The 56,381-nt window shown below is 63.1% G+C and carries 54 protein-coding genes and 1 tRNA gene (1 of these 55 only partly in view); 20 read left to right on the plus strand and 35 right to left on the minus strand.

The window, feature by feature from the left end; translation table 11 throughout:
• A protein-coding gene (locus DXT74_RS18320; protein ID WP_194426700.1) for an EAL domain-containing protein crosses the window boundary here: on the plus strand, positions 1-838 show its 3' portion. The gene continues 3,011 nt to the left of window position 1, outside the view; 838 of the gene's 3,849 nt are visible here — the last part of the coding sequence; the start codon falls outside the window, past its left edge; the stop codon is at positions 836-838.
• Between the two features lie 218 nt (positions 839-1,056).
• Here the strand turns inward: DXT74_RS18320 and DXT74_RS18325 are convergent, their stop codons facing one another.
• The 8 genes from DXT74_RS18325 to DXT74_RS18360 all read right to left on the minus strand — a co-directional run bounded on the left by DXT74_RS18325 (position 1,057) and on the right by DXT74_RS18360 (position 13,094).
• Positions 1,057-1,470, minus strand: a complete 414-nt coding sequence (locus tag DXT74_RS18325) for a hypothetical protein (RefSeq protein ID WP_043633721.1) — start codon at positions 1,468-1,470, stop codon at positions 1,057-1,059.
• Positions 1,471-1,624: 154 nt separating this feature from the next.
• Positions 1,625-2,689 (minus strand): beta-N-acetylglucosaminidase domain-containing protein, encoded by a 1,065-nt coding sequence (locus DXT74_RS18330; RefSeq protein ID WP_194426701.1) that lies wholly within the window; start codon positions 2,687-2,689, stop codon positions 1,625-1,627.
• Between the two features lie 165 nt (positions 2,690-2,854).
• Positions 2,855-7,405 (minus strand): PAS domain S-box protein, encoded by a 4,551-nt coding sequence (locus DXT74_RS18335; protein WP_194426702.1) that lies wholly within the window; start codon positions 7,403-7,405, stop codon positions 2,855-2,857.
• A gap of 157 nt (positions 7,406-7,562) precedes the next feature.
• Positions 7,563-8,849, minus strand: coding sequence for a serine hydrolase (locus tag DXT74_RS18340; protein WP_194426703.1), 1,287 nt, complete (start codon positions 8,847-8,849; stop codon positions 7,563-7,565).
• A 133-nt stretch (positions 8,850-8,982) separates the two neighbouring features.
• Complete coding sequence (locus tag DXT74_RS18345; protein WP_194426704.1) at positions 8,983-10,218, minus strand: hypothetical protein; 1,236 nt, start codon at positions 10,216-10,218, stop codon at positions 8,983-8,985.
• 2 nt (positions 10,219-10,220) lie between these two features.
• The gene (locus DXT74_RS18350) at positions 10,221-10,991 is read right to left on the minus strand and encodes an outer membrane lipoprotein-sorting protein (protein WP_231138218.1); all 771 of its coding nucleotides are present in this window, start codon (positions 10,989-10,991) and stop codon (positions 10,221-10,223) included.
• Positions 10,992-11,013: 22 nt separating this feature from the next.
• Complete coding sequence (locus DXT74_RS18355; protein ID WP_194426705.1) at positions 11,014-12,390, minus strand: ABC transporter permease; 1,377 nt, start codon at positions 12,388-12,390, stop codon at positions 11,014-11,016.
• On the minus strand, positions 12,387-13,094 hold the full coding sequence (locus tag DXT74_RS18360) for an ABC transporter ATP-binding protein (RefSeq protein ID WP_231138219.1): 708 nt from the start codon (positions 13,092-13,094) through the stop codon (positions 12,387-12,389). The genes DXT74_RS18355 and DXT74_RS18360 overlap by 4 nt, the downstream gene beginning before the upstream one ends.
• A gap of 349 nt (positions 13,095-13,443) precedes the next feature.
• Here DXT74_RS18360 and ppk2 point away from each other — a divergent pair, with 349 nt between their 5' ends.
• The gene (ppk2, locus tag DXT74_RS18365; protein WP_196783918.1) at positions 13,444-14,295 is read left to right on the plus strand and encodes a polyphosphate kinase 2; all 852 of its coding nucleotides are present in this window, start codon (positions 13,444-13,446) and stop codon (positions 14,293-14,295) included.
• A gap of 14 nt (positions 14,296-14,309) precedes the next feature.
• On the opposite strand, the gene DXT74_RS18370 is transcribed toward ppk2, so the two are convergent.
• From DXT74_RS18370 to DXT74_RS18395, 6 genes are all read right to left on the minus strand, one after another.
• Complete coding sequence (locus DXT74_RS18370; RefSeq protein WP_194426707.1) at positions 14,310-15,080, minus strand: outer membrane lipoprotein-sorting protein; 771 nt, start codon at positions 15,078-15,080, stop codon at positions 14,310-14,312.
• A gap of 33 nt (positions 15,081-15,113) precedes the next feature.
• Positions 15,114-16,478 (minus strand): ABC transporter permease, encoded by a 1,365-nt coding sequence (locus DXT74_RS18375; RefSeq protein WP_194426708.1) that lies wholly within the window; start codon positions 16,476-16,478, stop codon positions 15,114-15,116.
• Positions 16,475-17,113 carry an ABC transporter ATP-binding protein gene (locus DXT74_RS18380; RefSeq protein ID WP_231138220.1) on the minus strand — a complete coding sequence of 213 codons (639 nt, stop codon included), beginning with the start codon at positions 17,111-17,113 and terminating at the stop codon, positions 16,475-16,477. The genes DXT74_RS18375 and DXT74_RS18380 overlap by 4 nt, the downstream gene beginning before the upstream one ends.
• A gap of 374 nt (positions 17,114-17,487) precedes the next feature.
• Positions 17,488-17,958 (minus strand): hypothetical protein, encoded by a 471-nt coding sequence (locus DXT74_RS18385; RefSeq protein WP_019104524.1) that lies wholly within the window; start codon positions 17,956-17,958, stop codon positions 17,488-17,490.
• Between the two features lie 121 nt (positions 17,959-18,079).
• Positions 18,080-18,970 carry a LysR family transcriptional regulator gene (locus tag DXT74_RS18390; protein WP_194426709.1) on the minus strand — a complete coding sequence of 297 codons (891 nt, stop codon included), beginning with the start codon at positions 18,968-18,970 and terminating at the stop codon, positions 18,080-18,082.
• Positions 18,916-19,362 carry a hypothetical protein gene (locus DXT74_RS18395; RefSeq protein ID WP_194426710.1) on the minus strand — a complete coding sequence of 149 codons (447 nt, stop codon included), beginning with the start codon at positions 19,360-19,362 and terminating at the stop codon, positions 18,916-18,918. Before DXT74_RS18395 ends, DXT74_RS18390 begins: the two co-directional genes overlap by 55 nt.
• 86 nt (positions 19,363-19,448) lie before the next feature.
• Here DXT74_RS18395 and DXT74_RS18400 point away from each other — a divergent pair, with 86 nt between their 5' ends.
• From DXT74_RS18400 to rraA, 7 genes are all read left to right on the plus strand, one after another.
• A complete protein-coding gene (locus DXT74_RS18400; protein ID WP_019104526.1) occupies positions 19,449-19,760 on the plus strand; it encodes a DUF485 domain-containing protein in 312 nt (103 codons plus the stop codon).
• Positions 19,757-21,436: a cation acetate symporter gene (locus DXT74_RS18405; RefSeq protein WP_019104527.1), complete on the plus strand. Its 1,680-nt coding sequence runs from the start codon at positions 19,757-19,759 to the stop codon at positions 21,434-21,436. Before DXT74_RS18400 ends, DXT74_RS18405 begins: the two co-directional genes overlap by 4 nt.
• Positions 21,437-21,547: 111 nt before the next feature.
• Complete coding sequence (gene acs, locus DXT74_RS18410) at positions 21,548-23,512, plus strand: acetate--CoA ligase (protein WP_194426711.1); 1,965 nt, start codon at positions 21,548-21,550, stop codon at positions 23,510-23,512.
• 131 nt (positions 23,513-23,643) lie between these two features.
• Positions 23,644-24,354 carry an electron transport complex subunit RsxB gene (gene rsxB, locus DXT74_RS18415; protein ID WP_317647203.1) on the plus strand — a complete coding sequence of 237 codons (711 nt, stop codon included), beginning with the start codon at positions 23,644-23,646 and terminating at the stop codon, positions 24,352-24,354.
• Positions 24,351-24,998, plus strand: a complete 648-nt coding sequence (gene nth / locus DXT74_RS18420; RefSeq protein ID WP_194426713.1) for an endonuclease III — start codon at positions 24,351-24,353, stop codon at positions 24,996-24,998. Before rsxB ends, nth begins: the two co-directional genes overlap by 4 nt.
• A gap of 69 nt (positions 24,999-25,067) precedes the next feature.
• Positions 25,068-26,549: a DegQ family serine endoprotease gene (locus DXT74_RS18425; protein ID WP_231138221.1), complete on the plus strand. Its 1,482-nt coding sequence runs from the start codon at positions 25,068-25,070 to the stop codon at positions 26,547-26,549.
• 124 nt (positions 26,550-26,673) lie between these two features.
• Positions 26,674-27,162 carry a ribonuclease E activity regulator RraA gene (gene rraA, locus DXT74_RS18430; RefSeq protein WP_043633757.1) on the plus strand — a complete coding sequence of 163 codons (489 nt, stop codon included), beginning with the start codon at positions 26,674-26,676 and terminating at the stop codon, positions 27,160-27,162.
• Positions 27,163-27,218: 56 nt separating this feature from the next.
• Here the strand turns inward: rraA and DXT74_RS18435 are convergent, their stop codons facing one another.
• The 7 genes from DXT74_RS18435 to pcnB all read right to left on the minus strand — a co-directional run bounded on the left by DXT74_RS18435 (position 27,219) and on the right by pcnB (position 32,602).
• Complete coding sequence (locus tag DXT74_RS18435) at positions 27,219-27,632, minus strand: GFA family protein (RefSeq protein ID WP_019104533.1); 414 nt, start codon at positions 27,630-27,632, stop codon at positions 27,219-27,221.
• Positions 27,633-27,859: 227 nt separating this feature from the next.
• Complete coding sequence (panD, locus tag DXT74_RS18440) at positions 27,860-28,240, minus strand: aspartate 1-decarboxylase (RefSeq protein WP_019104534.1); 381 nt, start codon at positions 28,238-28,240, stop codon at positions 27,860-27,862.
• 22 nt (positions 28,241-28,262) lie between these two features.
• Complete coding sequence (gene panC, locus DXT74_RS18445) at positions 28,263-29,096, minus strand: pantoate--beta-alanine ligase (protein ID WP_019104535.1); 834 nt, start codon at positions 29,094-29,096, stop codon at positions 28,263-28,265.
• 25 nt (positions 29,097-29,121) lie between these two features.
• Positions 29,122-29,913, minus strand: coding sequence for a 3-methyl-2-oxobutanoate hydroxymethyltransferase (panB, locus tag DXT74_RS18450; RefSeq protein ID WP_019104536.1), 792 nt, complete (start codon positions 29,911-29,913; stop codon positions 29,122-29,124).
• A 192-nt stretch (positions 29,914-30,105) separates the two neighbouring features.
• A complete protein-coding gene (locus DXT74_RS18455; RefSeq protein WP_019104537.1) occupies positions 30,106-30,741 on the minus strand; it encodes a deoxynucleoside kinase in 636 nt (211 codons plus the stop codon).
• 13 nt (positions 30,742-30,754) lie between these two features.
• The gene (folK, locus tag DXT74_RS18460; RefSeq protein ID WP_043633763.1) at positions 30,755-31,243 is read right to left on the minus strand and encodes a 2-amino-4-hydroxy-6-hydroxymethyldihydropteridine diphosphokinase; all 489 of its coding nucleotides are present in this window, start codon (positions 31,241-31,243) and stop codon (positions 30,755-30,757) included.
• Complete coding sequence (pcnB, locus tag DXT74_RS18465; protein WP_043591604.1) at positions 31,244-32,602, minus strand: polynucleotide adenylyltransferase PcnB; 1,359 nt, start codon at positions 32,600-32,602, stop codon at positions 31,244-31,246.
• Between the two features lie 204 nt (positions 32,603-32,806).
• On the opposite strand from pcnB, the gene DXT74_RS18470 reads away from it, so the two are divergent.
• The 5 genes from DXT74_RS18470 to DXT74_RS18490 all read left to right on the plus strand — a co-directional run bounded on the left by DXT74_RS18470 (position 32,807) and on the right by DXT74_RS18490 (position 37,431).
• Positions 32,807-33,565, plus strand: a complete 759-nt coding sequence (locus DXT74_RS18470; protein ID WP_194426714.1) for a hypothetical protein — start codon at positions 32,807-32,809, stop codon at positions 33,563-33,565.
• Positions 33,566-33,893: 328 nt separating this feature from the next.
• Complete coding sequence (locus tag DXT74_RS18475; protein ID WP_081556130.1) at positions 33,894-34,193, plus strand: hypothetical protein; 300 nt, start codon at positions 33,894-33,896, stop codon at positions 34,191-34,193.
• A gap of 147 nt (positions 34,194-34,340) precedes the next feature.
• Complete coding sequence (locus tag DXT74_RS18480) at positions 34,341-35,747, plus strand: MATE family efflux transporter (RefSeq protein WP_194426715.1); 1,407 nt, start codon at positions 34,341-34,343, stop codon at positions 35,745-35,747.
• Positions 35,744-36,769, plus strand: a complete 1,026-nt coding sequence (gene murB, locus DXT74_RS18485; RefSeq protein ID WP_194426716.1) for a UDP-N-acetylmuramate dehydrogenase — start codon at positions 35,744-35,746, stop codon at positions 36,767-36,769. The genes DXT74_RS18480 and murB overlap by 4 nt, the downstream gene beginning before the upstream one ends.
• 44 nt (positions 36,770-36,813) lie before the next feature.
• Positions 36,814-37,431: an HAD family hydrolase gene (locus tag DXT74_RS18490; protein ID WP_114152526.1), complete on the plus strand. Its 618-nt coding sequence runs from the start codon at positions 36,814-36,816 to the stop codon at positions 37,429-37,431.
• Positions 37,432-37,433: 2 nt separating this feature from the next.
• Here DXT74_RS18490 and DXT74_RS18495 read toward each other — a convergent pair whose 3' ends face one another.
• Both DXT74_RS18495 and DXT74_RS18500 read right to left on the minus strand, forming a co-directional pair.
• On the minus strand, positions 37,434-37,814 hold the full coding sequence (locus tag DXT74_RS18495) for an MAPEG family protein (protein WP_194426717.1): 381 nt from the start codon (positions 37,812-37,814) through the stop codon (positions 37,434-37,436).
• 163 nt (positions 37,815-37,977) lie between these two features.
• Entirely contained in the window at positions 37,978-38,652 is a 675-nt protein-coding gene (locus DXT74_RS18500; RefSeq protein WP_194426718.1) for an energy-coupling factor ABC transporter permease, read from the minus strand.
• A gap of 100 nt (positions 38,653-38,752) precedes the next feature.
• Between DXT74_RS18500 and nadC the strand changes: the two genes are divergently transcribed.
• Positions 38,753-39,598, plus strand: coding sequence for a carboxylating nicotinate-nucleotide diphosphorylase (nadC, locus tag DXT74_RS18505; protein ID WP_194426719.1), 846 nt, complete (start codon positions 38,753-38,755; stop codon positions 39,596-39,598).
• A gap of 90 nt (positions 39,599-39,688) precedes the next feature.
• Entirely contained in the window at positions 39,689-41,569 is a 1,881-nt protein-coding gene (locus tag DXT74_RS18510) for a GGDEF domain-containing protein (RefSeq protein WP_019104548.1), read from the plus strand.
• On the opposite strand, the gene DXT74_RS18515 is transcribed toward DXT74_RS18510, so the two are convergent.
• The 3 genes from DXT74_RS18515 to trxA form a co-directional block, all read right to left on the minus strand.
• A complete protein-coding gene (locus DXT74_RS18515) occupies positions 41,547-42,245 on the minus strand; it encodes a CoA pyrophosphatase (RefSeq protein WP_231138222.1) in 699 nt (232 codons plus the stop codon). The two genes, DXT74_RS18510 and DXT74_RS18515, sit on opposite strands and share 23 nt — an antisense overlap.
• A gap of 311 nt (positions 42,246-42,556) precedes the next feature.
• Entirely contained in the window at positions 42,557-43,813 is a 1,257-nt protein-coding gene (rho, locus tag DXT74_RS18520) for a transcription termination factor Rho (protein WP_043591613.1), read from the minus strand.
• 123 nt (positions 43,814-43,936) lie between these two features.
• Positions 43,937-44,263 (minus strand): thioredoxin TrxA, encoded by a 327-nt coding sequence (gene trxA / locus DXT74_RS18525; RefSeq protein WP_039755088.1) that lies wholly within the window; start codon positions 44,261-44,263, stop codon positions 43,937-43,939.
• Between the two features lie 226 nt (positions 44,264-44,489).
• Between trxA and fabI the strand changes: the two genes are divergently transcribed.
• The gene (gene fabI / locus DXT74_RS18530; RefSeq protein WP_043591772.1) at positions 44,490-45,278 is read left to right on the plus strand and encodes an enoyl-ACP reductase FabI; all 789 of its coding nucleotides are present in this window, start codon (positions 44,490-44,492) and stop codon (positions 45,276-45,278) included.
• A gap of 257 nt (positions 45,279-45,535) precedes the next feature.
• Here the strand turns inward: fabI and DXT74_RS18535 are convergent, their stop codons facing one another.
• Positions 45,536-45,931, minus strand: coding sequence for a nuclear transport factor 2 family protein (locus tag DXT74_RS18535; protein WP_194426720.1), 396 nt, complete (start codon positions 45,929-45,931; stop codon positions 45,536-45,538).
• Positions 45,932-46,321: 390 nt separating this feature from the next.
• On the opposite strand from DXT74_RS18535, the gene DXT74_RS18540 reads away from it, so the two are divergent.
• Entirely contained in the window at positions 46,322-47,083 is a 762-nt protein-coding gene (locus tag DXT74_RS18540) for a helix-turn-helix transcriptional regulator (protein ID WP_194426721.1), read from the plus strand.
• 132 nt (positions 47,084-47,215) lie between these two features.
• Here the strand turns inward: DXT74_RS18540 and DXT74_RS18545 are convergent, their stop codons facing one another.
• On the minus strand, positions 47,216-48,619 hold the full coding sequence (locus tag DXT74_RS18545) for an FAD-binding oxidoreductase (protein ID WP_194426722.1): 1,404 nt from the start codon (positions 48,617-48,619) through the stop codon (positions 47,216-47,218).
• 153 nt (positions 48,620-48,772) lie between these two features.
• On the opposite strand from DXT74_RS18545, the gene DXT74_RS18550 reads away from it, so the two are divergent.
• On the plus strand, positions 48,773-49,339 hold the full coding sequence (locus DXT74_RS18550; RefSeq protein WP_194426723.1) for a GNAT family N-acetyltransferase: 567 nt from the start codon (positions 48,773-48,775) through the stop codon (positions 49,337-49,339).
• A 150-nt stretch (positions 49,340-49,489) separates the two neighbouring features.
• A complete protein-coding gene (locus DXT74_RS18555) occupies positions 49,490-51,079 on the plus strand; it encodes a hypothetical protein (RefSeq protein ID WP_194426724.1) in 1,590 nt (529 codons plus the stop codon).
• 33 nt (positions 51,080-51,112) lie between these two features.
• Here the strand turns inward: DXT74_RS18555 and DXT74_RS18560 are convergent, their stop codons facing one another.
• The 7 genes from DXT74_RS18560 to rplT all read right to left on the minus strand — a co-directional run bounded on the left by DXT74_RS18560 (position 51,113) and on the right by rplT (position 56,370).
• Positions 51,113-51,412: a putative quinol monooxygenase gene (locus tag DXT74_RS18560; protein ID WP_194426725.1), complete on the minus strand. Its 300-nt coding sequence runs from the start codon at positions 51,410-51,412 to the stop codon at positions 51,113-51,115.
• Positions 51,413-51,676: 264 nt separating this feature from the next.
• Positions 51,677-51,753: transfer RNA gene (locus DXT74_RS18565), tRNA-Pro, on the minus strand.
• 30 nt (positions 51,754-51,783) lie between these two features.
• Positions 51,784-52,137 carry a MerR family transcriptional regulator gene (locus DXT74_RS18570; protein WP_019103244.1) on the minus strand — a complete coding sequence of 118 codons (354 nt, stop codon included), beginning with the start codon at positions 52,135-52,137 and terminating at the stop codon, positions 51,784-51,786.
• Positions 52,118-52,420: an integration host factor subunit alpha gene (locus DXT74_RS18575; RefSeq protein WP_019103243.1), complete on the minus strand. Its 303-nt coding sequence runs from the start codon at positions 52,418-52,420 to the stop codon at positions 52,118-52,120. Before DXT74_RS18575 ends, DXT74_RS18570 begins: the two co-directional genes overlap by 20 nt.
• A gap of 75 nt (positions 52,421-52,495) precedes the next feature.
• Positions 52,496-54,853, minus strand: a complete 2,358-nt coding sequence (gene pheT, locus DXT74_RS18580; RefSeq protein ID WP_194426726.1) for a phenylalanine--tRNA ligase subunit beta — start codon at positions 54,851-54,853, stop codon at positions 52,496-52,498.
• A 21-nt stretch (positions 54,854-54,874) separates the two neighbouring features.
• A complete protein-coding gene (gene pheS / locus DXT74_RS18585) occupies positions 54,875-55,858 on the minus strand; it encodes a phenylalanine--tRNA ligase subunit alpha (RefSeq protein WP_043633812.1) in 984 nt (327 codons plus the stop codon).
• Positions 55,859-56,010: 152 nt separating this feature from the next.
• Positions 56,011-56,370, minus strand: a complete 360-nt coding sequence (rplT, locus tag DXT74_RS18590; protein ID WP_019103240.1) for a 50S ribosomal protein L20 — start codon at positions 56,368-56,370, stop codon at positions 56,011-56,013.
• Between the last annotated feature and the right edge of the window lie 11 nt (positions 56,371-56,381).

The raw sequence follows: 56,381 nt of genomic DNA on the forward strand, positions 1-56,381 counted from the left end.
CGCCGCCGTGACGCTGGAGCTGGAAAATCGGCTGCGTTTGGCGCTGGAGCGACAGGAGTTCGTGCTTCACTACCAGCCCAAAGTGGACGCGGTGTCGCGGCAGATCATAGGCGTGGAAGCGCTGTTGCGCTGGCAGAGCCCGGAGCGCGGCCTGGTATCGCCGGCGCAGTTCATCCCCTTGCTGGAAGAAACCGGCCTGATTCTGGAGGTGGGCGCCTGGGCGCTGCGGCAAGCCGCGCGCGACCATCTGCGCTGGCAGCAAGCCGGCTATCCGGCGCCGCGCATCGCGGTCAACGTTTCGCCGCTGCAATTACGGCAGGCAGACTTCTCCGAACAGCTGCAAAAAGCCCTGAGCGAAGGCGCCGCCGTGCCGGGCGTCGACATCGAAATCACTGAAACCGTGGTGCTGGACAACCTGGATACTTGCGGCGAAACGCTGCGCCGCATCCGCGACATGCTGGTGGGCATTTCCATCGACGATTTCGGCACCGGCTACTCCTCGCTCTCCTACCTGGCCAAGCTGCCAACCCAGGAGCTGAAGATCGACCAGTCCTTCGTGCGCGCAATGCTGGAAGATCCGGACGCGATGACTTTGACCGGCGCCATCATTGCGCTGGCCCATTCCCTGCAGCTCAAAGTGGTGGCGGAAGGCGTGGAAACCGATGAACAAGCCACCGCCTTGACTTATATGTTCTGCGATACCCTGCAAGGGTACCTATTTTGCAGGCCTCTGCCGGCCGCGGAATTGGAGCGCCGCTTCTGGCTGGAGCGGCCCGACCCGCGCGCGCCGCTGCTCAATATCGTGCAGGAGCCCGCCGTCACCCCGGCCGCCGGCTAAGAACCTGTTTACAATCTGCTGCGCGTCGGCGATACCGGGGTAAAAACCGCTTCGAAATGCTCATGTACCCTGTGCACGCTCTGCTTTTTCAGCCGTTTTCGTCTTGTCTCGCCCTTGCTCGCGAGATCGTAAACAACTTCTAAGCACGCAAAAAAGGGAGGCCTCGGCCTCCCTTCATCCCCGTTTGGGCCGCGCTGCGCGCGCCCTCGTTCTTCAGCTTACTTGGCTGCGGAAGCCGCGGCTTTCTTGTGGGTTTTCTTGGCGGCGTGCTGCTTGTGCTGAGCCGGCTTCTTGGCGGCCTTGGCCGGAGCGGAGGCTTCCGCCTTGGCGGCTTGAGCCTTTTGAGCCGGAGCCGAAGCAGCCTGCTTGTGGGCTTTCTTGGCGGCGTGCTTCTTGTGCTGAGCCGGCTTCTTGGCGGCCTTGGCCGGGGCGGAGGCTTCCGCCTTGGCGGCTTGCGCTTTCTGCGCCGGGGCGGAAGCGTGCTTCTTCACGGCCTTGTGCTGCGCTTTCTTGGCGGCGGGCGCGGCTTTGGCAACCGGGGCGGAAGCCGGCTTGGCGGCTTCGGCGGCGAAGCCGGCGGCGGAGCTCAGGGCGAAAGCGGCGGACAGTACAATCAGGCTCAGTTTTTTCATGGTGACATTCTCCAGTCGGGTCAGGGGGCGTCCGTCTGCTCAAGAGCTGCCGTGACGCCGGGGCTTTGGTGTTTCCTTGCTGCGTATCCTAGGCGTCCCGGCTCGCCCCCGTCTGTGAGTCAGTTGTAAAGGCATGTAACGCAAAGTAGCCTTCCTACTGAGTCTGCACCTCAAGCTCGCTGATCCGATACTCTCCATCCAGCCAGGCCACCACCTCCCGCGCGCAGGGATGATCCACCGCCGCGTAACGCGCGCGCAGCGCTACGGCGCGCTCGCCCAGCTGATCCAGCCCCACGTCTTGCAAGGTAAGCAAATCCCGCCACAACATGTCGGCCAGTTCCTCCCCGGCCACCACCTGGGCGGCGCGGCGCATCGAAGCGCCGTATTGATAGCGCGGCCCCAGCCTGTAGCTGTCCGCCAGCGTCAACGCGGGAATCAGGCTGAGCGCGGCTTGCTGCGCCGGATTAATCCCGTGCGCCGCCAGCAGCTCGGCGTTGGCCGCGGACCGGCCGGTGAAACCTCGCACATGCAGGTATTGCGACATCCGCGCGCCGTCGTTCACCGGGTAGTTGTCCCACAGCACCGGCTTGCGGCCCAGCCATTTGCCCACTTGCAGCAAATGTCCAGGCGAGATTTCACGGGAGCACACCTCCTCGCCGGTCCAGAAAATGTCGATGTCCGGCGCTAGCCACTGGCCCAGTTGCTGCAGATAACCGGCGGGACGCTGGCCGAACACCCGGTCCAGTACCGGGTCGCTGGAGTAGTAGCTGGGGCAAACCAGCAAGCGTTCCACTTCGCAGCGCTGGCGCACCCAGGCGACGATCTCCGCCTGGCGCTCCGCCAGATCAGGCAAGTCGCCGCGCATATCGTCGAACAGGATGGCCAATTGGCGGATGCCGATGCGCTGCATTTGCTCCAGCTTGCGCGCTAGCGCCCGGCGGGCGTCGTCGTTGAAGTTCAGATACGCTTCGTAGGGGCTGAGCCCCATGCCGAAGCTGACTTCCTGCCGCTGGCAATGAACGGCGAACGCCGCTAACCGCGCCTCCTGCTCCGCCGGGTAGTTCTGTTGCCACTCGCGGCGCAGATACGCGTCCGCTTTCGGCGCGTACAGATAGAAACGATAGCCGTGCGCCGCCAGCGTGGTGACCAGCAGTTCGCGCTGCGCCCAATTCCATGGCTTGCCGTAGAAGCCTTCGATAATGCCTAAAGGGATATTCATTTAGTGAAACCTTCCGCGTCCTCGATGCATCGGGGCCAGGCTGGCTCTTCGCGCCCGACCGGCAGCCGGTCTGGCCCGCCAGTCATCGGAAAATGATGACTTCATGCTATTGATTGACTGAATAAGCAGCGTCAAGTTGCATTAAAAGTCGAGAACATGCCTCGCTTATGCCATAGCCGGCAATGCGTCCAATGCCGTGCACAAGGCGGTCAGTTCGCGGCCCAAGGTCTGGATGCGGGCCGGGGTCGCGTCTTCGGCCCGCCCTTGTCTCAAAGCGGCTTCCAGCGCGGCGGCCTGGGCCTGAACGCGGATCAGCCCCAAGGACCCTGCGGCCCCTTTCAGCGAGTGGGCGATGCGGCACGCCTCCTCGCTTTCTTCCGCGCGCGCCGCGTCCTCCAACTTGGCCGCGTCGTTGCGATGAAGGTCCGCGAACTTGCGCAGCAAACGTTCAAAACGCTCCAGATCGTTCCCAACGGTGCGCAGGCCCGCCGCCAGATCCACACCGGGCAGGCCCATCAACTGCTCGCGTCGCCCGGCGACCGGCGGCGGATCGGGCGGCATGATCCCAGGCGGCGCAAGCGACGGCAGCCATTTCAACAGCAATCCGAACAGTTGCTCCGGGTCCACCGGCTTTGCCACGAAGTCATTCATGCCGGCAGCCAGACAGCGTTGGCGGTCCTCTTCGAAAGCGTTGGCGGTCATGCCCAGGATAGGGATGTGCTCCCAGCGCGGCAAAGCCCGGATCCGACGCGTCGCCTCCAATCCGTCCAGTTCCGGCATCTGCACGTCCATCAGCACCAGATCGTATACTCCGGCGGCGGCGCGCTCCACGGCCTCCCGGCCGTTGCGCGCCAGCTCGGCCTTCAGACCAACGCTGTCCAACAGCCAGAGCGCCACTTCCTGATTGATGAGGTCGTCCTCCACTACCAACACCCTCGCGTCCGCGCGCAGCCGTAATTCGGCCTCAACCTTGTCAGGCTCCACGCCGGCCGGCTCGGCGGCAACGCTGTCCCCCTCCGTCAGCCAGGCGGTCAGCCAAAACACGCTGCCGTGCCCCTCTTGGCTTTCCGCGCCCACTTCGCCGCCCATCAACGCGGCCAGGCGCTGGGTAATCGCCAAACCCAGGCCGGTGCCGCCGTATTTGCGGGTGGTGGAATCGTCCGCCTGCTGAAACGCCTGAAACAGGCTGGCCAGTTTGTCGGCGGGAATGCCGATGCCGGTGTCGCGCACCTCGAAACGCAGCAGCAGGCGCTCGCCTTCGCTCCGCAACAGCCGCGCACGCATGGTGATCGTTCCCCGCTCGGTGAATTTGACCGCGTTGCCCGCGTAATTGAGCAAAGCCTGGCGCAAGCGGGTGGAATCGCCACGCAGACACGGCGGCACGCCGGCGTAATCGATCTCCACGCGCAAACCCTTGGCCTGCGCCGGCTCGTCGATCAGGGAACGCACGTGATCGAACAGCGCGCCGATGGAAAAGTCGGTCCGCTCCAGCGACAACTTGCCGGCTTCGATCTTGGACAGGTCCAGAATGTCGTTGATGATGCCAAGCAGATGCCCGCTGGCCACCAGCACTTTTTCCAGCTTGGCCTGCTGCTCCGGCCGCGGCTGGGTGCGCATCAGCAAATGGGTGAAACCGATGATGGCGTTCAAGGGCGTGCGGATTTCATGGCTCATATTGGCGACGAAGGCGCTCTTGGCCAGATTGGCCGCCTCCGCGTCTTCCTTAGCGCGCACCAGGGCCTGCTCGGTCTCCTTACGCCGGGTGATGTCGGTGACGAAGCCGATGATTTTGTCCGAGCCTCCCGGCCTGTCCGGCAGGTAGTACACCGTCATTTCCACTGCCACCAGCCGCCCGTCCCGGGTTCGTTGCTGGGTTTCGAACTGCGCCCGGCTTTGCTGCCGCAGGCGCTCCACGGTGTGCGCGTAGATTTCGGGCGTGGTATTGGGCACGATGTCCGATACGTTCAGCCTCAACATCTCATCGACGCCGTAGCCCAGCAGCTCCGCCGCGTAACGGTTGACGTAGATCAGCCGCCCGCTCGCCGCATCCACCCAGTGGATGCCGATGCCCACGCTGTCCATGGCGAACTGGGTGGTTTGCAGCTTGGCGCTGGTGGCGCGCACCTCCGCGGTGCGCACCGCCACCAGTTCTTCCAGGTGATGACGGTGCTGATCCAGCTCCATGGCCAGCCGCTTTTTCTGGGTGATATCCTCTTGCAAGGACAGGTAATGACTGATCCTGCCGTCCGGTTGACGGATAGGCGAGATGTGGGCGAAGTCGACGTAATCGCTGCCGTCCTTGCGCCGGTTGAACAGTTCGCCTTTCCATGGCTGACCGGCCCGCAGCGCGCTCCACAGCTCCGCATAGGTGTCCGCTGGAGTCAGGCCGGACTTGAGCAGATTGGGCGTCTGCCCCATCACCTCTTCCCGGCTGTAACCGGTATTGCGGACAAACGCTTCGTTGACGTATTCAATCCGCGTTTCCAGATCGGTGATGACGATGCTCTCCGGACTCTGCTCCACCGCCATGGACAGCTGGCGAATCCGCTCCGCCGCCTGCCGCCGCAAGGTAATGTCGCGGAAAGCGCCGTAGACCCCGCCATCCGGCAGGCGGATCGCGTTCACCTCCACCGGCACCTCGGCGCCGTCCTTGCGCCGCAGCAGCATCTCGGCGCTCAACTGCTCGTTGGACAGCAAGCGCTGGAACAAAGACTGCGCATTATCCGCCGCGGAGCCCGCGCTGAAATCGCCCACCCGCATCGCCAGGATTTCCGGCTCGTCATAACCCAGCAACTGACAGGCCTGCAGGTTGGCGTATTGATAGCGCCCCTCCGCATCCGCCACCAACACGGCATCTGCGGCATGATCCAACACGCTGCGATAGCGCGCTTCGGCGCTGGCCAAGGCCTGGGTTTTTTCGCGCAGCGGCCGCAAATCGTTATAGGTGCCGAAAAAGCCGCAGAACGTGCCGGACAGATCGTGCATGGCGGTGACGCAGGCGTAAACCGGAATGATTTCGCCGTTGCTGGCGACCCGCGCCTGCTCGCCGGTCCAGCGTCCCTGCTGTTTCACCTGCTGCTCCAGCGCCGCCCGCTCCTCCCGGCTAACCGGATCGTCCGGAATGAAGCGTGAGATCGAGGTGCCCAGCAGTTCGCCGATCGAATACCCCATCAACTCGCCAAACGCGGCGTTGACGTACAGGATATTCTTGGATGCATCGGTCATCACCACCGGCTGCGCCGACTGATCCAGCGCCTCCGCCAACTGGTGACGCTCTTCTTCAACGGATTTGCGCGCGGAGATGTCCTCGGTGAAGATCACAATCCCCCCGATGGCGCCGTCTCGCGCGTGCCATGGCCGCACTTCCCAACACAGCCACTGCGCCGCGCCGTTCTGACGCAGAAAGCGGTCTTCCTCTTCGCGCACCACCTCCCCGGCCAGCGCCCGGCGATGAATTTCCCGCCAAGCGTCGGGGATCTCCGGGAATACCTCGTAGTGGGATCGGCCGATGATGTCCTGGCCGTCCAGTTGGTAATCGTCCAGCCAGCGACGGCTGGCCGCCAGATAACGCATATTGCGATCGAACATCGCCAGCGCCGCCGGGGCGTGTTCGATGAACAGCGATAGTCTTTCCTCGCTTTCCAACAGAGCGGTTTCCATGGCTTTTCGGTCGGACACGTCCTGCATTGCGCCCCGCACCGACACCACCTTGCCGCCCGCCAACACCGGTCTCCCGGACACTCTCACCCACTTGCGCCGGCCGGTGGCGCTGAGCAATTGCAGCTCCAGATCATAGGGCTCGGCCTCCGTCACGACGCGGCGCACCGCTTCCTCTATCCGCCGGCGATCCTCCCCATGGAAAAAATCCAACCCAATGCAGGTGTTGGCCGGAGCATCGGCCGGCAGGTCATGGATGCGGGCCACTTCCGAGGTCCAGCCGCAGTCCCCGCTTGCGGGATCAAACCACCAGCCGCCCACCCGGGCGATGGCGCTCATTTCCTGCAGCAATTGCTCGCGCTTCCCCTGCTCCGCTTCGGCGCGCTTGCGCGCGCTGATGTCCGACGCGATGCCGCACACCGCGTAGGCGCGCCCCTCGGCGTCGAACAAGGGAAATTTGTACACCAAGTAAGTATGCGGGCCATCGTCGTGCGGCACGGTTTCCTCGTATTCGCGCGCCTGACCGGTGTTCAGCACTTCCAGATCGGCCTCGCGCAACTTGGCCACCACATCGGGCGGGAACAAGTCCTCGTCGCGCAGACCGCGCATGGCCTCTACGCTGATATGGAACAAATCCGGATAGCGTTGATTGACCAGCAGATAGCGGCCATGCATGTCCTTGACGAAGATGACCGCGGTGGAGTTGTTGATGATGGCGTGCAATAAAGCTTGCTGGCGCGCCAGTTCATTCTCCGCCCAACGCGAGCGGCGACTGATGAGACGCTGGCTGAACAGGCTAAACATCAAGCCGCACAAGGCGAACAAGGCAATTGAGGCGGCATCGGACGTCCGGATAATGACGAAGCTCCACTGCGGGGGCATGAACAGATACCAGACCAGCAAAGTCGACAAGACGGTGGCGACCAGACCGCCAGTCAGCCCGCCCAGCATGGCGGATACGAAGACCGCGGGATAGAACAGGAACCAGACGTATGGGTGGATCCAGTCCCAAAACCGCCACTGCGCGGCCAAGGCCAGCAAGGGCACCAGAACCCCCACCCCCCACGCGCGCCATGGCAGGGAGGCGAGGAAAGCCCGGAATCGAGCTTTTCCCGCCTCTTGTTTAAAATCCGTCAATTCTGGGCCTCGACTCGAAAGCTGGCTTGGTTTTGTCCGTTCTCACGATAGACCATGCCCCCTACGCCGGACAAACCGCCTACTGCCGACGCAAGCGTCTGGTCTCCCCCTCGGCGTCGCGCCATTGCAGCGTTCCGCCCTCAATCAACAGAGTCTCCGGCAGCACGGCGCTGCGCGCCAGTTGCGGCGTCTGCGCCTCCACGGTCAGCGGATAGGCGATTGGCACGCCGTAACGGCGCGGGCTGCGCGCATAGCAGCCGTGCTCGTTGTAAAACAACTCCAGCCAAGCGCCATCTCCACTCTCATAACGCCCCGGAACGAACAACTGCTCGTCCGGCTGCTGCCGCCCCGGCGCCGGCAGGGCTTCCCACTCCTCTCCGCTGGCGATGCGGGCCAAATCCCGTCCCAGGCGCTCCACCGGCGAGCCGAAGGCATTGGCCAACACCACCACGCCGCCCCCGCCGGGCAAGACGCTCATGAAGGAGAAAAAGCCGTTGACGTCGCCAAAGTGCTGGGCCAGCCGCAACTGGCGGCCGGCCAGCACCCAGTCCTCCCCGTAAAACCCGTAGGCGTACTCCAGAGCGCTCACGTCCAGCATCAGCGAGGCCAGCCTGGCCGGCAAGGCCTCGCCCCGCTGCAGCGCCTCCAGCCAACGGCACAGATCACCCGCGCTGGAGGCCAGATCGTAGACGCCCCACGCCACCGACATGTCCATCGGCTCCGCGTAGCGCCACGGCGCTCCGGGATGCAGGCCGCGCGCGGCCTGCGGCAGAATGACGCGGCCATCGTCGACGAAAGTGCGCTCCAGACCCAGCGGCCGAAACAGGTACTGCTGCCGATAGCTGGAGAAATCCTGATCCGCCACCCGCTCCACAATGGCCGCCAATAATAAATAGCCGGTATTGCTGTATGCGTGGGCAATGCCGGGCGGGCAAGCCGGCGGCAAAGCGTGCGCCCAATCAAGCAGTTCCTGCGGCCGATGCGCCAACCGCATCCGCGTGGGCCAATACTCCGCCGCGCTGGTGAAGTTGGCGGTGCCGGCGCTGTGATTCAGCAATTGATGCAGGCTGATGCCCGCCGCATTGGGAAAGTCGGGAAAAAACCGCTCCAGGCTGTCGCTCAGTTCCAGCCGCCCCTGGGCCACCTGCTGCAGTACCGCGGCGGCGGTAAAGCTCTTGCTCAACGAGCCGATGCGAAACACCGTGTCCGGCTCGTTGGCCACCGCCAAACCCGGATCGGCCATGCCGCCGGCCACCGCCACCCGCTCGCCGTCGGCCAGGCAGACGGCGGCCACGCCGTGCAGGCAGCCCGCCGCGTTCCAGGAACGCAGATACGTTTGCAACGCGGCCACCGTGCTCATGCCCATGCCCACCCCCTCTGTTCAGGATCGTTTCGACGACAAGCAGCGTCTCTCCGCCTCATCATCACTATGGTTTGTTTCCCCGCCGCTCGCCATGCGATCCGCGCCGCGACAGCCGCCTCCAAGCCGGCTCACGACCTCAGTAAAAGTAGTCGACCAGCAATTGCCAGACCCGCCGCGCCGGGCTCGCGCCGTAACGGCTGTCCGGCGCTCCGTCAAAACGCTGCCACTGCAAGGCCAGGTCCGCCGCGCCCAGGTGATAGCGGACCTCGGCCCAATTCATGCCGCTATGATCCACCAGGTCGAAACTGCGCATCGCGGTCAGATCCAGGTCATCCACCAGCGCGTCCTGCCAATGCGCTCGCAGCAAGGCGGCGCGCCGGGTGGGCAGGCCGCCGCTTGCGCCGACTCCAGCCCGATAAGCGCCATAGAGCGCCGGCTTCTCGCGCAGCGCGCGCCATTCATCGCCATCCGGCGCAGCGCCGTCCTGCTGCCCCTCCAAGGTCAGGCTCAGTTTGTTGGCGCCGGTCCAGGTCAGGCCGCCGGCCAGACGATCGCGCCAAGCAGAATCCGGCAGCCCCAGGCTTTGCCTCCAAGTAGTCTGCTGCCGCCCGCCGGCCCATTCCAGATAGACCACGGTGGTGTTGCCAAGCACGCGCGACACATTGAAGCCCAGTTGCGGAGAACGGCCTTGCTCTTGCAGCAACAGCCATTGCGGATTCAGGTTTTCAGCGAAGCGATAGCTGCCGGCCAGCAGCAGCCGCTGTCGGGGATTGCTGGCGCCCCAGTCCAGGCTGGCGCCGTCCGGATTAGGCCCCGAACCCAGCTTTGGCGACCAGATCGCGGTCAAGGAAGCCCGATCCCACAGCCGCTGCCAGCGCAACATGGCGTTGCCGAGACGGTTCTGACGCAGGCTGTCCGGGTCCGCCGACACCACCGAGCGCACGGTGCCGGCGCCGAGAAAATCAGTGGGGTTGTAGCCCACGGCCACGCCGTAGCGGGTATTGACGCGCCCCAAGTCCAGCATCGCGTCGACGCCGAACTCGCGGCTCAGATAGGCCTCTTTCAGGGTATTGACGCCGTGGTCCCGCTGCGGCGAGCCGGCGAAGCGCCAATCCAGCCGGTTGGCCAGCACGCCGCGCCAGGCCGGGCTCAGGCGGCCGTCCCAGCGCAAATCGAAAGACAGCCGCTGGCTATCGTCTCCCGGCCTCGGCGACAACGCGGACGCCTCCAGTTGAAGCTTCAGATCACGCGGCTTCTCTTCCTCCATCCGGGTTTGATCGGCCAAGCGCAACGCTTCCTCGTCCAGCGGCGCGTCGGCGCCCCGCGCGGCCGCGCACGCCAGCAGCAACCACCCAAGCGCCAGCTTCCGCATCGTCATTCGGCCCGAAAACGCGGCAGATAGTCGCGTTGCAACCAAGCTTCCGGCACCTCGCGCCAAGCGAACTGGCTGTTGCGCAACACCGTTATCCAGCGCGGATTGAGGCCGTCTATGATCACGGTTTCCGTCGGGCGCTCTCGTCCCAACACTGGCTGATACGCGCGGTAGTACGCGGTCTTCAGCAGGCTTCCGCTCTCTGCGTAGAATTGCGCCTTGCGGCTGCGATAGCCATCGCGGTCCACCCACAGATCAATCGCGTGGTAGGTGACGCCGGGATTGCGCGCGCTGAGCCGCAGCTTGTAGCAAAGCCGCGTCTGGCGGTCCCCGTCCTGTATCGTCTCCTCGCCGGCCAGCACCGCTTGATAATCCAGCGCCAGGTTGACAGTGACCACGTCGCCGTTGGCCGCCTGGCCCAGCAGCCGCTGCTGCGGCGAAATCGGCACGCTGGCCTTGCTCGCCGGATCGAAAAACCACAGATCGTTGCCGCTTTTGAGCATCAGCTTGCCGGCGTCCCGCTTGGGATTGATGAAACGCAGCAGGCTGCGGAACTGGCCGCTTTTCGGATCTGCGCGCGAATACACCGCCAGCGCGCTGGCCTCGTTCTGCTTGCCGTCCTTATAACTGACCAAGGACACCACCAGCCCGAAGGAGCGCTCCGGATTGCGCACCGCGTCGCTATTGGCCAGGATGGTCTGCGCGTCGGGCGCCGCCAGCGTCGTCGTCGCCCACAAGGCAACGCTCAACGCGGCCCAGCGTACCGTTCTCACTCTCTTGAAAATTCCAAGCCTGTCACGCATGACGCAAAGCCTCCACGATATTGGCCGCGGCCGCGCGCCGCGCCGGCCACCACGACGATAGCAACGCCATTGCCATCAAACCGCCGGCGGTCACCGCCATCATCCGCCACTCGCCCCATACCCGCACCAGGATAGGGCTGGGGTCCACCTGCCCCGGCGGCAGCCAGGTCAGCCCGGCGTGATTGATCAGCCAGGCGAACAACAACGCCAGCGCGATGCCCAGCACCCCGCCGCCAAGGCCCAGCAGACAGCCCTCGCACAGGAACAGCCGCTGGATGCCGCGGCGGCGCAACCCCATCGCTCGCAGAGTGCCGATCTCCACTGTCCGCTCCAGCACCACCATATTCATGGTGTTGCCTATGGTGAACAGCGCCACGCAGGCGATCAACACCGCCAGAAAGCCGAAAATGGTGCCGAACATGCCGGTGATTTGGCCGTATTGCGGCTGCAGCGTGGCAAAGTCGTGCGCCGCCAGCGGCTGGCCGCGCAAGCGGGTGGCGAACAGCTGGCGCAAACGCGCCTCGGCCGCCGGAATCTGCGCGGTGTGCCTGAGCTGCAGCACGATGGCGGTGGCCATCGGCTCGCCCTGGCCGTACACCAGCTGCTGAGCCTGGCGCAGATGCAGGCCGACATACATATCGTCCAGCTCCTTGATGCCTTGGCTCTCCACCTTGGCCACTTGCAAGCGGGCCACATTGGGCGCGCCGGCGGCGGTGGCGGCCAAAAGCTCGATCTGATCGTCGCGGCCGCCGGCCGGCGGCGCCGCCGCGGACAAGGCCGCCAGATCGGCCGGCAAATCGTCGCCGCCGGCCGGAACCGGCGGCGGCGCGCAATCCTTGAGCTTGAACGCCGCGCACAATTGCAGCACTCGCGCCACGCCGGTGCCGATCACCGCCGCGTTCGGCGTGGTGCCGGTCAGCGCCACCGGCTTGCGCTTATCGTTGAAGCCATAATCGTCCCAGCGTCGCAGCCGGTTCTGCGCGTCCACTTCGCTGCCGCGGGCGATCACCGTTCGAGAGGCGCCGGCCGCGTAATGGCCGGCAATGCCGCCCAAGCTCAACGTGGGAGTTACCACCGTCAACATCGGCCGCAGCACCGGGTCGTTCTCGATCTGCCGCATCACGGTCCGGTAATCGCGGATGCCATAAGCGGCGGGGTTGCCGCTGCCGTACAGGAAATAATCCCGATGCTGCACCTGCAGATGGCCGCCGGCGCGCACCATGCCGGTTTGCAGCCCATATTGCACCGTGCGGTTGTAACCGCCGAACAGCAACACCGCCACCAAGCCGATAATCATCGTGGACAAGGTCGCCAAGGTGCGGCGGCGATTACGCAGCAGATTGCGCCAGGCCAGCTTCAAGGTATTCACGCCAAGGCCTCCTCTGCGTTCAGCGCGCCGACCCGGCCATCGCTGACCAGGTAGCGGTCATCCGCCGCCGCGATCACCTGCGGATCATGCGAGGAGAACACCACCGCCACCCGGCGTTCGCGCTGCAATTGGCGCAACAAGGCCAGAATGGACGCCCCGGTCTGGCTGTCCAGATTGGCGGTGGGTTCGTCTGCCAGCACCAAGGCCGGTTCGTGCACCAGCGCGCGCGCAATCGCCACCCGCTGGCGCTGACCGCCGGACAGCTGGCCGGGCCGGTTCGCAGCCTTGTCCGCCAATCCCACCGCCGCCAGCATCTCCAATACCCGCTCGCGTCGCCGCCGCGCCGGCACCCCCTGCAATTGCAACGGGTACTCGACGTTCTCAAACGCCGACAGCACCGGCATCAGATTGAAATTCTGGAAGATGAAACCGATGTGGCGCGCGCGAAAATCGCTGAGCGCGTCGTCGCTCAAGCCCCCCAAATCCTGATCCGCCACCATGATCTTGCCGGCATCGGCGCGGTCTATACCGCCGATCAGGTTCAGCAAAGTGGTCTTGCCGCTGCCGGACTGGCCGGACAGCACGGTGAAGCGCGCCGAGGAGACTTTGAGGCTGACCTCCGCCAGCGCCGGCACGCGCACCTGCTCCATCCAATAACTCTTCGACACCCCGTTCAACTCCACCGCCCACATAGCTCCCCCCATCGCTCAAATCCAACGGCATCAATATGCATGAAATCGGCATAAAAAGCTTTGCCTTGCGACAAAACGCCCATGACGGGCGCCAAATGCGTGCCATCCACGCCAAGCAATGCGCATCGACACCGGTTTTCCATGGTAGTAGCATGGTTTTATCCCCCGCAAAGGAGCTTGCATGACACAAGACAAAACCCCGCCCCAAGCCCCCCTGCCCTCGGAAGCTGTCGCCGACGCCCCCCCGCCGGCCGTCAAGCCGCCGCCGCGTCGTGCCGCCGCCCACCGCCGCACCAATGTGGAACGCGCCCACCAGGAGTCGGTGCAAGCCATCGAAACCGTCAGCCAACAGCCGGTGGCCTTGCAAGTGGCCGCCGCGCCGCAGGGCAGCGCGGAGGACAGCGTCAGCGCCGAGCTGCCGGCCAGCTATCCTTACCGCACGCGGATGCGCCGCCCGGAGTACGAGCAGCAGAAACAGGCGCTGCAGATCGAGCTGCTGAAAGTGCAGAACTGGGTCAAAGAAAGCGGCCAGAAAATCGTGATCCTGTTCGAAGGCCGCGACGCCGCCGGCAAGGGCGGCACCATCAAACGCTATATGGAACACCTGAACCCGCGCGGCGCGCGCGTGGTGGCGCTGGAAAAGCCTTCGGACCGCGAGCGCGGCCAGTGGTACTTCCAACGCTATATCGAACACCTGCCCACCGCGGGCGAGATCGTGTTCTTCGACCGCTCCTGGTACAACCGCGCTGGCGTGGAGCGGGTCATGGGCTTTTGCCATCCGCACGAGTATCTGGAATTCATGCGCCAGACGCCGCAGCTGGAGCGCATGCTGGTCAACAGCGGCATCCGCCTGTTCAAGTTCTGGTTCTCGGTCAGCCGCGAAGAGCAGCTGCGCCGCTTCATCTCGCGCCGCGACGACCCGCTGAAACACTGGAAACTGTCGCCTATCGACATACAGTCGCTGGACAAATGGGACGACTACACCGCGGCCAAGGAAGCAACCTTCTTCCACACCCATACCGGCGACGCGCCGTGGACGGTGGTGAAGTCCGATGACAAGAAGCGCGCGCGGCTCAACTGCATCCGCCACTTCCTGTCCCGGCTGGACTACCCAGGCAAGGACACGCACGTCGCCAGAGCGGCGGACCCGCTATTGGTGGGCGAACCGCACAACATGGACGCCGAGGACGGCGACGCGCCACTGCGGATTTGAATGGCCGGCGCCACTCACTCCACCCTGAAGCGCGGCAGATAATCCCGCTGCAGCCAGGCCTCGGGCACCTCGCGCCAAGCGAAGCCGCTCTTGCGCATCACCGTCACCCACTGCGGATTAAGACCATCGATGATGACGGTTTCCGTGGGGCGGTCCCGGCCCAGCGCCTGGCGATAACCGCGGTAATAAGCGGTTTTCAGCAGCTCACCGCTGGCGGCGTAGAACTGTGCCTTGCGGCTGCGATAGCCGTCACGATCCACCCATAGCTCAATGGCGTGGTAAGTCACATCCGAGCGCCGCGCACTCAGCCGCAGCTTGTAGCTGGCGCGCGGCTTGCGATCACCATCGATCACGGTCTCCTCCGCCACAAGCGTGGCCAGATAGTCCAAGGCCCAGTTCACTGTCACCACATCGCCGTTCGCCGCCTGGCCCAACAGCCGCTGCTGCGGCGAAATCGGCACGCTGGCCTGGCTCGCGGGGTCAAACACCCATAAATCCTTGCCGCTTTTCAGGGTCAATTTGCCCGCGTCGCGGCTGGGGCTGACAAAGCGCAACAGGCTGCGAAACTCGCCGCGCCGCGGATCGGCCCGTGAATACAACACCAAGGAGCTGGCGTCGCTGGGCTTGCCTTGCTTGTAGCTGAGCAAATCCACCGTCAGGCTGAAAGACTTGCCGGGATTGCGCACCTCGTCGCTCCAGGCCAGTATCTGCTGCGCGTCCGGCGCCGCCCGGGCCACCCCCAGCCAAACAAGCGCGATCACCCCCAAAATGTGTGGGCACTTCATGCTCCGTTCCCCTCCCTCTTCCGCCATACCGGCTCAGGTCTGCCTCAAGGCGTCTACGATGTTCCAACGCGCCGCCCGGCGCGACGGCCACCAGGACGACAGCAGCGCCACGGCCATCCCTCCCCCCATGCAGGCGGCCACCATGCGCGTCTCGCCCCAGACCCTGATCAAAATCGGACTGGGCTCCACCACTCCGGGAGGCAGCCAACTCAGACCCGCGCGGTTGATCAGCCAAGCCAGCCCCAGCGATAGCAGCAGGCCGCCCAGGCCTCCAATCGCCCCCAGCAAGGCGCCCTCGCATAGAAACAGCCGCTGGATACCGCTGCGTCGCACGCCGATGGAACGCAGCGAGCCGATTTCGCGGGTGCGCTCCACCACCGCCATATTCATGGTGTTCCCAGTGGTGAACAGCGTTACGCTGGCAATGAGCGTCGCCATAAACCCGAAGATGGCGCCGAACATGTCAACGATCCGCTGGTACAGCGGCTGCAGAGCGGCGAAATCGTGAGCCGTCAGCGGCTGCTCGCTCAGACTGGATTGAAACAACTGTTGCAGCCGCTGGCGCGCCGCCCCAATCTGCCCGCTGTTCTTCAACTGCAGCAGGATCGCCGTCACCATCGGCTCCCCCTCCCCATACAGCAGCCGCTGTGCCTGAGCCAAATGCAAGCCCACATAGACATCGTCCCACTCCCGAGCGCCCTGCCGCTCCACCCCCAGCACCTGCAAACGGGCGACATTGGGCGCGCCGGCAGCCGTGGCCGTCAGCAGTTCGATCCGCTTGCCGTCGTCGGTTCGCGCAGGCCCAGTCAAGGCGGCCAGGTCCGGCGGCAGTCGCTCGCTCTCCACAACGGCCGCCGTGCAGCCGCGGTCGCCACCGGACAGGCACAGCCCCAGGGCTCTGGCAACGCCGCTGCCCAATACCACCGCATTGGGGCTGCTGCCGGTCAGGGCCATCGGCTTGGCCGCCTGCCGAAGGCCGTGGGCGTCCCAGCGCCGCAAACGATCCTGGCCTGCCGGCTCGCTGCCTTGCGCCAACACCGTGCGCGACGCGCCGGTAGCGTAATAGCCGGCAATGCCGCCCAGGGTCAGGGTCGGTGTGACTGTCACCAACATGCCCGCCAATACCGAATCCGACTCGATCATGCGCTGGATGCGCCGATAGTCGCGGATGCCGTAGGCAGCCGGATTGCCGCTGCCGTATTGCAAATAATCACTGTGCTGCACCTGCAAATGGCCGAGCTCGCGAACGAAAGCCGTTTCCAAACCGTACTTGACCGCTCTCTGATAGCCGCCGAACAACAACACACCCGCCATGCCCACCGCCATGGTCAGGACGCTTGCCCAAGTTCGCCGACGGTTGCGCAACAGATTGCGCCACGCCAGTTGCAGGACGTTCATGCCAGCGCCTCTCCCTCCGCCAGTGCGCGGACTCTTCCGTCACGGACTTGGTAGCATTCGTCCGCCGCCGCGATCACCAGCGGATCGTGCGAGGAGAACACCACCGCCACGCCGCGCTCGCCTTGCAAGCGCCGCAGCAGCGCCAGGATGGAGGCTCCGGTGCCGCTGTCCAGATTGGCGGTGGGTTCGTCGGCCAACACCAGCGCCGGCTTGTGCACCAGCGCACGCGCAATCGCCACCCGTTGACGCTGACCGCCGGACAGCTGCCCGGGCCGATGCGCCGCCTGTTTCAACAAGCCCACCTCGGCCAGCATCTCCAGCGCGCGCGCCTTACGGCGCCCCGCCGATTCGCCTTGCAAGTGCAGCGGGTATTCCACGTTCTCCAGCGCGGACAGCACCGGCAGCAAGTTGAAACTTTGAAATACAAAGCCCAAATGGCGGGCGCGGAAATCGCTAAGTTCGTCATCACTCAAGGCGGCTATGCTTTGTCCAGCAATAACGATATCCCCGCTGTCGGGGCGATCCATGCCGCCCAGCAAATGCAGGATCGTGCTTTTCCCGCTGCCGGAGGGGCCGGCCAAGACGGTGAATCTGGCTGCGGCCACTTTCAAATTCACATTCAACAAAGCCGGCACCTTTATTTGATCTAGCCAGTATTGTTTAAATACGCCACGCATTTCCGCCCCCATGAATCCGCTCCATAAAAATTGGCACCACCCATTTATCACCCAAAGCCAAGCCGCCCACTTTCCAACCGAATATATCTTAAAAAACGCCACGTTTTCACCAAGGGCAAACAAAGCAATAAATCAGCAATTTAACGGAAAAATCAAATAATTAAAATCTTAAATAAAATTACAATTAATATTAAAAATTAAATAAATCATCAGGCAAAAGCCGGGGCGTGGATTGACGAGCAGCGCCAAACCGGCAGCCGCTGGCCGGCTCAAAAAGACAATGCCTCAATAAGTATTGAGGCATTGCATACGACGCTTGGGCTTGCCGGGAGTCAGGAACGCTGCCGCTTCCACTCGCGCCGCGCGTCGCAGGCGGCGCGCAAAGGCGTGGACGACAGGCTGGTGGCGGCGAAATGCCCCACTTGGCGTGAAACCTTGGACAAGGCGGAACCGGACAGGCTGCCCACCTGCCAGGCATGCCGCAGCGGGTGCAGCGAGGGCGAGTCGTCGCTGGCCGCGTCCAGACGCGCCTGCACATCGCGGTTTACCTCGGACAGCCAGCGCTCGGTCAGCAGCATCCAGTCGCGCTGAGTATCCGCTTGCGCTTGCAACAGATTGGCGCCCACCAACAAGGTGTCATCCAGCCGGCGCTCCAGATCGCCCTGCGATATCGGATAAGCCGGCGCAAAAGCCGACCACCAGCCGACACAGGCTTCGTGCTGCGCTTCCAACAAGCGCTGCTGGCCGCGCTCCACCGCGTTGCGGTAGCTCTCCATCGCGCCGATCAACCAACTACGGGTCATTGCCACTCCTTCGGTCAAACCAGGCGGCCAGCGCGCTTTCGCGCGGCAACCGCCTCAGGAGCCTGCTTACGGTGACAAAGCGTTGCGGCTGAAAAAAGACGCGCAGCGTCGTAAACAGGTTCTAAGCCGCAACAGCGGGCAAACGCCACACTTGCAGCAATTCGTGCAACAAGGTTTCCAGCACCGGGTCGCCCCCCCGGTCCGATGGGTAAACAAATTGCAACTCAGCCAATTTGCGCACATCCGGCAGTACTGTCAACCTGCCTGCGTCCCGCCAGGCTTGCGCCGCCTCTTCCCGCGCCAGCGCCACGCCCACTCCGGAGGCCACCAGTTCCAGGATAGCGTCGAGATGATCGCACTCCGCTACCTTCTTAGGCGAAATGTTAAGTTCCCGCCACAACTCCGCGGTGATTTTGGAAAGGCTGGAGAATTGCGAAATGCCTATCCACGGCAATTTGCCCAATTCCTTCAAACCGCCGGCCAAACGCGGCGCCCAGGCGGCGGGCAAAACGATTCGGAATGGCAATTCCGCCAACTTGACCGTAGAGACGTTCACATAAGGGTTCTTGCCCAGGTAGAAGCCGGCGTCCAGCTCCTTCTTGCGGACTAGGTTCAGCACATCCACCGTCACCCCGTGGCGCAGTTGGATGTCCAGCAAGGGATAGCGCTCCACCAAACCGGCCACCCAAGGCCCGATTTTCAGCGTGTCCGGCGTCAGCGTGATGCCTATCCGCGCCTTGCCTGACAACTGACCCTTCAATTGTTTGGCATGATTGATGATGCCGCTGGCCGCGCCCAGTATCGCCTGCGCCTGCGGCAACAACTCCTGTCCAATGCGAGTGAGCGACACGCCTCCCGCGCTGCGCTCGAACAACTGCATGCCCACTTCTTCTTCCAGCGCCTTGATTTGCGCGGTGACCGCCGGCTGCGACAGATGCAGCAATTCCGCGGCCTGTGTCAGGTGCCCTTGCTGAGCGACGGTGACAAAGGTGCGCAACTGATAGATTTCCATGTTCTCCCCTGACTTGGATGCCAGACGGCGGACCGGATCGCCGCGTGCCGGTCATGGGCGGCATGACGGCGGGGCTCCGACGCCCGTTTGAGCACTACCGCGCAACGCGGCGGCATGGCGGCCTGAGCAAAGCTTGGCCGATGGCGGGTTTTTCTTGTGCGAGCCATTTTCAGCGTAATGCCGGCTAAATAACAAGCGTTTTGTGCCTCGCCACCGCCCTGTCCAAGCATTTGCGCAAAGGCGTTCGGCCGCCAAGGCAACCAGGACAAACCCCGGTCGCACTGACAGCAGGACAACAATTTCACACCAGACAAAGAGTAAAAATTATAATGCAAATGCTTGATTTTACTTGATTTTTGCATCGCAACATCGGTCTGAATAATTTTACGCATCAAAAAAAGCGATTAGATTCGCCGCCACAGCCTCCCTTATGTTTTTAGCAGCGGCACTCTAAGCCGCGATCACAAAGGAGGATGCAATGAACGAGGACATACTCAAGAAAGTGCAGTCCAATCCCAAATTCAAGGAACTGGTGCACAAGAAAACCAGCCTGGGTTGGCAGCTCACTTTGATCATGCTGGCCATCTATTACGGTTTCATCCTGGTGCTGGCATTCTCGCCGGCCACGCTGGGCCATCCGATCAGCGCCGGCGCCACCATGACCATAGGCATTCCCATCGGCGTGCTGATCATCATCTCGGCCTTCGTGTTGACCGGCATCTACGTCCGCCGCGCCAACACCGAATTCGACCTGCTCAACCAGCAAATCGTCGAGGAGTCCAAACAATGAAGCAACGCGTCTTGCAACTGGCCTGCGTCGCCGGCGTTCTACTGCCCTCCTTGGCCATGGCGGCCGGGGCCATTGAGGGCGATGTCAAACAACAGGCCACCAACTGGCACGCCATCATCATGTTCCTGCTGTTTGTGGCGTTTACGCTGTGTGTCACCTATTGGGCGGCTCGCCGCACCAAGTCCGCCAGCGACTTCTACGCGGCCGGCGGCGGCATCACCGGTTTTCAAAACGGCCTGGCGATCGCCGGCGACTACATGTCCGCCGCGTCCTTCCTCGGCATTTCCGCCATGGTGTTCGAAAAAGGCTACGACGGCCTGATCTACTCGATGGGCTTCCTGGTCGGCTGGCCGGTGATCCTGTTCCTGGTGGCCGAACGCCTGCGCAATCTGGGCAAATACACTTTCGCCGACGTCGCCTCCTACCGGCTGCAACAAACGCCGGTGCGCAGCTTCGCCGCCACCTCCACACTGGTGGTGGTAGCCATCTACCTGATTGCGCAGATGGTGGGGGCTGGCAAGTTGATCCAGCTCTTGTTTGGCATGAGCTACACCTCCGCGGTACTGATGGTGGGCGTGCTGATGGTGTGCTACGTGCTGTTCGGCGGCATGCTGGCCACCACTTGGGTGCAAATCATCAAGGCGGTGCTGCTGTTGTCCGGCGCCACCTTCATGGCCATCATGGTGCTGGCCACCGTAGGTTTCAGCCCGGAACTGATGTTTGAAAAAGCGGTGGCCGCGCATAGCAAGGGCGTCGCCATCATGGCGCCGGGCAAAACGGATCCTATCGACTCGATCTCGCTGGGTCTGGCGCTGATGTTCGGCACCGCCGGCCTGCCCCACATCCTGATGCGCTTCTTCACCGTGTCCGACGCCAAAGAGGCGCGCAAATCGGTGTTCTTCGCCACCGGCTTCATCGGTTACTTCTACATCCTCACCTTCATCATCGGCTTCGGCGCCATCATGCTGGTGCTGAATCAACCGGGCATGATGGAAACCGTGGTCAAAAACGGCAAATCCGTCACTCAGCTGATCGGCGGCAACAATATGGCGGCGGTGCACCTGGCCGAGGCCGTGGGCGGCGACATGTTCCTGGGCTTCATCTCTGCGGTGGCCTTCGCCACCATCCTGGCGGTGGTAGCCGGCCTGGCGCTGTCCGGCGCCTCTGCGGTGTCGCACGACCTGTACGCCAGCGTGATCAAAAAGGGCAAAGCCAACGAGGCCGACGAAATCCGCGTGTCCAAAATCACCACCGTGGTGCTGGGCGTGGTGGCCATCGTGCTGGGCCTGGTATTCGAGAAGCAGAACATCGCCTTCATGGTGGGCCTGGCCTTCTCCATTGCCGCCTCGGCCAACTTCCCGGTGCTGTTCCTGTCCATGTTCTGGAAAGGACTGACCACGCGCGGCGCGGTGATCGGCGGCTTCATCGGCCTGCTGTCCGCGGTGGTGCTGATCGTTCTGGGGCCGACGGTCTGGGTGGAGGTGCTCAAGCACGAACACGCGGTGTTCCCGTACAAGAACCCGGCCATCTTCTCGATGACCCTGGCCTTCGTTTCCACCTGGCTGATCTCGGTGCTGGACAAATCCCGTCAGGCCGATGAGGAAAAAGCCAAATTCGAAGCTCAGTTCGTGCGCGCGATGACCGGCATCGGCGCATCCGGGGCCTCCAAGCATTGACATTGACATAAGGCCGGACCGAGGATGTCGGCCTGCCTTAAATACCCCACCGCGCCGCTCCAGCGGTTCCGGAGCGGCGGCATGACAACAAAGCTAATCCAGGAGAAGTTTATGTCCACGCTAGAATCCGTCCTCAAGGAAACCCGCAGCTTTCCGCCTTCCGACGATTTCCGCCAGAAAGCGGCAATCTCCGGAATGGAGGCGTACAACACGCTGTGCGAGCAGGCGGACGCAGATTACCTGTCGTTCTGGGGCGACCTGGCGCGCGACCTGATCACCTGGAAAAAACCGTTCACCCGCGTGTTGGACGACAGCCAAGCGCCGTTCTTCAAATGGTTCGACGATGGCGTGCTGAACATCTCCTACAACTGCCTGGACCGCCACCTGGCGGTCAACGCCAATCGCATCGCGCTGATTTTCGAGGCCGACGACGGCGCGGTCACCCGCGTCACCTACGCGGAATTGCACCGCCGAGTCTGCCAGTTCGCCAACGGCCTGAAGAGCCTGGGCGTGTCCAAGGGCGACCGCGTGGTGATTTACATGCCCATGGTGATCGAAGCCATCGTGGCGATGCAGGCTTGCGCGCGCATCGGCGCCATCCACTCCGTGGTGTTCGGCGGCTTTTCCGCCGGGGCGGTGCGCGACCGCGTTCAGGACGCCGGCGCCAAACTGGTGATCACCGCCAACGAAGGCCTGCGCGGCGGCAAGAGCGTGCCGCTGAAAGCCACGGTGGATGAAGCGCTGGCGATGGGCGGGTGCGACAGCGTCAAACACGTGATCGCTTATCAGCGTACCCAAAACGCGGTCGCCTGGAGCGAGGGCCGCGACGTATGGTGGCACCAGCTGACCAGCGGCCAGCCGGAGCAATGCGAACCGGAATGGATGAACGCCGAGGATCCGCTGTTCATCCTTTACACCTCTGGCTCCACCGGCAAACCCAAGGGCATTCAGCACAGCAGCGCCGGCTATCTGCTGGGCGCCGCCAACAGCTTCCGCTGGGTATTCGACTACAAACCCAACGACGTGTTCTGGTGCACCGCCGACGTGGGCTGGATCACCGGCCACAGCTATATTTGCTACGGCCCTTTGGCCAACGGCGCCACTCAGGTGATCTTCGAAGGCGTGCCCACCTATCCGGACGCCTCACGCTTCTGGCGCATGATAGAGCAGCACAAGGTCAGCATTTTCTACACCGCGCCCACCGCCATCCGCTCGCTGATCAAGCTGGGCGCGGACCTGCCCAAGCAGCACGACCTGTCCAGCCTGCGCCTGCTCGGCACCGTGGGCGAGCCGATCAACCCCGAAGCCTGGATCTGGTATCACGAAACCGTGGGCGGCGGCCGCTGCCCCATCGTGGACACCTGGTGGCAGACCGAAACCGGCTCCATCCAGATTTCGCCGCTGCCCGGCGCGGTGGCCACCAAGCCCGGCTCGTGCACGCTGCCGCTGCCTGGCATCATGGCCGACATCGTCGATGAATCCGGCGCCCAGGTGGACCCTGGCCGCGGCGGTTTCCTGGTGATCAAGAAGCCCTTCCCCAGCCTGGTGCGCACCATCTGGAACGATCCGGAGCGCTTCAAGAAAACCTATTTCCCGGAAGAGTTCAACGGTCAGTACTACCTTGCCGGCGATTCCGCCAACCGCGACGAGAACGGCTATTTCTGGATCATGGGCCGCATCGACGACGTGCTGAACGTGTCCGGCCACCGCCTGGGCACCATGGAGATCGAATCCGCTCTGGTGGCCAACCCGCTGGTGGCCGAGGCCGCCGTGGTCGGCAAGCCGCACGAGGTCAAGGGCGAGGCGGTGGTGGCCTTCGTCGTGCTCAAAGGCGCGCGCCCGCAGGGCGAGGAAGCCAAGAAAGTGGCGGCCGAGCTCAAAAACTGGGTGGCGCACGAGATTGGCAAGATCGCCCAGCCGGACGACATCCGCTTCGGCGAAAACCTGCCCAAGACCCGCTCCGGCAAGATCATGCGCCGCCTGCTGCGCTCCATCGCCAAGGGCGAAGAGATCACCCAAGACGTGTCCACGCTGGAAAACCCGCAGATTCTGGAGCAGCTGCAACATCCGCTGTGATCAAGCCATCGTCCGCCGCACCCGCAGGAGCCGTCGCGCAAGCGACGGCTTTTTCACTCCTTCCGCGCCCTCATCCGCCATCCGGGAGTTGAAGCCATTCGCCGTAGCGCCGATAATTAGCGGTTTTTCAAGTGGAATCCGACAGCATGCCCGTTATCCCCCTGGTCGAAAGGATCGACGCCCTGCTGCCCCAGACCCAATGCGGACAATGCAGCCACGCCGGCTGCCGACCGTATGCGGAGGCGCTGGCGGAAGGCCGCGACCCGATCAACCGCTGCCCGCCGGGCGGCGACGACGGCATCCGGGCGCTGGCGGAGCTGCTGGGCCGGGACGTCATTCCCTTCGCCCCCGACGGCCCGCAGCCCAAACCGCGGGCGCTGGCCGTGATACGCGAAGACAGCTGCATAGGCTGTACCCTATGCATCCAGGCCTGTCCAGTGGACGCCATCGTAGGCGCCGCCAAGCAGATACACACCGTCATCGCCTCCGAATGCACCGGCTGCGAGCTATGCCTCGCGCCCTGTCCGGTGGACTGCATCGACTTGGTTCCGGTGGCCGACCCGGCCGACGGCGAGCGCGATCGCGTGATGGCGCGCGCCGCCCAGGCCCGCATGCGCTACGAACGACGCCAAGCGCGCAAAACGCGCGAACAAGAAGACAAGGCCAGACGCCTGGCCGAGCGCGCCGCGGTAAGCGCCGCATCGCCGCCTCCGGCCGCAGCGCCGGTCGCCGCGGCCGCTTCCGCGCCGGCGGCCGACAAAAACGAATTGATCCGCAAGGCGATGGAACGCGCCGCCGCGATGCGCGCCGCCCGCGAACAAGCAGACAAGGACAAGCCGTGAACGCCGTCAAACGCAAAGAAATATTCGCCCGTCTGCGCGACGCCAACCCGCACCCCACCACCGAACTGGAGTACAGCAGCCCGTTCGAACTGCTGATCTCGGTGCTGCTGTCGGCGCAAGCCACCGACGTCAGCGTCAACAAGGCCACGCGCCGCCTCTACCCCGTGGCCAACACCCCGGCGGCCATGCTGGCGCTGGGAGAAGAATCGCTGGCGGACTTCATCAAGACCATAGGCTTGTACAAGACCAAGGCCAGAAACGTGATCGCCACCTGTCGTCTGCTGCTGGAAAAGCACGGCGGCGAAGTGCCGCAAACCCGCGAGGCCTTGGAGGCGCTGCCCGGCGTCGGCCGCAAAACGGCCAACGTGGTGCTGAACACTGCTTTCGGTCAGCCTACCATCGCGGTGGACACCCATATTTTCAGGGTCGCCAACCGCACCCGGATCGCGCCCGGCAAAGACGTGCGAGAAGTTGAGGATAAGCTGGTAAAATACATCCCCGACGAATTCAAAATCGACGCGCACCACTGCCTGATCCTGCTCGGACGCTATGTCTGTAAAGCCAGAAAGCCTGAATGCGAGCGTTGCGTCATCGCCGATCTCTGCGAATATCCGGCAAAAACCGTTATGATTAAAGACAACTGAATCAAATACTGGAAAAACTCCGGTTCCGCCCTTATTTTCCGCATAGACATCAACCTAAAAGGATAGCCTGTGACAACGTATCTGCGCACCCTGGTTGGCGCCTTGCTCGCAGCCTCGTTGCTGTCCGGCTGCGACAAGGTCGAGCGCTTCTTCAAAGGCAACTCCCAACCCGCGCCGGTCGCCATTCCCGCACAACAGGATGGCCGCGTCGCCATGCTGCTGCCGGACTTCACTCAATTGGTCACCCGCGACGGACCGGCGGTGGTGAACATCCAGGCCAGCCGCGAAGAAAGCGGCGGCGCCCAAGCCAGCAACCTGCCGATTCCCGTACCGGAAGACGATCCGCTGTACGACTTCTTCCGCCGCTTCATCCCCAATCATCCGCCTCAGCGCGAACAGCCGCAGGAAGAAAGCGTCTCCTTCGGCTCCGGTTTCATCATCAGCGCCGACGGCTACATCCTGACCAACGCCCACGTAGTGGCGGACAGCCAGCAGGTCAAAGTCATGCTGACCGACAAGCGCGAGCTGCGCGCCAAGCTGGTGGGCGTGGACAAGCGCACCGACGTGGCACTACTGAAAGTGGCGGCGGCGGACCTGCCGGTGGTCAAGATAGGCAGCCCGGCGGACTTGAAGGTCGGCGAATGGGTAGCCGCCATCGGCGCGCCGTTCGGCTTCGACAACACCGTCACGGCCGGCATCGTTTCCGCCAAGGGCCGCAGCCTGCCGGACGAGAACTTCGTCCCCTTCATCCAGACCGACGTGGCGATCAACCCCGGCAACTCCGGCGGCCCGCTGTTCAACCTGCGCGGCGAAGTAGTGGGCATCAACTCGCAGATTTACAGCCGTTCCGGCGGCTTCATGGGCATTTCCTTCGCCATCCCCATCGACTTGGCGATGAGCGTGGTCGATCAGCTCAAGGCCAAGGGCAAGGTCAGCCGCGGCCAGTTGGGCATCAACATCCAGGAAGTCACCCAGGAACTGGCGCAGTCCTTTGGCCTTCAGCGCCCCAGCGGCGCGCTGGTGGTGCGCGTAGACCCCAAGGGACCAGCCTCTCGCGCCGGCCTGCAAGCCGGCGACATCATCCTGAAGCTGGACGGCAAAGCGATAGAAAGCTCCAAGGATCTCCCGGTGCAGGTTGGTTCCTTGCAACCAGGCACCAAGATCAAGCTGACGGTGTGGCGCAAGGGCGTGGAGAAGGAGCTGGAAGCCACGCTGGCGGAACTCGCTCAGGACGCGCCAAGCACGCAGCAGCCTCAGGAGGAAAACACGCCGCAGGGCTTCCAGTTTGGCAAACTGGGGCTGACGCTGAGCGAACTGACGCCTAATCAGCGTTCGGAGCTGGGCGTGCGCGGCGGCTTGCTGATCCAGAAAGCGCAAGGCCCCGCCGCCCGCTCCGGCCTGCAGGCGGGCGATGTGATCCTGGGCTTGAACCAGGTGGAAGTGTCCACCATCGCACACTTCGAAAAAGCATTGGCCAACGCCAAAGGCCACATCGCCCTGCTGGTGCGGCGCAACGAGGCCGTATTGTTCGTGCCTCTGCGGCTGGAATAACCCCCGCCTCAATACGCAACGCCCAAAGCCGCCGTCAGGCGGCTTTTTCATTTCTCCGGCATATCGCCCGCGCGCTCGCGCTGCTAGGATTAAGCTTTCGCCATCCGCCCACAGGAGAGCCGCCATGGACTTTCACACAGCCGATCTATGCGATCAGTTCGACGAGCAACTACAGGTGTTGACGCCCGCGCTGCAACGCTACGGCGGGCAGACCCGCTTTTACGGCCGCATCGAAACCCTGAAGCTGTTTGAGGACAACAGCCTGGTGCGGGAAGCGCTGAGTCAGAACGGCGCCGGCAAAGTGCTGGTGGTGGACGGCGGCGGCTCGCTGCGCTGCGCGTTGCTGGGCGATCAACTGGGCGTGCTGGCGGTGGCCAATGGCTGGGCCGGCGTGGTGATCAATGGTTGCATTCGCGACTCCGCCGCCTTGAACAAGCTGGCACTGGGCATACGCGCGCTAGGCGTCCATCCGCGAAAGTCGGTGAAGCGCGGCGAAGGCCAGCGCAATCTGAGCGTGGAGTTCGGCCAGGTGCGCTTCAGCCCCGGCCACTGGTTGTACGCAGACGAGGACGGGGTGGTCGTCGCGCCGGGCGCGCTTCACCCCGCGCCGTGACGCGAGGGCTCCTTCAGCCCTCTTCGCTCTTGCTCGCGGGAGCGTAAACGCGCGGTTCAAGCCTCGCTGCGTTGATAGATGGGCAGTTCTTGCTGCGCGGCGGGGCTGCCCCAGGGCAGGTGATGCTCCCACCAGATATGTCCGGCCGGCGCCACCCGTTCCGGATGGTCCAGCGAAGACACGGTGATGTCGAGCTCCTCCGGGTCCGATTCGTGGCGGTAAGTCAGGGTGGAGCCGCAATGCGGGCAGAACCCCCGGCTGACCGCCGCCGAGGAGTGATACAGCACCGGTTTTTCACCGCGCCAGTCCAGATCGGCCACGCGAACGGTGAACCAGGTCACGAAGGCCGCGCCGCTGGCTCGGCGGCAGCTTTTGCAATGGCAGTGCACCACATCGTAAGGCTCGGCGCGCAAACGGTAACGCACCGCGCCGCACAGACAACCTCCAGTCAGATTCTGGCTCGCGCTCATGATGCCTCCCTCGCTGCTGGGTTGACGATGGATTAAGAAACGGCCGTCCCCGCCAGCCCAAACCGGCAGTCAGACACCTCCGCTTTTTAAATATGATTCACCGCCGCCGCCAACGACAAGCTCAACCGCCAAATTAAGCGGGCCGCCGCCGCCAAGCTGATGCTGTGCCGCAACAAAACACAACGGCCGCCCTGAGGCGGCCGCTAATGGGCGAAACCGGAGACGGATCAGGCCGCCTGCGTCGGGGTTGCGCCCTTGACCTCGGTCATCTGGTTGTCGGCGTCGACGAATACCAGCTTGGGCTGATGATTCTTCAGCTCCGCGGCCTCGTACTGGGCGAAGGAGGCGATGATCAGCAGATCTCCCGGCGCGGCGCGGCGCGCGGCGGAACCGTTGACCGAGATGGTCCCGGAACCGCGCTCGGCCTTGATCGCGTAGGTGGCGAAACGCTCGCCGTTGGTGACGTTCCAGATCTGCACTTCTTCGTACTCCAGAATATCCGCCGCTTCCAGCAGGTTCTCGTCAATCGCGCAGGAACCGATATAGTGCAACTCGCTGTGCGTGGTGGTTACACGGTGGAGCTTGGATTTGAGCATATTGCGCTGCATGATTGCATCCTTCGTCCGCTGATCAGCGGAACACTTCGATGTTGTCGATCAGGCGGGTGCGCCCCAATCGGGCGGCCGCCAGCACCACCAGGCGTTTTTCGCCGGCGTGCGCCACCGCCAGGGTGTCGGCCTGGCGAATTTCCACGTAATCCACTATCCAGCCGGCTTGGGCCAGATCGTCGCGCGCGGCCTGTTCCAGCGCCGCGTAGTCATGATCGCCATCCTGCAGCCGCTGCCGTATCTGCTCCAGATTGCGGTACAAACGCGGCGCTTCGGCGCGCTCTTCCGCGCTCAGATAACCATTGCGCGAGGATAGCGCCAGGCCGTCGTCGGCGCGGCCGGTGTCCACCGGCACGATCTCGATCGGCGAATTCAGGTCGTCCACCATTGCTCGGATCACATGCAGCTGCTGGAAGTCTTTCTTGCCGAAGCAGGCCAGATCCGGCTGCACGATGTTGAACAGCTTGGTCACCACGGTGGCGACACCGCGGAAGTGGCCGGGGCGGAAAGCGCCGCACAGCTCGTTCTGAATATTCGGCGGCTCCACGTTGAAGTCCTGACGCACGCGCGGATACAGCTCCTGCTCCTCGGGGAAGAACAAGGCATCCACGCCGGCAGCGCGCAGCTTATCGCAATCGGCGTCGAAGGTGCGCGGATAGGCGCCGAAGTCCTCGCCCTGGCCAAATTGCAGCCGATTGACGAAGATGCTGACCACGACCTTGTCGGCGCGTTCGCGCGCCGCCTTGACCAGGGCCAGATGCCCTGCGTGCAGATTGCCCATGGTGGGCACGAAGGCGAGCTTGCCCGCCTGGCGACGCCAGGCGCGCATCTCCGCCACGGTACGAATGATTTCCATTATTTGATGTCCTGGGCAGAGCCGATCAGAAAGTATGTTCCGCCGCCGGGAAGGACTTATCCTTCACCGCCTGCACATAGGACTGCACCGCGCCTTGGATGCTGCCGGCCTCAGCCATAAAGTCCTTGACGAAACGCGCCTTCTTGCCCGGGTACACGCCCAGCATGTCGTGCAGCACCAACACCTGGCCGGACACATCGACGCCGGCGCCAATGCCTATGGTGGGCACGGAAATCGACTCGGTGATCTCGCGCGCCAGTTCCGCCGGCACGCACTCCATCAGCACCAGACTGGCGCCGGCGGCGGCGTGCGCCTTCGCGTCGTTGACGATGCGGCGCGCATCTTCCTCGCTCTTGCCCTGCACTCGATAGCCGCCGAAAGTGTTGACGAACTGCGGCGTCAGGCCAATGTGGGCGCACACTGGCACGCCGCGCTCCACCAGGAAGCGTGTGGTATCGGCCATATAAGCGCCGCCTTCCAGCTTCACCATATGCGCGCCGGCCTGGATGATGCGGGCGGCGTGGGCGAAGGCCTGCTGCGGGCTTTCCTGATAAGCGCCGAAAGTCATGTCGCCCAGCACCATGGCCTGCTTGGCCCCGCGCGCCACGCAACGCACGTGGTAGAGCATTTCTTCTTCGGCCACCGGCAGCGTGGAGTCTATGCCCTGCACCACCATGCCTAGCGAATCCCCCACCAACAGAATTTCCACCCCGGCTTGCTCCAGCAAGGTGGCGAAGCTGGCGTCGTAACAGGTCAGCATGGCGATCTTTTGCCCTTCCTGAGCCATTTTCTGCAGGGTGTTGACGGTAATTTTCATGCCCGTTCTTCCTCGTTCAGTCGTCCATATCAACCGGCGGGGCGCTTAAAGCCTGTTTACGATCTGCTGCGCATCAGCGATACGGCGTTGAAAACGGTGACGCACCCCTTGTACATTCCGTTTTCTCGGCCGCAAGGCCTTGTCTCACTCTAGCTCGCTAGATCGGCAAACAGGCTCTGAGCGCGCGGCGGCTCAGACGCTCTTGTTGAAATAGTTGCGCTGGCCTCGCGCTTCGCTGATGCAGCGGATCAGCAGTTCGAAGTCCTCGTCTCCATCGACCAGATTCAGGTGATCGGTATTGACAATCAGCAGCGGCGCGGCCTCGTACTGATGGAAAAATTCGCTGTAGGCCTGATGCACGCGCTTCAGATAGCCTTCGGGGAAATTGACTTCGTACTCCGCCGCCCGCGCGGCCACCCGGCTCAGCAGGTTTTCCTCGGACGCCTGCAAATAGATCACCAGATCCGGCACCGGATGTTCCGGCATCGCCAGCGACGCCAGGCGCTTGTACAGCGCCAATTCGGCCTCGTCCAGATTGATCTTGGCGAACAGCGCGTCCTTCTCGAACAGGAAGTCCGACACCAGCGGGCTGGCCAGCAGTTCGCCGTTCAGCATGCTCTTGGCCATATCGGCGCGTTGCAGCATGAAGGACAGTTGGGTGGACAGGCCGTGAGCCGGCAGGTTGCGGTAGAAGCGCGGCAGGAAAGGATTGGCGGCGGGGTCTTCCGCCAGCATGCGCACGCCCCAGTATTCCGACAGCCGGCGCGCCAGAGAGGATTTGCCCGCGCCGATCGGCCCTTCGACCACGACATAACGCAATTGACTCATCGCTCGCTTCCTCTTAGCTAGTTGTTTCGAGACGCTCCACGCCTTGATCGGCGAGTCCGGCGGCCAGTTCGCCGGCCGTGCCCAGCTCCGGCAGCGTCAGATCAGGAGCGATCTCCGCCAGCGGGATCATGACGAAGCCGCGCAAATGCATGCGCGGATGCGGCAGGGTCAAGTCTTCGTCGCTCTGGGCGACGCCGCTGTAATACAGCAGATCCAGATCCAACACCCGCGGCGCATTGCGGAAAGTGCGCACCCGGCCAAACTCGGCTTCGATCGCCAGCAGCCTGCGCAGTAATTCGCGCGGAGCCAACGCGGTGCCCACTTCCGCAACGGCGTTGATGAAGTCCGGTTGATCGGCATAGCCCACCGGCGCGGTGCGGTACAAGGCGGACTGCCGCGTCAACTCGGTATCGGGCAAGGCGGCGATGGCGGCCAGCGCGGCGCGGATTTGCGCCGCCGGCTGTTCAAGGTTGCTGCCCAGCGCGATGAAAGCCTGCGCCACTTAGGCCTCTCCGCCGGATTCGCCCGCGGCTTTGCGGCGATTGGCGGGACGGCGGCGGCGGCGTTTCTTGGCCGGATCCGGCTCGCCGCTGGCCTTGGCGATTTCCAGCAGTTGCTCGCGCTCTTCCTCGTCGGCGCGCTGGAAGTCGTTCCACCAGCCCACCAACTTCATGTCCACCTCGCCGGCTTCTCCGCGCAGCGCGAAGAAATCGTAAGCGGCGCGGAAGCGCGGCTGCTCCAGGAAGCGATAAGCGCGCTGGCCGCTGCGGCTGTCGAAACGCGACTGCAACATCCAGATTTCGCGCATGGTCACGCTGAAGCGGCGCGGAATGGCAAAATCGTTGTCCTGCTCGGACTCCACGTCGGCAATCGCTTGCGCCAGCGCGTACACCGCGCGGTCGCCGGCGTTCAAACGCTTCTGCCAACGCTGATACACCTGCTTCCACAGCAGGGTGGCCAGCAGGAAACCCACCGACACCGGCTTGTCGGCGCGGATGCGCTGATCAGTGCTTTCCAGACCCAGCTTCAAGAACAAATCGTCGCCCTTGTCGTCCAGCACTGCGTCCAACAGTGGAAACACACCGCGCGCCATGCCTTCCTCGCGCAGCTTCTTCAGGCAGCCGTAGGCTTGGCCGGACATCAGCAGCTTGAGCATTTCATCGAACAGGCGCGCCGGCGGCTCTTTCTTCAGCAGATGAGCGTGGGTGCGGATGGGCTTGCGAGTGGCGTCGTCGATCTCGAAACCCAGCTTGGCCGCCAGGCGCACCGCGCGCAGCATGCGCACCGGGTCTTCCTGATAACGGCGGGCCGGCTGGCCTATCATCACCAGCTTGCGGGCGCGCAAGTCCTTGACGCCGTGGTGATAGTCGATGACGGTTTCGTCGGACGGATCGTAGAACAGCGCGTTCACGGTGAAGTCGCGACGGTGGGCGTCCTCTTCCTGGCTGCCGAAACTGTTGTCGGCCATGATGCGGCCGGTTTCATTGGTGTCGTCCACAGAGCCGCCGCGGAAGGTGGTCACCTCGATGGTTTCCGGCCCCATCATCACGTGGACGATGCGGAAACGCCGGCCAATGATGCGGGAACGGCGGAACACCCGGTGCACTTCCTCCGGCGTTGCGTTGGTGGCAACGTCGAAATCCTTCGGTGACACGCCCAACATCAAGTCGCGCACGGCTCCGCCCACCACATAGGCGGAAAAACCGGCCTCCTGCAGTCGGGTGGTGACTTTCAGCGCAGCGGAGCTGAGCTGGTCTCGGCGGATGCCGTGTTGCGGCAGAGGAATCACGCGCGCCTTGGTGCGGCGCTTGCCCATGCCGGCGGGCAGGTCCAGTACTTTACGGATAAACTTGCGGATCATTATGAGAAAGATAGTCGACTTGGAATGCCAGGATTCGCAAGACTAGTAGGTAGTCAAGCCGGCGATTATATCCCTATTCTTTGCAGAAAATACAATTCGCCGCCATATCCCGCCCCATGGCCGCCTCCACGGCCGCCAATTGCCCCCTATCGATGATAGGCATACAATCGCTGCCGATTCGCCGACTCCGACAAGACCCCTCCCGTGCGCCCTACTCTCAGCTTTCATCTCCAGACCATTCCCAACGTGCCCGCCATCCGCCAGCTTTATGAGCTGGATGGCGAAATCGGGGAGGCCGACGTCGCCGATTTCGTGCTGCAGCGCTGCCGCGCCCAAAGCGGCACCGACTTCATTCCCTTCCATTTGCAGCGCGTGGTCGCCATCGCCGGCGTACTACAACAGGATGGACACACCCGTCTCGTCCAGCGGCTTGCCGTCGATGCCGGCGACGAAGCCGCGATGCTGGCGGACTGGCTCACCCTGCTGCGCGACAGCCGGGCGCAGTTGATCAGTTGGGACGGCTCTCGGCTGGACTTGCCGGTGTTGCTCCATCGCGCGCTGGCCTTGGGTTTGCAACTGCCGGAACAGCTCCGCGCCGGCCGGACGCCGGACGCGCATTGCGCGCTAAGCGAGATCCTGAGCGGCGGCCATGCCGAACTGGCCACTCCGTTGGGCGAGCTGGCCCGTCTGTGCGGCCTGCCCGGCGAAGCCGAACTCAACGGCCCTCGGCGCTGGGAACTGTATCGAGCCGGCAACGCCGACGCGCTCGCCGAACACAATGCCCGCCAGGCCGCCAGCTGCCACCTGCTGTGGCTCCGCCAGCAATGGGTGGAAGGCGCGCTAACCCCGGCCATTCATCAGGCCTGTAGACAACGCTTGCGCGCCGTCATCGCTGCGCAACCGGAGCCGCACTGGCGCGGCTGGCTGGCCGAGTGGCGCGAGGAGGCCGCGCAAGGGGATTGACAGCCAAAAGCCAAAAGCATAGGCTGACATGCATGCGCCGATTTGACACAGCTTGCGGGCGCTTAACAAATGCCAGCTAAAGCGTCAAACCGGTGAACCCGCTTGCGCTCTTAGTCGTAGGCGGGTTTTCTTTTACCCGTACAGGCAGTTAAGCAGACCAATCGCTTCGGATCGATGCATGAGCCGCGCCCCCGTTTCCGTTTCGGGCATGCGCGGCAGGCGCCGAGTTAATGACAACTTGCAGGGCGCCCCAAAATCCTGCTAAAGCGTCGCCGGCGAAACCCAGAACCGGCGCGCCAACTGCGACCGAACCCTCTGGAGAACCGCCATGTACGACTGCCTGCAAGATAGCTATACCGATTTCTCTTTTGCCAATTTCGACGCCGTGGGAAGACCTCGCCCCCTTTGCGGCAGCCTGAGCGCCTCTCCGCTCACGCCGGCCGACACCCCCGCCCTGCAACAGCTGGCGGATTTCGCCCATGAGCTGGGCTATGACCTGGAACGCAACGGCGAACAGCTAACCGTACAGGACATTTCGCTGGTGGACGCGCTCAGCATCAACGCACGCTTTGGCGGCGAGTTGCTGATCAGTTGCGATCTGCGCCGCGACCCGCCCGCGCGCTTCTGATCTGGAGGCACTGCGCTCCCGCTTCGCCGGGGGCGCTTCCGCGCGTCCGTCTTGCTCTTGCCGCCCTATTGTCATGGCGCGGCAAAGACAAGCCCGCCCCGCAGCCGGTATAATGGCCAGTTCTCCGAGCCATCCCGCCCTACTCCCATGCTGTTTGAAATCAATCGCGCCCCGCGCGGGGCCGTGTTGCTGGAAGCCCGTCAAATCAGCCGGCTGGCCTTGCCGATGATGATCGCTCAGATCGCGCAGGTGGCCACCGCCTTCGTCGACACCGTGATGGCGGGCCGCGTCAGCACCGACGACCTGGCCGCCGTCTCCCTAGGCGCCAGCGTTTTCATCACCTTCTACGTCACGCTGATGGGCATCGTCACCGCGCTCAACCCCATCCTGGCCCACCAGCTGGGGGCCGGCGAGCACGACAAATTCAAGGACACCGCGCGCCAGGGGCTGTGGTTCGGCCTGCTGATCGGCCTCTTGGGCGCGGCGATGATGGTGGCGCTGGAGCCGGCGCTGCGGCTGTGGCTGCACCTGCCGCCGGAAGTGACCGACAAGGTGATGCTGTTCATCACCGGCGCCGCGGTGGGCATGCCGGCGGCGATGACCCACCGCGCGCTGCACGCCTACGCATCCAGCCTGGGCCGCCCCAAGGCCATCATGGTGGTCAGCCTGTTGGCGCTGGCGCTGAACATTCCGCTCAACTATATCCTGATCCACGGCCTCTTCGGCCTGCCCAAGCTGGGCGGCGCCGGTTGCGGCTGGGCCACCGGCATCGTGTTCTGGTTCAACTGCCTGGCCCTGCTCGCCTATGTCAGCTGGCATCGCAATTTCCGCCAGTTCCGCCTGCTGGAGCGACTGCGCGGTCCGGATTGGCGCATGTACCGCGGCTTCCTCAAGCTGGGCGTGCCAATCGGCCTGTCCTTCTTCGTGGAAGTCAGCCTGTTCTCCTTCATCGCGCTGCTGATCGCCGAACTGGGCACCGTGGTGGTCGCCACCCATCAATCCGTGCTCAATTTTTCCAGCATCATCTACATGTTGCCGCAAAGCGTGGCCACGGCGATGTCCGTGCGCGTCGGCCATCATGTCGGCGCCGGCGATTACCGCGCCGCACGCTTCAGTTCCGGTGTAGGCCTGCTGCTGGGCTTGAGCATGGCCTTTTGCGCGATGCTCGCGGTGTTGCTGTTCCGCGAACCCATCATGCGCATGTACACGCCGGACCCGCGCGTGATCGCGATGGGCTCCACCCTCTTGCTGTTCGCGGCGGTCTACCAGTTGACCGACGCCGCCCAAACCATCGCCTCCGGCGCCTTGCGCGGCTACAAGCTGACCACGGTGCCGATGATTATTCACATTTTGTCGTTCTGGTGCGTTGGCCTGGGTCTGGGCATCACCCTGGGCCTGACCGACTGGCTGACCAAGAAGCCCATGGGCGTGTTTGGCTTCTGGACCGCGCTGGTCATCAGCCTGAGCGTGGCCGCGCTGTTCCTGACTCGCTATCTGGCGAGTGAAAGCCGCCGCCGCCTGCATCGACAACATCAACCGGAACCGGCGCAATGAGCCTGACCTTCAGCCACCACTATCCGCTCAAACCGCTGAACACCTTCGGCATGGACGCGCGCGCGCGCGACTTCTGCCAGCTGGACTCGCTCTCTGATCTGCCGGCGCTACTGGAAAGCCCGGCCTACCGCGCCGGCCCCGTACTGTGGCTGGGCGGCGGCAGCAATCTGCTGTTCACCCGCGACTATTCCGGCCTGGTGGTCAAACTGGGGCTGCGCGGCATCCGCCTGCTGGAAGAAAGCGGCGACGATGTGATTGTCGAAGCGGCCGCCGGCGAAAACTGGCACGGCTTCGTGCTCCACACCCTGAGCCAGGGCTGGTACGGACTGGAAAATCTGAGCCTGATCCCCGGCACCGTTGGCGCCAGCCCAATCCAAAACATCGGCGCCTACGGCGTCGAGGCCAAGGACCACATCCATCAAGTGGTCTGCGCCGACCTCGATCACGGCGGCGCCGCGCTGACGCTGAACAAGGCCGACTGCCGCTTCGGCTACCGTGACAGCGTGTTCAAACACGAGGCCGCCGGCCGACTGCTGGTCACCGCGGTGCGTTTCCGCTTATCGCGCACGGCTCGGCTGCGCACCGGCTACGGCGATATCCAGCAAGAACTGAACGCCGCCGGCATCGCCGCGCCCACGCCCCAAGACGTCAGCGACGCGGTGATTCGCATCCGCTCCAGCAAACTGCCCAACCCAGCCGAACTGGGCAATGCCGGCAGCTTCTTCAAAAACCCGGTTCTGCCGGCGGAGCAGGCGCAAGCGCTGCTGGCGCTCCATCCCGCGTTGCCGCACTACCCGGCAGCCGACGGCAAGGTCAAGCTGGCCGCCGGCTGGCTGATCGACCAATGCGGACTGAAAGGCTATCGCGACGGCGACGCCGGCGTGCACGCGCGCCAGGCGCTGGTGCTGGTCAATCACGGCGCAGCCAGCGGCGACCAGATGCGCGCGCTGGCCGACAAGGTGCGCGCCGAGGTCCGTCAACGCTTTGGCGTGGAGCTGGAGCCGGAGCCCATCATTCTCTAAACAGCTGGCGCGAAACCCTCGCGCTCTCGACAAAAGGCGAAACGATGAATTCAAGCGTAGATGTGCTGGTATTCGATCTGGGCGGAGTATTGGTGGACTGGAACGGCATCGATCCGCTGGTGCGGCTTTCTCAGGGCAAGCTGAACCCGGAACAGGCCCGGCGCTTCTGGATGGAAACGCCGTGGATCGCCGAACTCGACACCGGCGCCTGCACGCCGGAAGCGTTCAGCGCCGCGATGGCGGAACACCTGGGGCTGGACATCGACGCGACGGAAATGACCGCGCAACTGGACAGCTGGCTGCGCGGCGCCTTCCCCGGCGCGGCGGAGATGCTGGCCCAGCTTGGCGCGCGCCATCGCCTGGCCGTGCTCAGCAACAACAACGCGCTGCACTGGGACAAAATCGAACGTGAATTCGATCTGCTGCACCGTTTCGACCGGCTATTCGCCTCCCATCTGATCGGCCTTCGCAAGCCGGATGACGAGGTATACCGTCATGTACAGCAAGAGTTGGACGCCCCCCCTCACCGCATCGCCTTTTTCGACGACAACATAGAATGCGTGGACGCCGCCCGCCGCGCCGGCTGGCAAGCGTTTCACACCAAGGGCTTGGACCAGGTGCAGGCCGCTCTGCGCGCCAACGGCTGGCTGGACGCCGTCTAGCGCTAGAACAGGCCGCCGGCCTTGCAGAAGATCGCCACCACCGTCAGCAGCCCAATCAGCCAAGACAATGAGCGCAAGCTGGCCTGGTCAGCCAGGTACAACAAGCCGTGCGCAACCCGCGCCGCGATGAAGACCGCGGCGGAGGCATCCAAAAATGCCGGCGGCACATGCATTCCCCACCCCACCAGCACCGCGGCGGCGAAGGTTGGGAACGCCTCCCAGGCGTTCTGCTGCGCCCAATTAGCCCGCTGCCGATAACCGCTGGCCAGGGCCAGCGCCTCACGCGGCTTGTGGTTGTCCACCCGCGAACCGGCTTTGGCCACCCCGGCCCAGATCAATGGCAGCAGAGCGGCCAGCAAAAGGCTCCATAACGCGAACGGCATATCATTCTCCTATGTTGATCCAGCCTCGAACAAAAGCTGCTTAAGATATTGCGAGTTAAGCGAGACAAGGCCTTGCGACCAAGGACACGGATACTCGGTTGGTTCATCGGCATAATGAAGCATGCTCGCCGCCCTCAAGGCGAAACGGATGATAAACAGCTTCTCACGGCGCGCGGCGCCTATGTCCCAGATAGCGCCCGTCGTCAAAGGTGGCCACCCATTCCGGCCGGTAAACCACCAGCACCGCAGCCAGCAAACCCGTGGTGAAAGCCTCCGACCATGACAATAAAAAATAGAACGGAAGCGTCTCTTCAAGCAACTGGTCCCAGGGATAGGCGCCGGCCAGCCCCAAGGCCAACAAGCCGGACAGGCCGGCGGCGAACATGCCGGCGCCGCCGGCGAGGAAGCCGTTGACGAAGACATAAACGAACAGATTACTGGGCAAGACGCGCTGACTCAAGCGCAGCGCCGCGGCGGACAGCACCACCGGCGGCGCAATCATGCTCAAATAATTCAGACCCAGCGCCAGCGGATCGGCTTGTCCGCTCAAAGCCAGCGCCAGCAAGGGCAGCGCCAACGCCAGCAAGGCCAGCCAGGGCCCCATCATCAGGGTGAACAAGCCGGCGCCCAGCAAATGGAAAGACAAGCCAGGCGCCACGCCGCCTCGCAACAGCCACAGGGCCAGCGCCAACACACAGGCGCCCATCCAGGCGTTGCAGGCAGGCAAGGGCAAAGCGCGCCAGGCCACCTGCCGCGCCGCCAGCGCCAGCAAAGACAAAGCCCCGCCATTGCTCAGCCAAAGCGCGACGTCGGGAAAAAATGATGCGGGCAAATCCATGACCTACCTACCGGCTTTATTATCCATTTCGAATGATACCAGAGCGTGCGCACCAACCCGTCTCCATTGGGTACAATGACGTTTTATTGGAGAGTTCCGCATGCCCGCTTTGCCCGCCCCCCACCTGATCGCCCAGCACGTCGCCGCCGCCCTGGCCGAAGACATCGGCCGTTGCGACTGGACCGCCCTGCTGATTCCCGAACACAGCGCCGGCGCGGCGCGGGTGGTCGCGCGCGAGGCGGCTACCTTGTGCGGTCAGGCCTGGTTCGACGAATGCTTCCGCCAGGTTGACCCTGATTGCCAGGTGGAATGGCTGGCCGCCGAAGGTGAGCAAGTCGCCGCCGGCGCCGTGCTGTGCACTATCTCCGGCCCGGCGCGCGCGCTGCTAAGCGCGGAGCGCTCCGCGCTCAACTTCCTGCAAACCCTGTCCGCGGTCGCCAGCCAAACCCGCCGCTACGTCGACGCCGTGGCAGGCACCCGCGCCCGGATTCTGGACACGCGCAAGACCATGCCCGGACTGCGGCTGGCGCAGAAATACGCGGTGACGGTGGGCGGCGGCGACAATCAGCGCATTGGCCTGTTCGACGGTATCCTGATCAAGGAAAACCACATCATGGCCGCCGGCGGCATCGCCGCCGCGCTGCGGGCCGCGCAACAGCTGGCCCCCGCCGACGTCAGCCTGCAGATCGAGGTGGAAACGCTGGAACAACTGGAGGAAGCGCTGCGCCATGGCGCCAAGCTGGCGCTGCTGGACAATATGTCTCTGGAGCAAATGCGCGAGGCGGTGCGCTTGACCGCCGGCCGCGCTCTGTTGGAGGCCTCCGGCGGCGTGGACTTCGACACCGTGCGCGCGATTGCTGAAACCGGGGTCGACCGCATTTCCGTGGGCAAGCTGACCAAGGATATCCAAGCCGTCGATCTCTCGATGCGATTCACCACGGCCTGACACCCCCGGACCCGCCTGCTGGTGGCGGGTTCCTGTCATACTTCGCCGCCTAGCGCTATAACTGGTTCATAACCCCCAATAACGAGCGTCATGGACTTCAACCTCCGCAAACGGAACAAACGCCCGGCACGCTATGCGATCTGGGGCTCCATTTTCTTCCTGCTAGCGACTCTGGCGTTGGTGGCTCTGGAACTGCTCAACACCTACCAACAGGAAGAGGAAAACGCGCTGCGACAGGCTAACGGCCTCAGTCAATTGCTGGCCGAGCGGCTGGCCGCCGGCGTCAGCGAAGCCGGGCTGATCCTGCAAAACACGAGTCAACTGCCGCAAGTCCAAACCCTGCTGCACACCGGCAAAAGCAGTGAAGACGGACAACAAAAACTGTATCAACAGCTGCAACAGCAACTGCAGCTGGCGCCCTATCTGAGCCGAATCGAAATCATAGACAGCGCCTGTCAGGCCATCTTCACCAGCCGCCAGGCCGCCATCGTGCGGCAGCCGCACAATGAATTCTGCCGCTGGCTGCATAGAAACGAAGACCCGGAAAACAGTTACACCGCCGCCCAACACAACCCCGAGCAACACGGCATCGTTCTGGCCAGCAAGCTGCGCGACGACAGCGGCAATGTCATAGGCATGGCCGCCGGCGTCATCGCCAACAATTTTTTCCAGGATGAAGTCTCTCGCGTCACCGTGGGTGAACACGGGGAAATCCTGGTGCTGGATCAACGCCAGCTGATGGTGGCGCGCTGGCCCAAACCGCCCAAGGGGCTGGAACGGCAGTTCCGGCCGCTCCAGCCGGCCAAACTGCTCAGCCGCGACGGCAATCAGGCGCAATTCAGCGCGCCGTCCAATATCGACGGCGTCACCCGCTTGTACAGCCAAAGCCAGACGGGACGCTACCCGTTTCAAGTGGCGGTGGGCATCGCCCGCAAGGATTTCACCCGCTCCGTGCAGGAAAAGGCGACGCTGGCGCTGCTGGGCTGGCTGTTCATCGCCGGCATGACGCTGCTGGCCTTGCGCAATTATCTGTCCAATCTGCGTCAGCACACGCTGCTGAGCCGTAGCACGGACCTGATCCGGCAAAGCGAGGAAGAAGCCAAGCTGATTCTGGACACCGCGCCGCTGGCGCTGCTGTTGGTCAATCCCAAAACACGCCGCATTCAGCGCGCCAACGCGCTGGCGCGAGCCATGCTTCAGTTGCCGCCGCGCGCGCCAGGGACCAAGGAAGATTCGGACATTCTCAACCTGCCTTTTCGGCTGCAGCCGCTGGAACAGTGGCTGGAAGCCGGCCAGGAAATCGAGAGTCAGGAAATGGAGCTGGAACTGGAGGACCACAGCCGGCTCTGGGTCATTGTCTCCCTGCGTCCCTTGGGCGAGCGCACCCCGCCGTCCACCTTAGTGGCGCTCTACGACATCTCCAGCCGCAAACAGCTGGAAGAGCAATTACAGGAAAGCAACCAGCAGCTGAGCGAAATGGCGGCCACCGACCCGCTGACCCATCTATACAATCGGCGCTACGCCGACATGATGCTGAAAGACGAAATCAGCCGCTGCGAACGCTATGGACAGTCATTGACCATCGCGGTATTCGACATTGATCACTTCAAGCAATTCAACGATCGGCATGGCCATCAGGCCGGCGACAATGTGCTGGTGGCCGTGGCCAACGCGCTGACCGACACCACGCGCAACACCGACATCAGCGCCCGGGTGGGCGGTGAGGAATTTCTAGTGATTTTCCCCTGCACCCGGCTGCGCGACGCGCAAAAAGTGATGGAACGGGTGCAAGTGGTGTTGAGTCAGACACGCTTCCCGCTGGTGGATCAGAGCGTGACCTTCAGCGGCGGATTAACCGACTGGAGGCCTCACGACACGCCGGAACTGATGCTGGCGCGCGCCGACCGCCTGCTTTACGAAGCCAAGGTCGCCGGCCGCAACATTCTGTTCAATGATCTGGACATGACCTGAACGGCGGCCCATCCTGCCCCGCCACGCCCAAGGCGTCGGACAGCAGCCACAGCATCGCCGCGGTGGCGCCCCAGATGCGGTGGCTCTGCCAGTCCAGCGACAGATAAGCTCGCAGCTGGCCGTCGTCCCCCTGATGGCTGTGGCGCTGATAGGCCCCGGTATCCATCAAAAGCGGCAGCGGCGCCTCGAACACCTCCGCCACCTCTCCCGGTTCCGGGCTGAGCTCGAACGGCGGCAGCACCAATCCCACCACCGGCGTCACCACAAAGCCGGTAATCGTCACATAGTCCGGCAAACGTCCCAGCAGCCGGACATGGCTCTCCGCCAGCCCGGTCTCCTCTCGCGTTTCGCGCAGCGCGGCGCGCTCGGCGGAACCGTCGTCCCGCTCCAGCTTGCCGCCCGGAAAGCTGACCTGGCCGGCATGCGCCGGCAGATTTTCAGCGCGCCGGGTCAACAACACCGTCGGCCCCTCGCTATGCCACACCAGCGGTACCAGCACCGCCGCCGGCCGCAGCCCGCCATCGGCCTGCCGGAAACTGAAATCGCCCACCCTGCCGGTAAAGTCATAAGCCGAAAGCCGACCGGCGATCCAGTCGGCCGCTTCTCCCGCCTCCATCGACCACATATTATTGTCCCCTGCCGTCATCCACTCGCCGGGCCAACACGCCAGCGGCATCCTTGCTCCATCTTAGGCCAAATCACGACCTCTCTGTCGGCGCCGCCATGGCTATTAACAAAAAACCCGCGCGCCAAGCACCTGAACGGCGCCGGCGGACGCGGGCAAAAAAAATGCCAGGCGGCGAGCCTGGCACATGGCTGAGCATTTCTGCTTGAAACACTCTTAGAGTCTGTTCATCATCTGCTGCGCTTCTTGATACGCCCCACGGTGAGTACCGCTTCGAAATGCTCATGTACCACTTGACCATTCCGCTTTCTCAGCGGTTTTCGCCTTGTCTCGCTCTTGCTCGCTAGATTTTGAACAGGCTCTTAGCGGCGCATCGAGTCGAAGAACTGCTGGTTCGACTTGGTGGCCTTGATCTTGTCCTGCAGGAATTCCATCGCTTCCAGATCGTCCATCGGGTAGAGCAACTTGCGCAGCACCCAGATCCGCTGCAACTGATCCTGCGGAATCAGCAGTTCTTCGCGGCGAGTGCCTGAGCGGTTGATGTTCAGCGCCGGGAAAATGCGCTTCTCCGCCATGCGGCGCTCCAGATGGATTTCGCTGTTGCCGGTGCCCTTGAATTCTTCGTAGATCACATCGTCCATGCGGCTGCCGGTATCGATCAGCGCGGTGGCGATGATGGTCAGGCTGCCGCCCTCTTCCACATTACGCGCAGCGCCGAAGAAACGCTTGGGGCGCTGCAGCGCGTTGGCGTCCACGCCGCCGGTCAGCACCTTGCCGGAAGCCGGCACTACGGTGTTGTAGGCGCGAGCCAGGCGGGTAATGGAATCCAGCAGAATCACCACGTCCTTCTTGTGCTCCACCAGGCGCTTGGCCTTCTCGATCACCATCTCGGCCACTTGCACGTGGCGGGTGGCGGGCTCGTCGAAGGTGGAAGACACCACCTCGCCCTTGACCGAACGCTGCATCTCGGTCACTTCTTCCGGACGCTCGTCGATCAACAGCACGATCAGCACCGCTTCCGGATGGTTGGCGGTGATGGCGTGAGCGATGTGCTGCAGCATCACGGTCTTGCCAGACTTCGGCGGGGCCACCAGCAGGCCGCGCTGACCCTTGCCGATCGGCGAGATCAGATCAATGATGCGGCCAGTAATGTTCTCTTCGGCGCGGATGTCGCGCTCCAGCTTGAATTGCTCGGTGGGAAACAGCGGCGTCAGATTCTCGAACAGAATCTTATGCTTGGAGTTTTCCGGCGCTTCGCCGTTGACCTTGTCCACCTTGACCAGCGCGAAATAGCGCTCGCCGTCCTTCGGAGTGCGGATCTCGCCTTCGATCGAATCGCCGGTATGCAGGTTGAAGCGACGAATCTGCGACGGGCTGACATAGATGTCGTCCGGGCCGGCCAGATAGGAGGTGTCTGGGCTGCGCAGGAAACCAAAACCGTCCGGCAGCACTTCCAGGGTACCTTCGCCGAAAATGCTCTCGCCTTTTTTGGCCTGGTTTTTCAGCAAGGCGAAAATCAAGTCCTGCTTGCGCAGTCGATTGGCCCCGTCGATCTCGTTGGAAATGGCCATTTCAACGAGCTCGGAAACATGAAGATGTTTTAGATCAGATAAGTGCATAGCAGCCGTAGGTCGACTCGGTAACGATTTAGCGGAACGCTGAATTCGGAGGGTGGCGTAAAAATGGAACGGGCAACGCGTCAATCGCTACCCGTTTTGAGATTTTGCTGGAGAATAGACGCTTTACAGTTGGCTGTCAATGAAGGCGGTCAACTGGCTCTTGGCCAGCGCGCCCACCTTGGTGGCGGCAACCTGGCCGTCTTTGAAAATCATCAGCGTCGGGATGCCGCGAATGCCGAATTTCGGCGGCGTCAGTTCGTTTTGGTCGATGTTCAGCTTGACTACTTTCAGGCGGCCTTCGTATTCCTTGGCCACTTCGTCCAGGATGGGAGCGATCATCTTGCACGGACCACACCACTCGGCCCAGTAATCGACCAGCACCGGCAGGTCGGCTTTCAGAACATCGGTATCGAAACTGTCATCGCTTACGTGGTGGATGAGATCGCTCATGGTTTCCTCGCTAAATATTTTGGTGGTGCATCTACTGCAATTGATGTGTGATGGTAGCAAGCGCGGAGTGCCGGAGCAACCGGAAATCCGGAGCGCGCCGCCGGGTTCGCGCTTCACTCTTCCCTTATATACCACCTGGAACCACTTGGCCTGGCCGACAATGCCGCTGCTGAAACCTCCAGGCTTCGGTATAATGCGCAGCTGTTTATTCCGAGAAGGACTCCAAATGGGCTTTCTGCAAGGCAAAAAGATTCTGATTACCGGCATGATCTCCAACCGCTCCATCGCTTACGGCATTGCCCAGGCCTGTCATCGCGAAGGCGCGGAACTGGCGTTCACCTATGTGGTGGACAAGCTGGAAGACCGAGTGCGCGAAATGGCCGCGGATTTCGGTTCCAAGCTGGTTTTCCGCTGCGACGTGCAGAATGACGAAGAAATCAATAAATTGTTCGCTGATCTCGGCAAGGAATGGGACGGTCTGGACGGTTTGGTGCACGCCATCGCCTTTGCCCCGCGCGAATCGCTGGAAGGCGACTTTTTGGATGCGCTGAGCCGCGAAGCCTTCCAGACCGCGCACGACGTGTCCGCCTATAGTTTCCCGGCGCTGGCCAAGGCCGCGCGCCCGATGATGCAAGGCCGCAACGCCGCTCTGCTGACCCTGTCCTACTTGGGCGCGGTGCGAGCCATCCCGAATTACAACGTGATGGGCCTGGCCAAAGCCAGCCTGGAAGCTTCGGTGCGCTTCATGGCCGCCAGCCTGGGCAAGGACGGCATCCGCGTCAACGGCATTTCCGCGGGCCCGATCAAGACCCTGGCCGCCGCCGGCATTTCCGGCTTCTCCAAACTGCTGGCCATGGCTGCCGGACAGTCCTGTCTGCGCCGTAACGTCACCACCGAGGAAGTGGGCAATACCGCCGCTTTCCTGTTGTCCAATCTGTCCTCCGGCATTACCGGCGAAATCACTTATGTCGACGCCGGCTTCAGCATCAACTCGCTGAACGTTCCGGAAGCCTGATTCAATCGCCGCCATATCGAAATGGACCCGTCGGGTCCATTTTTTTATCCTCGCCGATAAACCGCCACACCGTCATTTGCTCCAAGATTAATCTCATTGAAAATAGATGAGCGGAGCGATATTGCATTCAAAACAATGTGGCTGATATTCAAGGGACGCCAACGCCTGATTATAAAGTCATGCGGCCAAGTCACATTGAATATCGATGATACGCTTCGCAATGGGCCAAGCCGTCATAAACCCGGCCCAATCTGTCGTCAGCAACGAGAACCCAGATCTCTATCCTCTGCCGCCCCGCCCAGCATATGGGTTAGTTCATCGCAGGCGCGCACCATGCCGTCGCGTACACGGAACTCGGCGATGACCAGCATCCGTACCTGACCGCCGGCCCGCTTGTCCGCGGTAACCAAATGACGGGTGAACAGCCGCTCTCCCTGCTCCGCCCAGCTCAGGATTTCAAGGCCGACCCGGCTGCACTCCCGCTTCAAATGGCGCAAATGCCTGACGAAAGCGGGGTAATCCAGATTGCGGCCGTCCGCCTGCTGCCGGTAGTCCGGATGCACCAGTCGGGCCAAGCGGCTTTCGTCTAGTTCCGGGCTCAGCAATGCGCATTCGAATAGTTCCCTCACCACAGTGATCGCGGTGTCTTGCATGGTTTTGCTCCTTAGTACCGGTTTACGATCTGCCTCGCGTAGACGATGCGGCGTTGAAACCAGCATTCAAAATGCTCATGCACCACCTGTACATTCCGCTTTCTCAGCCGTTTTCGCCTTGTCTCGCTGGGTCGTAAACACATTCTTAGAGTGGCTAACAAAACTCAGTTTCACGGCTGAGGCAAAGCGCGCCGACGCAGACAGTACATTGAGTACGGCAAGTCCGGACAACGCAGCATCAGGGGTTTTGCTAGCCGCTCTTAGTAGGGACAGATGTCGATAAAGGGCGACGCGGCCCATGCCTCGCCGCCACCGTGGCCAGTATCACGCCCCGCGGCGGCGGCGCGTTATCGCTATAATGCCAACGGATAGCTCAAACAGGCCAAGACCATGCTGATCGCCGCCAACCGCATCCATCACCACGCCGCCGACCCCGACGCCTGGCACAGCCATGACAGCGGCCAGCTGAGCTTGCTGCGCCACGGCGTGCTAAGCATCGCCACCGACGACGGCCGGCTCTGGCTGCCGCCCGGCCACTTGGTCTGGATTCCTCCCGGCGTGCGCCACGCCTCGCATCGTCACGGCCTGATAGACGGCATCAGCCTCCGCCTTGCCGCAGCGGCCTACGACCGGCTTCCCGCCTACGCGCAAGCCATCGCCTGCGATGCGCTGCTCCCCGCCATCATGCGGCGCGCGCTGGACTTCGCCGTTCCGCCTCTTCCCAGAGAACAGCGGTTGCTGGAGGTCTTGCTGGACGAATTGGAGCAATGTCCATCCTTGAGCTTGAGCCTGAGCCTGCCGCTGCCGCAAGACCGGCGCGCGCGCCGCGTCGCCGACGCCTTGACGGAAGCGCCCGATGACCCCCGCTCGCGCGACGACTGGGCGCAATGGGCCGGCCTCAGCGGGCGCAGCCTGAGCCGCCTGTTTCCAGAACAAACCGGGCTCAGCTTCCAGGCCTGGCGCCGCCGGTTGCGGCTATTGAAGTCCCTGGAATATTTATCGGCCGGCCAAGCCGTCGGCGTCGCGGCCTGGCGCTGCGGCTACGACAGCCCAAGCGCCTTCATCGCCGCCTTCCGCCAGGCCTTCGGCCACACGCCAACCCAGTTATTGGGCTGGTCCGCGGGCGCCTTCAGCGAAAACTCAGGCTCTTGAAGCCACTGAACAGCCCAGCCAACGCCTCGATCAACAACCCACCCTGAGAGCCAGTTCACGATCTCGCTAGCAAGGGCGAGACCACAAGAAGTGCGTCGCGACATGAGCGGCGGCCATATCGCATGCCCGCCTTCAAGCCAGCAGCGACTCCAGCGCCGCGGCCAACTTGCCCGCGCTCCGCCGAGCCCATGCGGGCGCGGAGCCTCCAGCGCACAGCCTCTCCTCCAGCGCGTAGGCGCTGCGCACCAGATGATAGCCAAGCCATGGAGCCGGTTCCGGAGCCCAACGGCGCACCTGCTCCAAACGCCCTTCAGACATGGCCCAGGGCATGGAGGTCAAATCGCCGTCTCGCTCCAGGATCAATTCCGCCAGCGTGCGCCCCATCAAGTTAGACGCCCCCACGCCCTCGCCGCCGTAACCGCCGGCCATGGCGATGCCGGCCCGCCGGTCATACAGCGCATAGGGCGTGAAAGCGCGCGCCACGCCCAAGGTGCCGCCCCAGCGGTACTCAACCTCCGTAGCGCCCAGCGCCGGCAACAATTGACGCAGCAGACGCTCGCGCCAAGCGAACTCATCGCTGCCCGGATCAAAGTTCCATCGTTCACGGCCGCCCAGCCGGTAGCCCCCGCGCGCGCCAAACACCAGGCGGCCGTCCGCGCTGCGTTGCCCGTAAGTCACCATCCGGCTCAAATCGCCGAAAGCCTGACGATCAGCCAGGCCAATCTCATCCCATTGAGCAGACGACAACGGCTCAGTGGCCAACAGCAGGCTCTGCACCGGCAGCAGACAACGCGCCAAGCGGGAAAACTGCCCGGCCGCGCCTTCCAGCGCCGGCACGATGACGTCGGCGCGCAACTCGCAGCCGTCCAACCCCGCCACGCCCGGAGCGAGCCGGCGCACCGGGCTGCGCTCATGAATCCGCACCCCCAGCCGCGCCGCGGCCCGCGCAAGGCCTTGCGCCAGCCTGGCCGGCTGAATCACCGCGCAATGCGGCGAGAACACCCCGCCGCGCACATCGCGCGCACCCAACTGCTCTTGTGCCTCTTTGCGGTCCAGCCATCGAAAGTCGGCTTCGCCGTGCCCCGCCCGTCGCAACTCCCGCAGCCAGTTCCGTCCCATTGCCTCCTGCTCCGGATAGCGCGCCGCCGCGTACAACACCCCGCCATGGGCAAAGTCGCAATCGATGCCCTCCCGCGCCAAGATCTCGGCCACCTCGTCGACAATGCCGAACAACCGCCGCCGCGCTTGTTCACGCCGCTCGCCGTCCAGCCTGAGCAAATGGGCATCCTGATTGGCCAGCCCTCCGATCAGCCAGCCTCCGTTGCGCCCAGACGCGCCATAGCCGCAAGTTTCGGCTTCCAGCACCGCCACATCCAGCTTCGGCGCCATGCGCTTGAGGTAGTAAGCCGTCCAAAGGCCGGTATAGCCGCCGCCGATTACCGCCACATCGCAGTGCGCCGATTGCGTCAACGGCGGCCAATGCGGCTCGGCGGGGCTTTGATCCAGCCATAGACAGGCTTGAGTCAGTGAGGACATGCGCTCTCCTTGTTGCGGCCAACCGGCTAAGAACCTGTTTACGATATCGCGAGCAAGGGCGAGATCGTAAACAGGTTCTTAGGCTCGGCCGTGTCGCCAACGCTGTTATCATGAAGGTCGACCATACCCGTCCATTGCGAGAAGAACCAGCTTATGGAAATTCTGATTTTTCCCGAAGCGGAAGTGCCCGCCGAACTACGCATGCAAGTTCTCGAGCTGCAAAACCTGGCCTGGCCTGGCGAACCGCCAACCCGCCCCGACCCCATCCACGATCCCGCACTACGGCCGCTGTCGCTGTTGCTGGTGGAGAACCGTCGGGTGCTGTCGGCGCTGGACATCCTCAGCAAGCAGCTAAGCCATGCGGGCGAGGACTTCCAGGCCAGCGGCATCAGCTGCATGGTCACTCAGCCCGAGGATCGCAGCCGCGGCTTGGGGCGATTGCTGGCCGCCTCCGCTCGCGAAACCATGCAAGCCAACGGCGCAGATCTCGGCATCTTCACTTGCGACCGTCCCCTGCGGCGCTTTTACCAAAGTTGCGGCTGGAGCGAACTGCCTGGCGCCGTCTTGATCGGCGGCACGCCGGCCTCGCCGTTTCCCAGCAGCCAATTCGACAAAGCGACGATGGCCAGCTTTTTCAGCGACAAGGCCAAGCAAATGGCCGCGCGCTTCGAGCATTGCGAGATTGCGCTCTACCCGGGGGACATCGACAAGCTTTGGTGAACCGCGTGACGCCGTCGGGCCGAAGCCAACGAGTATCCGGCGCGATCAAAACACCAATGCGGAGCGGTAGAATCATTCCTTCCGCGACAAACGCCAGCCTCAGCCCCTACCGGCGCTCTGTTCCGCCAATCCGCAAGCGACCCAGCCACCATGATCGAAACGCCCGACATCATCGAAATCGAGTTATCCGCGCCCTACCGAGTCCAGGGCGAAGCCGCCCGCGGTCAGTCCGTTTGGCTGTTGGCCCGTCTCTGGCATGCCCACCATTTTGGCGACGGCTCGGTGTCCGCCGCCGCCTTGCGGCTCGGCTTCCCTGGCCAAAACAATATTCGCATGCTGATCTCGCGCGCTTTCGCCGATTTCGCGCGTTGGGGTGTGCAAGCGGGCTGGGGAGCCGCTCACGGCCAGCCCATCTCCACCCTGCCGTTGAACGGGCGCAGCCGCGGTCCATTCTGGCTGACGGCCGACATGGCCTCGCGACTGCGTTTCAGCGCCGGCGGCGTAGAGGTGGAGCGGGATTGGCTGGAACACTTTCTGGGCCTGCGCAGGGAGCGGCCGGAAAACCCGGCCGGCGATCTGTCCAACCTGATGCGCGACATGCGCTTCTGGCAGCAGATGGCGCAAGCGATCCGCGATGAATACGACGGTTTCGGACGCCGCCCCAGCCGTCAGGTAGCGGAATCCTTCCACGTTGCGCGCCAGTTCGCCGACGACGATTTTCAACAGGCGCTGGCTTTGATGAAGGAAAGCCTGGCCTGGCGCCGCAGCGCCCAGTTGGACGGCAGCCGCAGCGCGCTGAAACGGCTGGACCGAGTGCTGGACGCCGGCAGCGTGCATCACGCCCACCCTACTTTCGCCGCCATGGCTTGCATCGTCAGAGCCTGGGAACGCTACACCCATGGCGATGCCGAAGCGGCTCAGACCATGCTGGAGCATCTGCAAACCTCGCCGGAGCTGCAACCGGTATTCCGCTACAACCCGCGGGTACGCTTCGAATGTCTGAATCTGATGGCGCTGTTGCACAAGCACGCCGCCACCAGCGGCGCGGGCATAGCGCGCCAGCAAGGCCAGGCCGGCGCGGCTCTGCAAGCGCTGAGCGGCGCGCTGGAGGCGGCTTACGAGGCGGATTCGATCGACGCCGCCCAACATGTGGCCGCCAATATCGGTTGGTGCTTGTGGCTGTTCTGGCAGCAAGGTTTGATCGACCCGGAACGAGAACAGCAGGTGAGCGCGGTGCAACTGCAAGCAATGCGCTGGCTTGGCCTATCCGAATGGATTTGCGACCGTTTCGGCTACGGCAGCGGCTCCGCCTGGAACCTGATCTTCATCCTGCGCATCGCACGCGGCAACTGTCCGCCGCCGCGCTCGCGCAGCTTGGCCGCTTTCCGCGCACAACAGCCGCTGGCGCTGGAAACCGCCATCGCCGCCCTGCATCCCTTGCACGCCTCCTTGTCCCCAGCCAAGGGCTTTAGCCGCTGGTCCTCGGCGGCGGTCCTTGCTCTGGACGAGCAGATAGCCGGCAACGCCGCCTTCCCGCCCTTGCAACAAGCCAATCTATTGCTGGAGGCCGCATGGTTTCTGCTGCATGAGCAGGGGGCCGGACGGGAAGCCGCCGACGCGCTCTCCCGCCTCCAAGCCTTGCTTCCCTGCTTGCGCCGCAGCGAGCGCAGCTTTTTTAACGGAGAGTTGCAACGGCTGCCCATAGAAGCGCCGCTAGCCGCGCCCTGCCCAAAAAAATAGCCGGCAAAGCCGGCTGAACGCGGGTCGGCCGGTCTAGACCGGGTTCAACACATGCACGGACAGTCCGGCCACCGCGCCCTCGGTCGCGGCGGTGAAGCCCCGCAGCGCCGGCGCGTCCAGATGCCGATCCAGCGCGGCCTTGCTTGCCCATTTTTCCATTACCACCAAACTGTCCGCCCCAAACGGCTGCGGAGAATCCGCATGGTCCAGAGCCGGGCCGTATTCAATGCAACCCTCTTCCTCGCGCACCAGGGGCACGATCGCATTCAGCTCTTGCAAGATTACGGCGCGCTGCCCCGGTTTGGCGGTAATCACGGCAACTACATGCAACATGGCAATCCTTACATAAAGTCGACGACACGCCGCCGCGCGCATTCGCGACGGCCACTGAAATACGGCAAGCGCCAAGACAAATGGTTCGGCTCCACCTCAAGCGATAAAAACATATAGACGGAATGACCGGCTGAGTTAGGCCGATTCGTTGCGCCCAACCTGCCGAGTTTGATGTTACTGGAGGAATTTCTAAATTTCGGAGGAGAAAATAAAAAAAGCTCTGCAAATGCAGAGCTTTAAATATTTGATACTTTTGGAATTCTTTGGTCGGGGCGAGAAGATTCGAACTTCCGACCCCCTGCACCCCATGCAGGTGCGCTACCAGGCTGCGCTACGCCCCGACTCGAGAGAAACGTATTCTAAACTGCTTTTTAATTTTTGCCAAGCCCTGAATCGAGCCATTCTAAAATCGCCTCCAACTCGGTTCTCACCTCCTGGGCCGTTGCCGGACGCACTTCCTGGCCGTCCGCGCCCAATCGCTGGCGGGCTCCGTGAATGGTAAAACCATCGTCATATAACAAACCGCGAATGCGTCTGACCAATAACACTTCGTGATGTTGGTAGTAGCGGCGGTTGCCACGGCGCTTCACCTGACGCAGCTGGGAAAACTCCTGCTCCCAATAGCGCAGCACATGCGGCTTGACGCCGGTGAGCTCGCTCACTTCGCTGATGGTGAAGTAACGCTTGGACGGTATCGACGGCAGATCAGCCTTGCTTGTTGGCATGGAATTGCTCGACCATTCCCTTGAGTTTCTGACTAGCATGGAACGTTACCACACGTCGCGCGGTGATGGGAATCTCTTCCCCGGTCTTGGGGTTGCGACCCGGACGCTGCGGCTTGTCGCGCAACTGGAAATTACCGAAACCGGATAATTTGACGGAATCTCCGGACTCCAAGGCCTGGCGAATTTCTTCAAAAAACGATTCAACCATGTCCTTGGCTTCACGCTTGTTCAGACCCACTTGATCAAACAGCATGTCGGCCAGCTCAGCCTTGGTCAAAGTCATGTCACCCTCTCACACATCAATATTTCTAATCATTCAAAAGCCCGCCGACAAGCCGGCGGGCTCCACGCCTTGGGCTCAGCGCAGCTGAGCGCCCAGCTCGGCGGCAACGCCGTCCAGCAGGGCTTTAAGCGCCGGCTCCACATCTTCGTCGGTCAGCGTGCGGCTATTGTCCTGCAACATCACGCGGAAGGCCAGACTCTTCTTGCCTTCTTCCACGCCTTTGCCGCGATAAACGTCAAACAAAGCCACTTCGCTGACAATGGCGGCGCCATGCTTGGCAAAGCAGGCCAGCAATTGCTCCGTTTCCACCGCCTCGTCCACCACCAGCGCCAGATCGCGGCGCACCGCCTGGAACTTGCTCACCGGTTGTGCCTTGATAGGCTGCCGAGCTTCCACAGCGGCCAGATCCAATTCAAACAACACCGGAGCGCTGGACAAATCATATTGCTGCGCCCACTTGGGATGCAGTTCGCCAATCACGCCCACCGCCAGGCCATTCACCAGCACCTCGGCGCAGCGGCCCGGATGGAAGGCCGGGTGCTCTGCCTTGCGGAAGCTGGCTTGCTGCGGATGCAGCAGGGCTTCGACATCGGCTTTGACATCGAAGAAGTCGACTCGCTCCGCCTTGACCCCCCACTGCTCGGGCAAGCGCGGCCCCCAGGCGAGGCCGGCCACTTTTTCCGGCTGGTCGAACCAGTCGGCGGATTTCTTGAATACGCGCGCCACTTCGAACACGCGCACGCGCGGCTGCTTGCGGTTGATGTTGCCGACCAATACGTCCACCAAGCCGCCGATCAAGGTGGAGCGCATCACGCTCATCTGCGAGGCGATCGGATTGATCAGGCGCACCGGCTGCTCGTTGGCGGCGAAATCACGCTCCCAGGCTTCGTCGACGAAGGCGTAGCTGACGATTTCCTGATAGTCGCGGGCCGCCAGCAGATGGCGGATTTGATCGCGCGGCCGCAGCTCTTCCCGCTGCGCCAGCATGCGCATGCCGGAACGCGGCGCGTCTGCAGGAATCGCGTCGTAGCCGTAAACCCGCGCCACCTCCTCAATCAAATCTTCCTCAATCGCGATGTCGAAGCGGAAAGACGGCGCCTCCACGGTAAAAACCTCGCCGTCCAGGCGGTGAGTCAAGCCCAGCCGGCCCAGAATTTCACCGATCTGTTCGCTGCTCAGCGTCACGCCCAACAGCTTGGCGCAACGCGACACGCGCAGCTTGACCTCGCCGCGGCGCGGCAACTCGGCCACGGCGTCCACCACCGGGCCCGGTTGCCCCCCGCAGATGTCCAACACCAGGCGGGTGGCGCGCTCCATCGCATCGCGCTGTAGCTGGAAGTCCACGCCGCGCTCGTAACGGAAAGAGGAATCCGAACCGAAACCCAGCTCGCGCGCTTTGCCGGCAATCGCTTCCGGAGCAAAGAAAGCGCTTTCCAGGAAGATGTCCGTGCTGCCGGTGGTCACGCCGCTGTGCTCGCCACCCATGATGCCGGCGATGGCCAATGCTTTGCTCTGGTCCGCGATCACCATGTAATCGGGATTGAGCTTGACGGTTTTTTCGTTCAAGCACAGCAGTTCTTCGCCGTCCTTGGCCATGCGCACGACGATGCCGCCGTCCAGCTTGGCCAGGTCGAAGGCGTGCATGGGCTGACCTTGTTCCAGCAATACATAGTTGGTGATGTCGACCACGGCGGAAATCGAACGCAGGCCCGCGCGCTCCAAACGGCGACGCATCCATTCCGGCGTGGCGGCGGCGGCGTTGACGCCCTTGAGCACGCGCCCCAGGTAACGACCGCAACCCGATTTAGCGTCGATGCTCACCGACAGCGCATCGTCGATGACCGGCGCCACGGCGGGAATGACCACCGCCGCGAGTTCTGCGCCGGTCAGCGCCGCCACTTCGCGGGCGATGCCGCGAATGGACAGACAATCGGCTCGGTTGGGGGTGATTTTCAGCGTGAACAGCTGGTCGTCCAGGCCCAGGTAGTCGCGAATGCTCTGTCCCGTCGGCGCATCGGCCGGCAGTACCAGCAGGCCGTCTGCCTCGTCCGGCACGCCAAGCTCCTTGCCGGAACACAGCATGCCGTTGGATTCGACGCCGCGCATTTTGGTCGGCTTGATCTTGAAATCACCGGGCAGAGCGGCGCCGGGCAAGGCGCAAGGCACCTTCAGGCCCACGGCGACATTGGGCGCGCCGCAGACGATCTGCACCAGTTCGCCCGTCCCCACGTCCACCTTGGTCACGCGCAGGCGGTCGGCGTTTTCATGCTTGGCCACTTCCTTGACTTCAGCCACCACCACCCCGCTGAAGGCCGGCGCGGCGGCGTTGACTTCCTCCACCTCCAAACCCGCCATGGTCAGCAGGTAGGACAGTTCGTCGGTGCTCAGCGACGGATTAACCCAGCTTCTCAGCCATTGTTCGGAAAATTGCATAGTATTCGGCTCCGTACGCGATCAGTTGAACTGTCTCAGGAAGTTGAGGTCGTTCTCGAAGAACAGCCGCAGGTCGTTGACGCCGTAGCGCAACATGGCGAAGCGGTCGAGACCGATGCCGAAGGCGAAGCCGGTGTACTTCTCCGGGTCGATGTTGACATTGCGCAACACATTGGGGTGCACCATGCCGCAACCGCCCACTTCCAGCCAACCACGCTCGCCCAGCACATCGATTTCCGCCGACGGTTCAGTGAAGGGGAAGAAGGACGGACGGAAGCGCACTTGCAGGTCGTCGCGTTCAAAGAAACGACGTAGAAAATCGGTCACCACCGCCTTGAGATCGGCGAAGGACACGCCCTCTTCCACCCACAAGCCTTCCATCTGGTGGAACATCGGCGAATGGGTGGCGTCGGAGTCGACGCGATATACGCGGCCCGGAGCCACGATCTTGATGGGCGGCTGATTGCTCATCATGAAGCGCGCCTGGATCGGGCTGGTATGCGTGCGCAGCACGTCGCCGCCTTCCACGTAGAAGGTGTCGGCCATCGCGCGCGCGGGATGGTTTTCCGGGATGTTCAGCGCTTGGAAATTATAGAAATCGGTTTCGATCTCCGGACCGTCCGCCACTTCGAAACCCATGGTGCGGAACAGGCCGGCGATGCGCTCCAAAGTCAGCGCCACCGGATGCAAGCCGCCGCCGTTGCTGCCGCGCCCTGGGAGGGTCACGTCCAGCGCCTCGGCGGCCAGTTGCGCCTCCAGCTTGGCGGCGTTCATTTGATCAAGGCGCTGTTTGTGCGCGGCCTCAAAAGCCTGCTTGGCCACGTTAATGGTGGCGCCGGCGGCCTTGCGCTCTTCAGCGGGCAGCTTGCCCAGCTGCTTCAGGAGTTCGGTCAACTCGCCGCTCTTGCCCAGATAGCGGGCCTTGACCTGCTCCAGTTCAACGAGATCGGCCGCCGCGGCTACCGCGGTCAGGCCGGATTGGAGAATCGCGTCAACGTTGTTCATCGTGTTCCACACCGTATGCGAAAGAAAGCTGGCCACACGCGCCCCAGAATCCGAGCGAGTCTGGCCAACCGTCTTGATCTTGAATCATGCTCGCGGCTTGGCCGCATTAAAAAAAGGGAGGCATGTGCCTCCCTTTTGATCCGTCCGGGCGATTAAGCAGCGAGGCTTGCTTTCGCCTTTTCGACGATCTGTGCAAAAGCCGGCTTGTCGAACACGGCCAGGTCGGCCAGGACCTTGCGGTCGATTTCGATAGAGGCTTTTTTCAGGCCGTTCATGAATTTGCTGTACGGCAGGCCGTTTTCACGAGCAGCTGCGTTGATACGAGCAATCCACAGTTGACGGAACTGACGCTTTTTCTGACGACGGTCGCGGTAAGCGTACTGACCGGCTTTCATCACCGCCTGTTTGGCGATGCGATAGACGTTCTTCCGGCGGCCGCGATAGCCTTTCGCCAGTGCGAGGATTTTCTTGTGACGAGCACGAGCGGTTACACCGCGTTTTACGCGTGGCATATCTTAGTCTC

Origin of the sequence: Chromobacterium sp. Rain0013 (assembly GCF_015291765.1) — a bacterium.
GTDB classification, from domain to species: domain Bacteria; phylum Pseudomonadota; class Gammaproteobacteria; order Burkholderiales; family Chromobacteriaceae; genus Chromobacterium; species Chromobacterium haemolyticum.

What these genes read in the sequence shown, in the direction of transcription:
- DXT74_RS18455 (WP_019104537.1), bottom strand. Translation starts at nt 30,741, where the DNA reads ATGAGTCAATTGCGTTATGTCGTGGTCGAAGGGCCGATCGGCGCGGGC.
- DXT74_RS18540 (WP_194426721.1), top strand. Translation starts at nt 46,322, where the DNA reads ATGCTGATCGCCGCCAACCGCATCCATCACCACGCCGCCGACCCCGAC.
- DXT74_RS18575 (WP_019103243.1), bottom strand. Translation starts at nt 52,420, where the DNA reads ATGACTTTGACCAAGGCTGAGCTGGCCGACATGCTGTTTGATCAAGTG.
- DXT74_RS18390 (WP_194426709.1), bottom strand. Translation starts at nt 18,970, where the DNA reads ATGGAAATCTATCAGTTGCGCACCTTTGTCACCGTCGCTCAGCAAGGG.
- DXT74_RS18555 (WP_194426724.1), top strand. Translation starts at nt 49,490, where the DNA reads ATGATCGAAACGCCCGACATCATCGAAATCGAGTTATCCGCGCCCTAC.
- DXT74_RS18385 (WP_019104524.1), bottom strand. Translation starts at nt 17,958, where the DNA reads ATGACCCGTAGTTGGTTGATCGGCGCGATGGAGAGCTACCGCAACGCG.
- DXT74_RS18325 (WP_043633721.1), bottom strand. Translation starts at nt 1,470, where the DNA reads ATGAAAAAACTGAGCCTGATTGTACTGTCCGCCGCTTTCGCCCTGAGC.
- DXT74_RS18400 (WP_019104526.1), top strand. Translation starts at nt 19,449, where the DNA reads ATGAACGAGGACATACTCAAGAAAGTGCAGTCCAATCCCAAATTCAAG.
- panD (WP_019104534.1), bottom strand. Translation starts at nt 28,240, where the DNA reads ATGCAGCGCAATATGCTCAAATCCAAGCTCCACCGTGTAACCACCACG.
- DXT74_RS18550 (WP_194426723.1), top strand. Translation starts at nt 48,773, where the DNA reads ATGGAAATTCTGATTTTTCCCGAAGCGGAAGTGCCCGCCGAACTACGC.
- DXT74_RS18560 (WP_194426725.1), bottom strand. Translation starts at nt 51,412, where the DNA reads ATGTTGCATGTAGTTGCCGTGATTACCGCCAAACCGGGGCAGCGCGCC.
- nadC (WP_194426719.1), top strand. Translation starts at nt 38,753, where the DNA reads ATGCCCGCTTTGCCCGCCCCCCACCTGATCGCCCAGCACGTCGCCGCC.
- DXT74_RS18330 (WP_194426701.1), bottom strand. Translation starts at nt 2,689, where the DNA reads ATGAATATCCCTTTAGGCATTATCGAAGGCTTCTACGGCAAGCCATGG.
- DXT74_RS18360 (WP_231138219.1), bottom strand. Translation starts at nt 13,094, where the DNA reads ATGGGGGGAGCTATGTGGGCGGTGGAGTTGAACGGGGTGTCGAAGAGT.
- DXT74_RS18345 (WP_194426704.1), bottom strand. Translation starts at nt 10,218, where the DNA reads ATGCGGAAGCTGGCGCTTGGGTGGTTGCTGCTGGCGTGCGCGGCCGCG.
- murB (WP_194426716.1), top strand. Translation starts at nt 35,744, where the DNA reads ATGAGCCTGACCTTCAGCCACCACTATCCGCTCAAACCGCTGAACACC.
- rho (WP_043591613.1), bottom strand. Translation starts at nt 43,813, where the DNA reads ATGCACTTATCTGATCTAAAACATCTTCATGTTTCCGAGCTCGTTGAA.
- rraA (WP_043633757.1), top strand. Translation starts at nt 26,674, where the DNA reads ATGGACTTTCACACAGCCGATCTATGCGATCAGTTCGACGAGCAACTA.
- DXT74_RS18340 (WP_194426703.1), bottom strand. Translation starts at nt 8,849, where the DNA reads ATGGGCATGAGCACGGTGGCCGCGTTGCAAACGTATCTGCGTTCCTGG.
- pheT (WP_194426726.1), bottom strand. Translation starts at nt 54,853, where the DNA reads ATGCAATTTTCCGAACAATGGCTGAGAAGCTGGGTTAATCCGTCGCTG.
- DXT74_RS18500 (WP_194426718.1), bottom strand. Translation starts at nt 38,652, where the DNA reads ATGGATTTGCCCGCATCATTTTTTCCCGACGTCGCGCTTTGGCTGAGC.
- trxA (WP_039755088.1), bottom strand. Translation starts at nt 44,263, where the DNA reads ATGAGCGATCTCATCCACCACGTAAGCGATGACAGTTTCGATACCGAT.
- DXT74_RS18375 (WP_194426708.1), bottom strand. Translation starts at nt 16,478, where the DNA reads ATGAACGTCCTGCAACTGGCGTGGCGCAATCTGTTGCGCAACCGTCGG.
- DXT74_RS18370 (WP_194426707.1), bottom strand. Translation starts at nt 15,080, where the DNA reads ATGAAGTGCCCACACATTTTGGGGGTGATCGCGCTTGTTTGGCTGGGG.
- DXT74_RS18480 (WP_194426715.1), top strand. Translation starts at nt 34,341, where the DNA reads ATGCTGTTTGAAATCAATCGCGCCCCGCGCGGGGCCGTGTTGCTGGAA.
- DXT74_RS18435 (WP_019104533.1), bottom strand. Translation starts at nt 27,632, where the DNA reads ATGAGCGCGAGCCAGAATCTGACTGGAGGTTGTCTGTGCGGCGCGGTG.
- DXT74_RS18495 (WP_194426717.1), bottom strand. Translation starts at nt 37,814, where the DNA reads ATGCCGTTCGCGTTATGGAGCCTTTTGCTGGCCGCTCTGCTGCCATTG.
- DXT74_RS18475 (WP_081556130.1), top strand. Translation starts at nt 33,894, where the DNA reads ATGTACGACTGCCTGCAAGATAGCTATACCGATTTCTCTTTTGCCAAT.
- DXT74_RS18535 (WP_194426720.1), bottom strand. Translation starts at nt 45,931, where the DNA reads ATGCAAGACACCGCGATCACTGTGGTGAGGGAACTATTCGAATGCGCA.
- rplT (WP_019103240.1), bottom strand. Translation starts at nt 56,370, where the DNA reads ATGCCACGCGTAAAACGCGGTGTAACCGCTCGTGCTCGTCACAAGAAA.
- acs (WP_194426711.1), top strand. Translation starts at nt 21,548, where the DNA reads ATGTCCACGCTAGAATCCGTCCTCAAGGAAACCCGCAGCTTTCCGCCT.
- fabI (WP_043591772.1), top strand. Translation starts at nt 44,490, where the DNA reads ATGGGCTTTCTGCAAGGCAAAAAGATTCTGATTACCGGCATGATCTCC.
- DXT74_RS18395 (WP_194426710.1), bottom strand. Translation starts at nt 19,362, where the DNA reads ATGCGTAAAATTATTCAGACCGATGTTGCGATGCAAAAATCAAGTAAA.
- panB (WP_019104536.1), bottom strand. Translation starts at nt 29,913, where the DNA reads ATGAAAATTACCGTCAACACCCTGCAGAAAATGGCTCAGGAAGGGCAA.
- panC (WP_019104535.1), bottom strand. Translation starts at nt 29,096, where the DNA reads ATGGAAATCATTCGTACCGTGGCGGAGATGCGCGCCTGGCGTCGCCAG.
- DXT74_RS18490 (WP_114152526.1), top strand. Translation starts at nt 36,814, where the DNA reads ATGAATTCAAGCGTAGATGTGCTGGTATTCGATCTGGGCGGAGTATTG.
- DXT74_RS18570 (WP_019103244.1), bottom strand. Translation starts at nt 52,137, where the DNA reads ATGCCAACAAGCAAGGCTGATCTGCCGTCGATACCGTCCAAGCGTTAC.
- DXT74_RS18510 (WP_019104548.1), top strand. Translation starts at nt 39,689, where the DNA reads ATGGACTTCAACCTCCGCAAACGGAACAAACGCCCGGCACGCTATGCG.
- pcnB (WP_043591604.1), bottom strand. Translation starts at nt 32,602, where the DNA reads ATGATCCGCAAGTTTATCCGTAAAGTACTGGACCTGCCCGCCGGCATG.
- DXT74_RS18545 (WP_194426722.1), bottom strand. Translation starts at nt 48,619, where the DNA reads ATGTCCTCACTGACTCAAGCCTGTCTATGGCTGGATCAAAGCCCCGCC.
- DXT74_RS18405 (WP_019104527.1), top strand. Translation starts at nt 19,757, where the DNA reads ATGAAGCAACGCGTCTTGCAACTGGCCTGCGTCGCCGGCGTTCTACTG.
- pheS (WP_043633812.1), bottom strand. Translation starts at nt 55,858, where the DNA reads ATGAACAACGTTGACGCGATTCTCCAATCCGGCCTGACCGCGGTAGCC.
- DXT74_RS18515 (WP_231138222.1), bottom strand. Translation starts at nt 42,245, where the DNA reads ATGCCGCTGGCGTGTTGGCCCGGCGAGTGGATGACGGCAGGGGACAAT.